Below are 55143 nucleotides of genomic sequence, written 5' to 3'. Positions count from 1 at the left end.
CAGCAGGGTCGCCTCGTCGCTGGTGTTCAACGTGTGCATGCCGGCGTTGTTGTTTCTTGGCATCTATCACGCTGACCTTGCCGCCGCCGTCAAGCCGGGGGTGATCTTTTACTTCATCGCCGCCACCCTGGTCGGGTTTGCGCTGTCCTGGGGCCTGGCCATTTGGCGCAGCCCACTGGCCGACCGTGGCATCTACACCCAGGGCGCATTTCGCGGCAACAATGGGGTGATCGGCCTGGCCCTGGCCGCCAGCCTGTATGGCGACTACGGTATTTCCCTGGGGGCGGTGCTGGCGGGCTTGGTGATCCTCATGTACAACTCGCTGTCGGCGGTGGTGCTGGCGGTGTACAGCCCGGACCTGAAGTCCGACCCGTGGAGCCTGTGCAAGAGCATCTTCAGCAATCCGCTGATCCTCAGCGTGCTGGCGGCTGCGCCTATGGCTTACTGGCAGGTGCCGTTGCCCAACTGGGTGCTGACATCGGGCGATTATCTGGCGCAGATGACCCTGCCGTTGGCGCTGATCTGCATTGGGGGCACCTTGTCGCTGGCGGCGCTGCGCGACAGCGGTAAGCTGGCGGTGGACGCAAGCCTGGTGAAGATGGTCTGGTTGCCGATCCTGGGCACCCTCGGCGCGTGGTTGTGCGGTTTTCGCGGCGCCGAGCTGGGGATCCTGTTTCTCTACATCGGCAGCCCGACCGCTGCGGCCAGCTATGTGATGGCCCGGGCCGCCAACGGTAACCATGAGCTGGCGGCGTCTATTATCGTGATCACCACGCTGATGGCAGCGATTACCACCAACATCGGCATTTTCGTCTTGCAGTGGGGCGGCTGGATTTAGTCGTCTGCGCAGCCTACTGCACATAAAACCAATAACACGGCCTCACCTAAAGGACACTTCATGCAAGACCAGAGTAGCCCCGAGCGCTTGCAGCGCGGGCTGAAGAACCGCCATATACAACTGATCGCGCTGGGCGGTGCGATTGGCACCGGGCTGTTCCTGGGCATCGCCCAGACCATCCAGCTGGCTGGCCCTTCGGTATTGCTGGGCTATGCCATCGCTGGCCTGATGGCCTTCCTGATCATGCGCCAGCTCGGCGAGATGGTGGTCGAGGAGCCGGTTGCCGGTAGCTTCAGCCACTTCGCCCACCAGTACTGGAACGAGTTCGCCGGGTTCGTTTCGGGCTGGAACTACTGGGTGGTGTACGTGTTGGTGGGCATGGCCGAGCTGACGGCGGTGGGCATCTACATCAAGTACTGGTGGCCGGACTTCCCCACCTGGGCCACGGCGGCGATCTTCTTCGTGGTGATCAATGCCATCAACCTGACTCAAGTGAAGGTGTACGGGGAGCTGGAGTTCTGGTTCTCGCTGGTCAAGGTGGTGGCCATCGTCAGCATGATCGGCTTCGGTGCCTGGTTGCTAGGCAGCGGCCAGGGTGGCCCGGACGCCAGCGTCGCCAACCTGTGGCAGTACGGTGGCTTCTTCCCCAATGGCGTGAGCGGGCTGGTGATGGCGCTGGCGGTAATCATGTTCAGTTTTGGTGGTCTGGAGCTGGTGGGTATCACCGCCGCCGAAGCTGCCAATCCGCGTGAGAGCATCCCGAAGGCCACCAACCAGGTGGTCTACCGCATCCTGATTTTCTATATCGGCGCCTTGGCGGTGCTGCTGTCGCTGTACCCGTGGCAGAAGGTGGTGCAGGGCGGTAGCCCGTTCGTGATGATCTTCCACGAACTCGACAGCGACCTGGTGGCGACCATCCTCAACGTCGTGGTGCTGACCGCTGCGCTGTCGGTCTACAACAGCTGCGTGTACGCCAACAGCCGCATGCTGTTCGGCCTGGCATCCCAGGGCGATGCGCCACGCCAGTTGCTCAAGGTCAGCCGCCGTGGCGTACCGCTCACGGCACTGGGGGTGTCTGCGTTCGCCACGGGCATGTGTGTGGTGATCAACTACCTGATGCCGGGCGAAGCTTTTGGCCTGCTGATGGCACTTGCCGTATCGGCGCTGGTGATCAACTGGGCGAGCATCAGCATCACCCACCTGAAATTCCGCAAGGCCAAGCTGGCTGCCGGTGTGATCCCGTTCTACCGCAGCTGGGGGCATCCGATCAGCAACTACCTGTGCCTGGCGTTCATCGTGCTGATTCTGGTGGTGATGTACCTGACGCCGCCGATCCGCATCTCGGTGATGCTGATTCCGGCGTGGATCGCGGTGTTGTGGGTGGCATTCAAGATGAAGAAGGCGCGCCAGGCTAACTGAGTGGGCTTCTTCGTGGGCAAGCCCGCCCCCACAGGACCGCGCACAGACTGGTTCGAGCGCTGTACCTGTGGGGGTATTTTATCCGCGACTCAGTGTTGGCGGCGCCAGGCGCGAAGCGTCGTGTACAGCAGCACGAGCGCGAGCGCCGGGAGTACGTAGAAAAGCATCAGTCTTTCAAGGCGCCCAGCCAGCGGCAGCCCGGTGGTAAAGGTCACCACGTGCAGGCCGTAGGCCAGGTACAGGCAGAGGAACACCAGGCCTTCGGCTCGGGTGACCCGGTAACCTGAATAGAACACTGGCAGGCACAGCGCGGCGACGCCGAGCATCACCGGCAGGTCGAAGTCCAGCGCGTTGGGTGAGATCGACAGCGGCTCGGGGGCCACCAGTGCAGTCGTTCCCAGCACTGCGAGTAGGTTGAACAGGTTGCTGCCGATCACCGTGCCCACCGCGATCTCGCGCTCACCGCGCAAGGCGGCGATCAGCGCAGCCGCCAGCTCCGGCAACGAGGTGCACACCGCCACGACGGTCAAGCCGATCACCCGTTCGGACAATCCCAGGTCGGTGGCCACTTCCACCGCTGCCTCCAGCAGCAGATGCCCCGCCAGGCTGAGCAGGATGAACCCCAGCAGCACTTGCCCCAGCGTGCCGCTCCAGAAGCGCCAGGCATGCACATGGGCGGCGGGCGCGGCGGGGTAGGTGCGCGCATAATGGCGCGACTGGTGCCAGAGCATCAGCAGGTAGCCTGCAAGGCCTAGCAGCAGTATTGCACCCTCGAAGCGGCCCAGCAGGCCATTGCTGGCCAGCAGGTAGACCAGCGCGCTGGCCGCGATCATCAGTGGAATATCCAGGCGCACCAGCTGGCGTGATACGCGCAGCGGAATGATCAGCGCTGCCAGCCCGAGAATCACCAGCACGTTGAAGATATTGCTGCCGATCACGCTGCCCACTGCTACGTCTGGCGCGCCCTGATAGGCGGCTTGCAGGCTCACGGTGAGCTGCGGGGCGGTGCTGCCGAAGGCGACCAGGCTCAGGCCGATGATCAGCGGGCGTACGTGCAGGCGGGTGGCCAGGCGCAGGGCGGCGCGCACCAGCAGTTCGGCGCCGATGATCAGCAGCAACAGGCCAGTGCCCAGTTGCAGCAGGCTGAAGGTGGGGAGAGTGGCCAGGTCGAAAATGGCAGGGGCTCCAGTTGGATCAGTCAGACAGACCTTGTACCCGTACGCGCGCGGTTCCGCTACGCAGCATGCCGATTTTTTCTGCGGCAGCACGTGACAGGTCGATCAGCCGGCCGCGGGTATGGGGTCCCCGGTCGTTGATCCGCACCACGACACTGCGTTGGTTGGCGAGGTTGGTGACCAGCAGCCGGGTGCCGAACGGCAGGCTGCGGTGGGCGGCGGTCAGGCCATGCTGGTTGAAGGGTTCGCCGCTGGCGGTGCGCTTGCCGTGGTGGCGTGCGCCGTAATACGAGGCAGTGCCGGTTTCGTCGTAGCCGCGCGGGTCGATGTCATGGCTGGCACAGCCGGCCAAGGTAGAGAAAAGAGCCAGGGTGGCAAGGGACCGTTTTAGCAAGACGGGTGATCTCCAGGGCGGCCATTCGCGGGCAAGCCCGCTCCACAAGAAAGTCGCTGCCAGTGAATGCGCCGCTGTACCTGTGGGAGCGGGCTTGCCCGCGAACGAGGGCAGAGCCCTCGCAGGATTGCAGGGGTGAAACAATCACCCTTCGAGCTTGGCCTTGAGCAATTGGTTCACTTGCCCTGGGTTGGCCTTGCCTTTGGAGGCTTTCATCGCCTGGCCGACGAAGAAGCCGAACATCTTGCCGCGTTTGGCCTCATCGGCGGCGCGGTACTGTTCGACCTGCTCGGCGTTGGCGGCGAGCATCTCGTCGAGCATCTTGTCGATTGCGCCGGTGTCGGTGACCTGCTTGAGACCTTTGCTTTCGATGATGCTGTCGGCATCGCCTTCACCGGCAGCCATGGCCTCGAACACGGTCTTGGCGATCTTGCCGCTGATGGTGTTGTCGCGAATACGTACCAGCATGCCGCCCAGATGCTCGGCGCTGACCGGCGACTGGTCGATCTCCAGGCCCAGCTTGTTCAGCAGGCTGCCCAGCTCGACCATGACCCAGTTGGCGGCCAGCTTGGCGTCGCCGCCAATCGTCACGACCTGCTCGAAGTAATCGGCCTGTTCGCGGCTGGAGGCCAGCACGTTGGCGTCGTAGGCCGACAGGCCGTATTGGCTCTGGAAGCGCTCGACCTTCTGCGTCGGCAGCTCCGGCAGTGCGGCGCGCACGGTTTCGAGGAAGCCGGGCTCGATGACCACCGGCAGCAGGTCCGGGTCGGGGAAGTAACGGTAGTCGTTGGCTTCCTCCTTGCTGCGCATGGAGCGGGTTTCGTCCTTGTTCGGGTCGTACAGGCGGGTTTCCTGGACCACCTTGCCGCCGTCCTCGATCAGGTCGATCTGGCGCTGGATCTCGCTGTTGATCGCACGTTCGATGAAGCGGAACGAGTTGACGTTCTTGATCTCGCAGCGGGTGCCGAACTCTGCTTGGCCTTTCGGGCGTACCGAGACGTTGCAGTCGCAACGCAGCGAGCCTTCGGCCATGTTGCCGTCGCAGATGCCCAGGTAACGCACCAGGGCGTGGATCGCCTTGACGTAGGCCACCGCTTCCTTGGCGCTGCGCATGTCCGGCTCGGAGACGATCTCCAGCAGCGGGGTACCTGCGCGGTTAAGGTCGATGCCGGTAGCGCCGTTGAAGTCTTCGTGCAGGCTTTTGCCGGCGTCTTCTTCAAGGTGCGCGCGGGTCACGCCGATGCGCTTGAGGGTGCCATCTTCCAGGGCGATGTCCAGGTGGCCCTTGCCGACGATCGGCAGGTCCATCTGGCTGATCTGGTAGCCCTTGGGCAGGTCGGGATAGAAGTAGTTCTTGCGCGCGAACACGTTGCGCGGGCCGATCTCGGCATTGATCGCCAGGCCGAACATGCACGCCATGCGCACGGCCTCCTGGTTGAGCACCGGCAGCACGCCGGGCATGCCCAGGTCGACCAGGCTGGCCTGGGTGTTCGGCTCGGAACCGAAGGTGGTGGCGCTGCCGGAGAAAATCTTCGACTGGGTGGCGAGCTGGGTATGAATCTCCAGCCCGATCACAACTTCCCATTGCATGTGTGAATTCCTCAGAAGCCGTTGGGGGCGCGGGTGTGCCAGTCGGTGACTTGCTGGTACCGGTGCGCGACGTTGAGCAGGCGGCCTTCCTGGAAATACGGGGCCAGCAGTTGCACGCCCACCGGCAGGCCATCGACGAAGCCGGCCGGCATCGACAGGCCCGGCAGGCCTGCCAGGTTGGCGGTGATGGTGTAGACGTCTTCCAGGTACGCGGCGACCGGGTCGGCGTTCTTCGAGCCGAGCTTCCAGGCCGGGTTTGGCGTGGTTGGGCCGAGGATCAGGTCGACATCGTTGAATGCGGCCATGAAGTCGTTCTTGATCAGGCGGCGGATCTGTTGGGCCTTGACGTAGTAAGCGTCGTAGTAGCCGGCCGACAGCGCATAGGTGCCGACCATGATGCGCCGCTGCACTTCAACTCCGAAACCTTCGCCGCGCGAGCGTTTGTACAGGTCGGTGAGGTCCTTGGGCTCCGCGCAGCGGTGGCCGAAACGCACGCCGTCGAAACGCGACAGGTTGGAGGAGGCTTCGGCGGGGGCGATCACGTAGTAAGCAGGAATCGCGTGCTGCATGTTCGGCAGGCTGATCTGCTTGACCACCGCGCCGAGCTTTTCCAGCTCCTTGACGCTGGCCTGGACCAGTTCGGCGATACGTGGGTCGAGACCGGCGCCGAAGTATTCCTTCGGCAGACCGATGCGCAGGCTTTGCAGCGAGCCGTTGAGCGTGGCGCTGTAGTCCGGTACCGGCTCATCGACGCAGGTAGAGTCCTTGGCGTCGAAACCGGCCATGCCTTGCAGCAGCAGGGCGCAGTCTTCGGCGCTGCGGGCCATCGGGCCGCCCTGGTCGAGGCTGGAGGCGTAGGCGATCATGCCCCAGCGCGAGACGCGACCGTAGGTCGGCTTCAGACCGGTGAGGTTGGTCAGTGCGGCGGGCTGGCGGATCGAACCACCAGTATCGGTACCGGTGGCCACCGGCAGCAGGCGCGCTGCGACCGCCGCTGCCGAACCGCCTGACGAGCCGCCCGGTACGTGTTCGAGGCTCCATGGGTTCTTGACCGCACCGTAGTGGCTGGACTCGTTGGCCGAGCCCATGGCGAACTCGTCCATGTTGGTTTTGCCCAGGGTGACCATGCCGGCTTCGGCCAGTTTGGCGACCACGGTGGCGTCGTACGGGGCGGTGAAACTGTCGAGCATCTTCGAGCCGCAGCTGGTGCGCACGCCCGTGGTGCAGAACAGGTCCTTGTGGGCGATCGGTGCGCCCAGCAGCGCGCCGGTTTCGCCGGCAGCGCGGCGGGCGTCGGCGGCACGCGCCTGTTCCAGGGCCTGTTGCTCGGTGACGGTGATGAAGCTGTTGAGCTGTGGATCGAGCTGCTTGATGCGCGACAGCAGCGCGCCGGTCAGCTCTTCGGAAGAGAACGACTTGTCGGCGAGGCCGCGGGCGATCTCGGCGAGAGACAGTTGGTGCATGGCGGACGCTTTCCCTTAATCGATGACTTTCGGAACCAGGTACAGACCGTTCTCGGTCGACGGGGCGACGGCTTGGTAGCGGTCGCGCTGGTTGCTTTCGGTGACCTGGTCGGGACGCAGACGTTGGGTGGTTTCCAGCGGGTGGGCGAGGGGTTCGATGCCGCTCGTGTCGACAGCCTGCATCTGGTCGACCAGCCCGAGAATACTGTTCAAGGCGTCGGTAATGCGTGGCAGTTCGCTGTCATCCAGACCCAGGCGGGCCAGATGGGCGATCTTTTCCACGTCGGAGCGTTGAAGCGCCATGGGGATCTCCAGGAGAAACGAAAAAGCGCAATGGCTGCGCAATTGAGGAACATGACGGGATTCTGGCGGTCAAAGGGCCGCGATCATCGGCAGGCATGCTCGGAAAAACAGCCAATTTAACATATTGGCTCCTTGCCCAAAATCCCTGCCATTGTTAGAGTTTGCCGCACTTTTTTACCCACGCTTTCCCCAGGGTCACTTTCCCATGTTCAAGAAACTGCGTGGCATGTTTTCCAGCGATCTGTCCATCGACCTGGGTACTGCCAACACCCTTATTTACGTGCGTGAGCGCGGTATCGTCCTGAATGAGCCCTCGGTTGTTGCCATCCGTACCCACGGCAACCAGAAAAGCGTCGTCGCTGTCGGTACCGAAGCCAAGCGCATGCTCGGCCGCACGCCAGGCAACATTGCCGCCATTCGTCCGATGAAGGACGGCGTGATCGCCGACTTCAGCGTTTGTGAAAAAATGCTGCAGTACTTCATCAACAAAGTGCACGAAAACAGCTTCCTGCAGCCCAGCCCGCGCGTGCTGATCTGCGTGCCGTGCAAATCCACCCAGGTGGAGCGCCGTGCCATCCGTGAATCGGCCCTCGGTGCCGGTGCTCGCGAAGTGTTCCTGATCGAAGAGCCCATGGCCGCTGCCATCGGCGCTGGCCTGCCGGTCGAAGAAGCCCGTGGCTCGATGGTCGTGGACATCGGTGGCGGTACTACCGAAATCGCCCTGATCTCGCTCAACGGCGTGGTCTATGCCGAATCCGTACGGGTTGGTGGCGACCGTTTCGACGAAGCCATCGTCACCTACGTGCGCCGTAACTACGGCAGCCTGATCGGCGAATCCACCGCCGAGCGCATCAAGCAGGAAATCGGCACCGCTTATCCTGGCGGCGAAGTCCGCGAAGTGGATGTGCGTGGCCGTAACCTGGCCGAAGGCGTACCGCGTGCCTTCACCCTGAACTCCAACGAAGTGCTCGAAGCCCTGCAAGAGTCGCTGGCAACCATCGTCCAGGCGGTCAAGAGCGCCCTGGAGCAATCGCCGCCAGAGCTGGCCTCGGACATCGCCGAGCGCGGCCTGGTGCTGACCGGTGGTGGTGCCTTGCTGCGTGACCTGGACAAGCTGCTGGCCCAGGAAACCGGCCTGCCGGTGATCGTCGCCGAAGACCCGCTGACGTGCGTCGCGCGTGGCGGTGGCCGTGCGCTGGAAATGATGGACAAGCACGCCATGGACCTGCTCTCCAGCGAGTGATCGCGGTTGCAGTGCAGCGCTCTGGTTTACAGGTAGCACGTGCAGTGCTACCTGTATGCGCTTAGGCGGCGCCGCCTGTGGCGCCGTTTCCGTCAATCCGCAGACAGGCCGGTGCATTGCCCCATGTCCCATGACCTCCTGAATCGTCGTCCACGAGGAACGGCCCATTAAACCGCTTTTCTCCAAAGGCCCCTCGTTGGGCGTTCGCCTGCTGGTGCTGGTGGTGATGTCGATCGCGCTGATGGTGGTCGACTCGCGCTTCGACCTGCTCAAGCCGGTGCGCAGCCAGATGGGGCTGGTGTTGATGGAATCCTACTGGATCACCGACTTGCCCCAGCGCATGTGGCAGGGGGTCGCTGGCCAGTTCGGCAGCCGCACCGAGCTGATCGCCGAGAACGAGAAACTCAAGACCGAAGCCCTGCTGTTGCAGGGGCGCTTGCAGAAGCTGGCGGCCCTGACCGAGCAGAACGTGCGCCTGCGCGAGTTGCTCAACTCCTCGGCGCTGGTCAACGAGAAGGTCGAGGTGGCCGAACTGATCGGCGTCGACCCCAACCCCTTTACCCACCGCATCCTGATCAACAAGGGCGAGCGCGACGGCGTGTTCCTTGGCCAGCCGGTGCTCGATGCGCGCGGCCTGATGGGCCAGGTGGTCGAACTGATGCCGTATACCTCGCGGGTGCTGCTGCTCACCGACTCCACCCACAGTATCCCGGTACAGGTCAACCGCAACGGCCTGCGCGCCATCGCCAGTGGTACTGGCAATCCTGAACGCCTTGAATTGCGCCATGTGGCCGACACGGCTGACATCAAGGAAGGCGACCTGCTGGTCAGCTCCGGCATGGGCCAGCGTTTCCCGGCAGGTTACCCGGTGGCCACGGTCAATGAAGTGATCCACGATTCCGGGCAGCCGTTCGCCATCGTGCGCGCGATCCCGACGGCTGCGCTCAACCGCAGCCGCTACATGCTGCTGGTGTTCAGCGACCGGCGCACGCCTGAGGAGCGCGCCACCGAGGCCGCCATCGCCCAGGAAGAAGCCGACCGTCAGGGTGCCAGCCACGGCCAGGCGCCGACCAGCCCGGCACCTACGCCTGGCGCTGCTGGCGCGCAGCCTGCGCCGGCCACTGCACCTGCGAGCGTCCCGGCGCCTGCCGCACACGGTAGTTCCGCACCGGCGCAGCCGGCCGCCGCGCCAGCCCAACCCCGGAGACAATAAATGGCCAGCACCCGTAGCAGAAACGGCTGGGCCATCTGGCTGTCCTTCGCCATTGGCCTGTTGCTCAGTGTCTCGCCCATGCCGCAGTTCATGGAAGTGTTCCGTCCCATGTGGCTTGCCCTGCTGCTGGCCTTCTGGACTCTCGCGGTGCCGGGCAAGGTGGGCATGACCACCGCCTTCGTGCTGGGCCTGGCCGAGGACGTGCTGTATGGCACGCTGTTGGGGCAGAACGCCTTGATCCTGACCCTGATCACCTTCCTGGTGCTGTCGTTGCAGCAGCGCCTGCGCATGTTCCCGATGTGGCAGCAGAGCCTGGTGATCCTGGTGATCTTCGGCATTGCCCAACTGATCCAACTGTGGCTCAGTGCCCTGACTGGCAACCGCTTGCCCACGCTTGCGCTGGTCTGGTCGGCGGTGATCAGCGCCTTGCTCTGGCCCTGGGTGAGTTACGCCCTGCGCGGTCTGCGCGTGCGCCTGCACATTCATTGACGGCCCATCGCCAACGACAGGGAGATGTCCGCATGCCCCAGCTTTACCTGGCCTCCGGCTCGCCACGTCGGCGCGAACTGCTGACCCAGATCGGCGTGCCGTTCACTGTGGTCAGTGCCCCCATCGACGAAACCCCGCTGCCCGGCGAGGCGCCAACTGCGTATGTCGAGCGTCTGGCCCAGGCCAAGGCGGTCGCCGGCTTTGCCCATACCGATGGCGCTGGCGTGGTGCTAGGGGCGGACACCACGGTGGTGCTTGACGGTGTGATTCTTGGCAAGCCAGAAAACCGCGAGCAGGCCCTGGCCATGCTTGGCGATCTGTCCAAGCGTGAGCATCAGGTGCTCACTGCCGTGGCGCTGACCGACGGCCAGCGCAGTGTCAGTCGTTGCGTCAGTACCACGGTGCGTTTTCGCACCATCTCCTTCGAAGAAGCCTTGCGCTATTGGGACAGCGGCGAGCCTGTCGACAAGGCCGGTGGCTACGCCATCCAGGGCCTGGGCGCGGTATTTGTCAGTGCCATCGAGGGCAGCTACTCGGCGGTGGTCGGCCTGCCCTTGAGCGAGACCGCCGAAATGCTGGAGCAATTCGCCATTGCCGTCTGGCAGTCGCACGAGGACCCAGCAACGCGCTAGCCAGCGCCGCCACCGCGATCCATCATTACCCAAGACCTTTGACGAGAGCCTGCCATGAGTGAAGAGATTCTGATCAACATCACCCCGATGGAATCACGCGTGGCGGTGGTGGAGAACGGCGTCCTGCAGGAAGTGCACGTCGAGCGCACCCAGCGTCGCGGTATCGTCGGCAACATCTACAAGGGCAAGGTCGTGCGGGTGTTGCCGGGTATGCAGGCGGCATTCGTCGATATTGGCCTCGAACGCGCCGCGTTCATCCACGCCTCGGAGATCTCTCAACGCGAAGGCTCGGCGGTGGAGACCATCACCGCGCTGGTGCACGAGGGCCAAGCGCTGGTGGTGCAGGTGACCAAGGATCCTATCGGTACCAAGGGCGCGCGCCTGACCACCCAGCTGTCTATTCCGTCGCGTTACCTGGTGTACATGCCGCGTAGCAGCCATGTCGGCATTTCGCTGAAAATCGAAGAAGAAGCCGAGCGTGAACGCCTCAAGCAGGTCGTCACCGACTGCATGGCCAAGGAAGACATGAAGGATGCCGGCGGCTTCATCCTGCGCACGGCCGCCGAAGGTGCACGGGCCGAAGACATTCTTCAGGATATCCGCTACCTGCGCCGGCTGTGGGAGCAGATCGGCGCGCAGATCAAGACCTGTGGCGCGCCTACGCTGATCTACGAAGACCTGGGCCTTGCCCAGCGCACTTTGCGTGACCTGGTCAACCCGAAGATCGAGAAGATCCGCATCGATTCGCGGGAGAACTTCCAGAAGACCACGCAGTTCGTCGCCGAACTGATGCCGGAAATCGCTGACCGCCTCGAACACTACCCTGGCGAGCGACCGATCTTCGACCTGTATGGCGTCGAGGACGAAATTCAGCGCGCCTTGGAGCGTAAGGTGCCGCTCAAGTCCGGCGGTTACCTTGTGGTCGATCCCGCTGAAGCGATGACCACCATCGATGTCAATACCGGTGCCTTCGTCGGGCATCGCAACCTTGAAGAAACCATCTTCAAGACCAACCTCGAGGCGGCGACCGCCATTGCCCGGCAACTGCGCCTGCGCAACATCGGCGGGATCATCATCATCGACTTCATCGACATGGAAGACGAAGAGCATCAGCGCCAGGTGCTGCGCACCTTGGAAAAACAGCTCGAACGTGACCATGCCAAGACCAACATCATCGGCATCACCGAGTTGGGCCTGGTGCAGATGACCCGCAAGCGCACCCGCGAAAGCCTCGAGCAAGTCCTTTGCGAACCCTGCGCGGCGTGCCAGGGGCGCGGCAAGCTGAAGACCCCAGAGACTATTTGTTACGAAATCTTCCGCGAAATCCTCCGCGAAGCCCGCGCCTACCAGGCCGAAGGCTATCGTGTGCTGGCCAACCAGAAGGTGGTAGACCGGTTGCTTGACGAAGAGTCGGGTAATGTCGCCGAATTGGAAGCCTTCATCGGGCGAACTATCCGCTTTCAGGTCGAGTCCATGTACTCTCAGGAACAATATGATGTGGTGCTGCTCTGACGCTTGAGAAAAGCCGTTGCCCCAAGGACAGGCTGGCAAAGCGCTATTCACCGGCCATAGTTAAGGGACGACTTGGAGGGCCATGGCCATGGAACGTCTGATCCGCGTTCTGGGCGCCTTGACCCGCTGGGGGCTGGCAACGTGCGCCCTGCTGGCGGTGCTGGTGGCGCTGTATGTCAGTCTCGGCCGGCAACTGATACCCCTGGTCGCCGAATACCGTGCGGACGTTGAACTCAAGGCTGAACAGGCGTTGGGCCTGCCCGTGCACGTCGGGGCCCTGGAGGGGCGCTGGAGCGGGCTGGCCCCAGTGCTGCGAGTGCGCGACCTGCAACTGGGCGAAGGAGCCGATGCGCTACGCCTGGATGAGGTCAAGCTGGTGCCGGACCTGTGGGCCAGCCTCAAGGCCCGCGAGGTGCGCCTGGCGCGCATTCAACTGGGCGGCTTGCAATTGATTCTGCGCGAAGACGAGCAGGGCGCATGGGCCCTGGAGGGCCTGCCGCGCAAGGACGACAGCCCGATGGATCCAAGCGAGGCGCTGCAACGCCTGCGCCAATTGGGGCGTATTGATGTGTTCGACAGCCAGGTCACCTTGCACGCCTGGCAGCGTGATCCGTTGACCCTCACCTACGTCAGCCTCGGCTTGCAGGCTGGCGCCTCGCGCCAGAACCTCGATCTGCGCGCCACCTTGCCCGACGGCCAGCCGCTGGCGCTTAACCTGCGCAGTCGCGCCACGCCCAATGACTGGCGCGACGGCAGCGTGCAGGCCTACCTGAGCCTACCTCAGAGCGATTGGGCACGCTGGCTGCCACCGCGTCTACTGGGGGCGTGGCAGGCCGATACCCTACGCGCGGGTGGCGAGTTCTGGGTTGACTGGCGCAAGGGTCGCCTGGAACAGGCGGTGGTTCGTCTGAACGCCCCGCAACTCAAAGGCGCTTACGCGACACGCAAGGCGGTGACGTTGCAGGACCTGGCACTCAATGCCTGGTTCCAGCGGCGTGGCGAAGGTTTCGAGGTGGCCTTGGATTCGCTTGCCGCAAGCTTCGGCAAGGTCCGTTGGGAGTCGCACCTGCAACTGGCGCAGCGCCCAGGCGATACGCCGGCTGAGACGTCGTGGCTGATCCAGGCCGACCGCCTCGACCTGACGCCGCTGACGCCGCTGATCCATGCGCTGGCGCCGTTGCCGGACAAGCTGATGGGCGTGGTCGATGCCCTGAAGGTCACGGGCGGTCTGCGCAACGTACGCGTCGAGCTTCGGCCCGAAGCCGAAGGTGATCAGCGTGTGCAGTTCGCTGCCAACCTGGATAACGTCGGCTTCGACGCCTACCACGGTGCGCCGGCTGCCGGGAATGTCAGCGGTGCCATCAGCGGCGACTTGGGGCACGGTGAACTGCGCCTGGATAGCGACGCGTTCATGCTGCATCTGTACCCGATCTTCGGTAAACCCTGGCATTACCAGAAAGCCAATGCACGCCTGACCTGGACCCTCGACCAACAGACCTTCACGCTGGTCGCACCGTACATCAAGGTGTTGGGCGAGGAGGGCAAGATTGCCGCCGATTTCCTCATCCGTCTGCACCTGGAGCCAGGCCACGAGGACTACATGGACCTGCGTGTCGGCCTTACCGAGGGTGACGGTCGCTACACCGCCAAGTATTTGCCTGAGGTGCTCAGCCCGGCCTTGGACACGTGGTTGCGCAGCGCTATCGTCAAGGGCGATGTCGAGCAGGGATACTTCCAGTACCAGGGCTCGCTCAACCACGGTGCACCGCCCCACGCCCGCGACATCAGCCTGTATTTCAAGGTCCACGACGCGGCGTTGGACTTCCAGCCCGGCTGGCCGTTGGTGCGGCAAGTCGACGGCGAGGTGTTCATCGAGGACACCGGGGTGCGTGTCAATGCCAGTCGTGGTGTGCTGCTCGACACCCAGGTCAGCGATGTACGCGTCGCCATCCCGCATGTCGAGGCGGGCGAACATAGCCATCTGTTCCTCGACGCCGACTTCGACGGCAGCCTGGGCGATGGCCTGAAGATCCTCAAAGAGGCGCCGATCGGCACTGCCGAGACCTTCGCCAGCTGGGAAGGTGAGGGCCCGCTCAACGGCAAGGTCAAGCTGGACATCCCGCTGGCGCGCGGCGAGCGTCCCAAGGTACTGGTGGACTTCGCCACCGAAGGGGCGACGCTCAAGGTCGCGCCACCGAGTCTTGAACTCAGCCAGCTCAAGGGCGATTTCAGCTTCGATTTCGACAAGGGTCTGAGCGCCAAGGGCGTTACCCTGCAGGCGTTTGGCAAGCCGGTCACCGCGCAGATCGCCGCCGAGGGCTCAGGCGGGCAGATCCAGAGCCGCATCAGCGCCAACGGTCAGGTGGCGGTCAAGGCACTGACTGACTGGTTGAAGGTCCAGCAGGCGCTACCGGTGTCGGGGGAAATCCCCTATCAGTTGCAACTCATTTTGGGCGGGCGTGATAGCCGGTTGACCGTCGATTCGTCGCTCAAGGGCGTGGTCGTCGATCTGCCGGCGCCGTTCGGCAAGGCCGGCGCCGACGCCCGTGACAGCCGTTTCAGCATGACCTTGCAAGGCCCCGAGCGGCGCATCGACGCAGGCTACGGCGCGCTTGCGCGCTTTGCCTATGCGGCCCCTGCCGACAAGCTCGGTCAGGGCCGTGGGGAGCTGATGCTGGGCAGCGACGAACCTAGCCTGCCGAGCGGGCAGGGCCTGCGCGTGCGCGGTCGGCTCGATGTACTGGACCTTGCCCCCTGGCAGCAGCAGGTGGCGCGCCTGGCCGGTAACGACCCTGGCGGCAGTGCCCGGCAGAACCTGCAAAGCGTGGATCTAAGCATCGGCCAGCTCAAGGCATACAGTATCGAGCTTAACCAGGCTGTGGTGCGCCTGGCGCGCGGTGGCCCGGCCTGGGACCTGCGTCTGGACAGCAAGGAAGTGATCGGCAACGCGCGCATCCCCGATGCCAAGGGCGCGGCCATGAGCATTCGCCTGCAAACCTTGCGTCTGCCACCGGCAGACCCTACCCAAGGCACGGATGACAACGCCGCCGACCCGTTGGCTGATGTCGATCCGCGCAAAGTGCCAGCGCTGGACCTGAGCATCGACAAGCTGTTGCGCGGCGACGACCTGTACGGCAGGGTCGCGGTCAAGTTGCGCCAGACGCCACGCGGTCTGGCCCTGGATGATATCGACCTGAATCTCAAGGGCCTGCACATCGATGGCAGCGGCGGCTGGGAAGGCGAGGTGGGCAGGACCACGAGCTGGTACAAGGGCCGCCTGGACGGCAAGGACCTGGGGGATGTACTCAAGGCCTGGGGCTTCGCCCCCACCGTTACCAGCCGGGATTTCCGCATGGATGTCGACGGCCGCTGGCCGGGATCGCCAGCCTGGGTCAACCTCAACCGCTTCTCTGGCAACCTCGATGCGGCGCTGCGTTCGGGCCAGTTCGTCGAGGTTGAGGGCAGTGCCCAGGCCTTGCGCGTCTTCGGGTTGCTCAATTTCAACTCGATCGGACGGCGCCTGCGTCTGGACTTCAGCGACCTGTTCAGCAAAGGCCTGGCCTATGATCGGGTCAAGGGCCTGCTGGTGGCCAGCGAAGGGGTCTACGTGACCCGCGAGCCAATCACGGTTACGGGGCCTTCGAGCAACTTCGAGCTGGACGGCACCCTCGATTTCGTTCGCGACCGCATCGATGCCAACTTGTTGGTGACCTTGCCGGTCACCAACAACCTGCCGTTGGCGGCGTTGATCGTCGGCGCGCCGGCGGTCGGTGGTGCGCTGTTCCTGGTGGATCGTCTGATCGGTGACCGGGTGTCGCGCTTCGCCAGCGTGCACTATCGGGTCGAAGGGCCGGTCAAAGAGCCTAAAATCACTTTTGTGAAACCTTTCGACAAATAATCCCGGGGTGGCAATGACGTCAGCAGTGATCCAGATGGTCAGCCAGGACGCTATCCTGGCCAACCTGCAACGCGCCAGTGCCTTGCTTGAACAGGCCGCCGCGGGTGGTGCGCGCCTGGCGGTGCTGCCGGAGAACTTCGCGGCGATGGGCCGGCGTGATGCCGCGGCCATTGGCCGGGCCGAGGCGCTGGGCGAGGGGCCGATACTGCCGTGGTTGAAACGTACCGCCCGTGACCTCAAGTTATGGATTGTCGCCGGGACCTTGCCGTTGCCACCGCTCGGCCGGCCAGAGGCCAAGTCCCACGCCTGTTCGCTGTTGGTGGACGAGCATGGCGAGGTCGCCGCGCGCTACGACAAGCTGCACTTGTTCGATGTGGACGTGGCTGACAACCGTGGTCGCTATCGTGAGTCCGACGACTACGCCCACGGTAATCAGGTGGTGGTAGCCGATACGCCCGTGGGGCGAGTCGGTCTGTCGGTGTGTTATGACCTGCGTTTTCCTGAACTGTACAGCGCGCTGCGTGCAGCCGGCGCCGAACTGATCACTGCGCCGGCGGCCTTCACTGCGGTGACCGGGGCTGCGCACTGGGAGGTGCTGATTCGCGCGCGCGCCATCGAAACCCAGTGCTACTTGCTCGCCGCGGCCCAGGGTGGGTTGCACCCCGGCCCCCGTGAAACCCATGGCCAGGCGGCGATCGTCGACCCTTGGGGGCGGATCGTGGCCCAACAGGCGCGGGGCGAAGCGGTATTGCTTGCCACCCGCGACCGTGACGAACAAGCGTCCATCCGGGCGCGTATGCCGGTGGTCAGCCATCGGCGCTTTTTCTCGCAGGACGCCTTGCGGCCTGCACAGACCTCGGAGTGACTATGAGCCAGATGTTAACCACCGTCAGCGAGCAGCTCCTGGCCCCCGGTGGCCTTGGGTTGGAAAGCCTGCAGGCTGTGCTGGGCGAACTGGCAGGCCCCGGTATCGACGCCGCCGACCTGTATTTCCAGGGCCAAGTCTCGGAGACCTGGGCGCTGGAGGATGGCATTGTCAAGGAAGGCAGTTTCAACCTCGACCAAGGGGTGGGCGTGCGCGCCCAGTCTGGCGAGAAAACCGGTTTTGCCTACAGCAACGCAATCAACCTCGAAGCCCTGACCTCCGCCGCCCGCGCCGCTCGCTCGATCTCCCGTGCCGGCCAGCATGGCACCGTTCAGGCGTTCCGTAGCCAGGACGTGGTTGCCCTTTATGGGCAGGACAACCCGCTGGATGTGCTGACCCGCGCCGAGAAGGTCGAACTGCTCAAGCGCGTCGACAGCGCCACGCGCGCGCTGGACCCGCGTATCCAGCAGGTCAGCGTGAGCATGGCCGGGGTTTGGGAGCGCATTCTGGTCGCCGCTGCCGATGGCAGCCTGGCGGCCGATGTGCGCCCGCTGGTGCGCTTCAACGTCAGCGTGATCGTCGAGCAGAACGGCCGTCGCGAGCGCGGCGGGCAGGGCGGTGGCGGGCGTACCGACTACCGCTATTTCACCGAGGATCGGGTGATGGGCTATGCCCGCGAGGCGCTGCGCCAGGCGCTGGTCAACCTCGAGGCGATTCCGGCCCCGGCCGGTACGCTGCCGGTGGTGCTCGGCCCAGGTTGGTCCGGCGTGCTGCTGCATGAGGCGGTCGGCCACGGCCTGGAAGGCGATTTCAACCGCAAGGGCAGCTCGGCTTTCAGTGGCCGAATCGGTGAGCAGGTGGCCTCCAAGCTGTGCACCATCGTCGATGACGGCACCCTGGAAGGTCGCCGTGGCTCGCTGAGCGTGGACGACGAAGGCACGCCGACCGAGTGCACCACGCTGATCGAGAACGGCGTGCTCAAAGGCTACATGCAGGACAAGCTGAACGCGCGTCTGATGGGCATGGCGGTCACCGGCAACGGCCGGCGCGAATCCTATGCGCATTTGCCGATGCCGCGCATGACCAATACCTACATGCGTGCGGGCGACAGCGACCCGCAGGAGATCATCGCCTCGGTCAAGAAGGGGATCTACTGCGCCAACCTGGGCGGCGGCCAGGTGGATATCACCAGCGGTAAATTCGTGTTCTCCACCAGCGAGGCCTACCTGATCGAAGACGGCAAGATCACCGCACCGGTCAAGGGCGCGACGTTGATCGGCAATGGGCCGGAAGCGATGAGCCGGGTGTCGATGGTTGGCAACGACCTGGCGCTGGACAGCGGCGTGGGCACGTGTGGCAAGGATGGGCAGTCGGTGCCGGTGGGCGTGGGCCAGCCGACGCTCAAGCTGGATGCGATTACCGTCGGTGGGACGGGGGCTTGAGTGCGATGGGGACCGCTTTGCGGTCCTTTCCGGCAGGTCCGGCGTGCCGGCAAGGCCGCTCCTACAGGTGTGCATGATCCCTGTAGGGGCGGCTGCATGCCGCCGCGATGGCCTGACTGCGATGGCTTCAACGCAAGCCGCGCTGGGCCTCGTCGAGATCGCGAATGTACTTGAACACTTTGCGCGCAGCGGCCGGCGGCTTGTTCCGCGCTTTTTCATGCTGGGCATGGCGGATCAGCGAGCGCAGGTGCTGGCGGTCGGTCTCGGGGAACTCGTTGACGAAACGTTCGAGGTCCTCGTCGTTACCGTCGATCAAGCGGTCGCGCCAGCGTTCCAGGTTATGGAAGCGCTCGTTGTACTGGCGGCTGGAGCTGTCGATCTGCTCGAGCACGGCATGAATGGCGTCCAGGTCTTGCACGCGCATCAGCTTGCCGACGAACGACATGTGGCGTTTGCGGGCACCATGGGCAGTGTGCCGAGAGGCCTCGTCCAGCGCCTTGCGCAGTTCGTCGGTCAGCGGCAGGCGGGCAAGGGTGTCGGCCTTGAGGGTAGTCAGGCGTTCACCGAGTTCGACCAGCGCATGCAGCTCGCGCTTGATCTGGGTTTTGCTTTTTTCGCCATCGAAGGCGTCGTCGTAAGAATCAACCATGGGGGCAGTCCGCAGGAAATCGCCGCCATGATAACCAGTCGGGGGCCGCTTGTCCGGCCCGGTCGTAGAATGACCCAAGCCGTACGCAGAATTTTCAGTGGAGAGAACCATGAGTGCAGTCCAGAGCGTAGGCCCCAAGGACCTGCCGGCGTTGCAGGAACAGGTCGAAGCGATCGTCGCCGAGGCGCGCCGTCAAGGCGCCAGTGCCTGCGAAGTGGCGGTATCGCTGGAGCAGGGCCTGTCCACTTCGGTGCGTCAGCGTGAAGTCGAGACGGTCGAGTTCAATCGCGACCAGGGCTTTGGCATCACCCTCTACGTTGGCCAGCGCAAGGGTTCGGCGAGCACCTCGGCCAGCGGCCCGGAGGCCATCCGTGAAACCGTCGCGGCCGCCTTGGCGATCGCCAAGCACACCTCCGAGGACGATTGTTCCGGTCTGGCCGACGCGGCGTTGATGGCCCGCGAGTTTCCCGATCTCGACCTGTACCACGATTGGGACATCGAGCCTGAGAAGGCCATCGAGATGGCGCTGTCCTGCGAGGCGGCGGCGTTCGACGCCGATCCGCGCATCCTCAACGCCGATGGAACCACCCTCAACACCCACCAGGGCGTGCGTGTGTATGGCAACAGCCATGGCTTTATCGGGGGCTATGCCTCTACCCGGCATAGCCTGAGCTGCGTGATGATCGCCGAAGGCGATGGGCAGATGCAGCGCGACTACTGGTACGATGTCAACCGCCAGGGCCCACTGCTGGCCGACCCGCGCAGCATCGGCCAGCGCGCCGCCCAGCGCGCCGCGAGCCGTCTGGGCGCGCGTCCGGTGCCGACCTGCGAGGTGCCAGTGCTGTTCTCTGCCGAGCTTGCCGGTGGGTTGTTCGGCAGCTTCCTGTCGGCGATTTCTGGCGGCAACCTGTACCGCAAGTCGTCGTTCCTCGAGGGCACTCTCGGCCAGCGCCTGTTCCCCAGCTGGCTGACCCTCGATGAGCGCCCGCACATTCCACGTGCGCTGGGCAGTGCCTCCTTCGACGGCGACGGCCTGGCCACTTATGCCAAGCCGTTCGTCGACAAAGGCGAGCTGGTTTCCTACATCCTCGGCACCTACTCGGGGCGCAAGCTGGGGCTGCCGAGTACCGCCAACGCCGGTGGCGTGCACAACCTGTTCGTCACTCATGGCGTCGAAGATCAGGCGGCGCTGATCCGCCGCATGGGCCGTGGCCTGCTGGTTACCGAGCTGATGGGGCATGGGCTCAACATGGTCACCGGAGATTACTCGCGAGGAGCCGCAGGCTTCTGGATCGAGAACGGTGAGATTCAGCACGCCGTCCAGGAAGTGACTATCGCCGGCAATATGAAAGACATGTTCCAGCAGATTGTCGCCATCGGCAGCGATATCGAAACGCGTAGCAACATCCATAGCGGCTCGGTACTGATCGAACGCATGATGGTGGCAGGCAGCTGATACGGCCTGCGCCGACGCCAATCTTTTACCTCGCACAGAAAACCCGGCCATCGCGCCGGGTTTTTTGTTTGTCGCCTTAGGCTTGAAGTGATTCTATTTATCAATTAATAATGAATATCATTATCTAGCAGCGCGACGATCGATCGTTCATGAAATCCGTCCTCCACGAACTGCCCTACCTGGAAAATTGGCGTTGGCTGAGCCGTCGCATTCGTTGCGCACTCGAACCCGACGAGCCGCGCCTGATCGAGCACTACCTGGCCGAAGGCCGTTACCTAGTGTGCTGCACCGAGACCTCGCCATGGACGGTGGCGCTGACGTCATTCCGTCTGCTGCTCGATACCGCCTGCGACCGCATGCTGCCCTGGCACTGGCGCTGCCTGTGCCTGGATCAGGCCTGGCGCCCGCTGTTGGACCTGCGCAATCTCGATCGCCGGGAGCACAACCAGCGCTGGCAACCCTATGCCATGCAGCTCGCCAACTGCGTGCTGCTGCCGTCGATTTCTTCCGATGAACTGATGCAAGGATTTGAAGATGAGTGAGACCCGTATCGAGCGTGACAGCATGGGTGAACTGCAAGTGCCGGCCCAGGCCTTGTACGGCGCCCAGACCCAGCGCGCGGTCGACAACTTCCCGGTCAGCGGCAAGCCCATGCCGGTCCAGTTCATTCGCGCCCTGTTGCTGGCCAAGGCCGCAGCCGCCAAGACCAACGTTGCGCTGGAGCAGATCAGCGCCGGGCAGGGCGATGCGATCGTCAAGGCGGTGGAGCAATTGCTTGGCGAAGACTTCATCCAGCACTTTCCTGTGGATGTGTTCCAGACAGGCTCCGGCACCAGTTCGAACATGAACGCCAACGAGGTGATCGCGACCCTGGCCAGCCGCGTGCTGGGCGAGCCGATCAACCCCAACGACCACGTCAACTGTGGTCAGAGCAGCAACGACATCATTCCCACCAGCGTCCATGTCAGCGCGGCCCTGGCCTTGCACGAGCAACTGCTGCCGGCGCTGGGTCATCTGGTCGAGGTGATCGATGCCAAGGCTGTCGAAGTGCATCAGTACACCAAGACCGGCCGTACCCACCTGATGGACGCCATGCCGGTGCGCATGAGCCAGGTGCTTGGTGGCTGGGCGGCGCAGATCAGGGCTGCCCGTGCGCATCTCGAAGCCACGTTGCCGGCCTTGCAGGCACTGGCCCAGGGCGGCACCGCCGTGGGCACCGGTATCAACGCCCATCCCCAGTTCGCCGCAGGTTTCGCGCGTGAGCTGAGCAGCCTGACCCTCATCGAGTTCACCCCAGGCCAGAACCTGTTCGCCCTGATCGGCTCCCAGGACACCGCCGTAGCGCTGTCTGGCCAACTCAAGACCACCGCCGTGGCACTGATGAAGATCGCCAACGACCTGCGCTGGATGAACTCCGGCCCGCTGGCTGGTCTGGGTGAGATCGAGTTGCAAGGTTTGCAGCCGGGTTCCTCGATCATGCCGGGCAAGGTCAACCCGGTGATCCCGGAGGCCGCCGCCATGGTTGCCGCGCAGGTGATCGGCAACGATGCGACCATCGCCGTGGCCGGGCAGTCGGGCAATTTCGAGCTGAACGTAATGCTGCCGGTGATCGCGCGCAATCTGCTGGAAAGCATCGAGCTGATGGCCAATGTCAGCCGCCTGCTGGCCGACAAGGCCATCGCCACCTTCAAGGTCAACGAAGCCAAGCTCAAGCAAGCGCTGTCGCGCAATCCGATTCTGGTTACCGCGCTGAACCCGATCATCGGCTACCTCAAGGCAGCGGAAATCGCCAAGACCGCTTACCAGCAAGGACGTCCGATCATCGACGTGGCGCTGGAGCACACCGACCTGTCCCGTGACCAGCTCGAAACCCTGCTGGACCCGGAAAAACTCACCGCCGGCGGCATCTGAGCCAAAACCGCCCAGGAGGCACGTCATGCAGCACTGGAGACGCACCACGCAAACCGCCAACCGCTTGTTCGAGCAAGGCGAGCTGGTCGATGCCCGAGAACATTACCTGCAGGCGCTGGCACTGGCCCAGGTGCTGTTCGAGCGCTGGCATGACGTCGATGAGGCGGTGGCCGCGTTGGTCATCGCTCACCACAACCTGGCTGACTTGCACCTGCGCCTGAACCAGCCGCACGAGAGCGCGGACTACCTGTGCGTCGCCCACCAGCGGCTGCTCCAGGCAAGCCAGCAGGCGCGCCTGCCCCAGGCGCTGCGCGATGCCGCGCTACGCCACAGCACGCGCACCTACACCCAATTGCTGAGTTTCATCGCCGAGTACGGCCAGTACCCGCGCACCGAACGCTTGCTCAATCGTCAGGCGCCGGCTGCCAGCGAACTGCTCGCACGTACGGACTTCCCTGAACGCACACCCGCCTACGGAATTCACTGACATGCCACACACCTTGCCTGCACTGACCTACGCCTACGATGCGCTCGAACCGCACATCGACACCGCGACCATGGAAATTCACCACACCAAGCACCACCAGACTTACGTGAACGGCTTGAATGCCGCCGTCGAAGGGACCGAGTGGGCCGATTGGCCGGCCGAGAAGCTGGTCGCGGCGGTGAAGTCGCTGCCTGAGCACCTGCGCGGGGCGGTGATCAACCACGGCGGTGGTCATGCTAACCACACGTTGTTCTGGACCGTGATGTCGCCCACCGGCGGTGGCCAGCCGCAAGGCGAGTTGGCCAAGGCCATCGAGGCCCAGCTCGGTGGCTTCGATACGTTCAAGGAGGCATTCACCAAGGCTGCGTTGACCCGTTTCGGCAGCGGCTGGGCCTGGCTCAGTGTCACGCCAGGGAAGCAGTTGGTGGTGGAAAGCAGCGGTAACCAGGACAGCCCGCTGATGCACGGCAATACGCCGATCCTGGGGCTCGATGTGTGGGAGCACGCCTACTACCTCAAGTACCAGAACCGTCGTCCAGAATACATTGGCGCCTTCTACAACGTGGTCGACTGGGCTGAAGTCGAACGTCGCTACCTGCAAGCCTTGAAGTGAGTCGGACCGGTATGCGCAGCGCCGTGATGTCTGTCAGCAGTGTGCGCCTGTTCCGCCAGGCGCTTGGGACCCTGCTGTTGCTGGTCGGCAGCGCCTTGCTGCTGGCTCGCGGCATTGCCTGGCTCGATCTCGAACCCCGCATGCTACGGGCGCTGGAGGGCGGTGCACTGTGCGCGCTGGGCACGGCGTTGGGTGCGGTACCGGTTTTGGTTGTTCGCAGCATGCCGGTGGCATTGGCCGATACCCTGTTGGGCTTCGGCGCCGGGGTGATGCTGGCGGCCACCGCCTTTTCCCTGATCATTCCCGGGCTGGACGCCGCGCAGAGCATCGGCTTTAGCCCGTGGGGCGCTGGGGTGTTGATCAGCAGCGGTTTGCTGTTCGGTGCGCTGTGCCTGTTCCTGATCGACCTGAAAGTCTCCGGGGCCTCGCCTGAGGCGTTGGTGGGCTCGGCGCGGCAGCCGGTGATCGCCGCGCGGATCTGGCTGTTCGTCATTGCCATCATTGCCCATAACATCCCTGAAGGCATGGCAATTGGCGTGTCAGCAGGTGGCGGCATGGCCGATGCCGACAGCCTGGCCATGGGCATCGCCTTGCAGGATGTGCCCGAGGGACTGGTGATCGCGCTAGTGCTGGCAGGTGCGGGTATGCCGCGTTTCAAGGCATTTCTGGTTGGTGCTGCGTCCGGCTTGGTCGAGCCGCTGGCTGCGGTCGTTTGCGCATGGCTTGTGAGCATCGCCCAATTGCTGTTGCCGCTGGGGCTTGCCTGCGCTGCCGGCGCCATGTTGCTGGTGGTAACCCAGGAAATCATCCCGGAATCGCGCAGCAACGGGCACCACCGCTTGGCCAGCCTTGGGTTGTGCGTGGGGTTTTGCCTGATGATGGTGATGGATACGGCGATGTCTTGATGCGGCGCCTTCGAACGATACCGAAAACTTGGGGCCGCTTTGCGGCCCTTTCCGGCCGGTCCGGCAAGGCCTCTCTCATAGAACTACACATAACTTGTTGATTTAGCAGGGACCTGTGGGAGCGGGCTTGCCCGCGAACACCGGCGAAGCCGGTGCCATACACCGAGTCGCCTGCTTCGCGGGCAAGCCCGCCCCCACAGGGTACGCGGCGCTTGCGAAATCAGTTCTCTGCACGACAGCGCAGCCCGGCAGGGCTGGGTGAACTCCTACAGGACTGTGCGTTGTCTTGAGCAGCCTGGTGGATTACTCGCCTTCGTCGAAGAAGTTCTCGATCAGCGCGACCAGCGCGTCCATCGCTTCGACATCCTGTTCGCCTTCGGTGAACAGGTGCACCGGGGTGCCCTTGCCTGCGGCGAGCATCATCACGGCCATGATGCTTTTGCCGTCCACCAGCTTGTCCGGTGCGCGGCCTACCCGCACCTGGCAGGGGAACCGCCCGGCCACGCCGACGAACTTGGCAGCCGCGCGGGCGTGCAGGCCCAGCTTGTTGATGATGGTGATTTCGCGGGCGGGCATCGTGGGGTGGATCCTGTAGGCTAGAGGTCGCGGTGGCGGACCTGGACGTTTTTCAGGGTAGGCTGGAGCAATTGGCCAAGCCGTTCGGTGATATACACCGAGCGATGATGGCCGCCAGTGCAGCCGATGGCGATGGTGACGTAGGCGCGGTTGCTGGCCGCAAAGCGCGGCAGCCACTTGAGCAGGTAGCTGGAGATGTCCTGGAACATTTCCTCGACGTCCGGTTGGGCGGCCAGGTAGTCGATCACCGGTTGTTCGAGGCCTGAATGGTCACGCAGTTCCGGCTTCCAGTAGGGGTTGGGCAGGCAGCGCACATCGAACACCAGGTCCGCGTCCACCGGCATGCCGCGCTTGAAACCGAACGATTCCACCAGAAATGCGGTGCCTGGCTCAGGTTGGTTCAGCAGGCGCAGCTTGATCGAGTCGCGCAGTTGGTACAGGTTGAGGCTGGTAGTGTCGATCTTGAGGTCGGCAAGGTCGGCAATCGGGCCCAGCAACTCGCTTTCCACGCGGATCGCCTCGGCCAGCGAGCGGCTCTGGTTGGTCAGCGGGTGGCGGCGACGGGTTTCCGAGAAGCGCTTGAGCAGGGTGTCTTCATCAGCATCGAGGTACAACACATCGCACTGGATGTGCCGGGCGCGTGCATCTTCGAGCAGTTCCGGGAAGCGTGACAGGTGGCTAGGCAGGTTACGCGCATCGATCGAGACGGCAACCTTGGGTTGCAGTAACTCGGTGTTGATCAGCGCGTTCTCCGCCAACTGCGGCAATAACCCTGCGGGCAGGTTATCGATGCAGTAGTAGCCGTTGTCTTCCAGCACGTCGAGTGCGGTGCTCTTACCGGAGCCGGAGCGACCGCTGACGATGATCAGGCGCATGGTCAATGCTCGTTCTGTACGTCCAGGACGACCTGGAACAGGGCCTCGCTGCTGTCGGCGGCACGCAAGCGATCGCGGACCTCCTTGCGATCGAGCATGCTGGCGATTTGGCGCAGCAGTTCAAGGTGCGCATCGGTGGCGGCTTCCGGGACCAGCAGAACGAACAGCAGGTCGACCGGCGCACCGTCGATGGCGTCGTAATCGATAGGGGCTTCGAGGTGCAGCAGTGCGCTCACCGGCGCAGTGCAGCCTTCCAGCCGGCAGTGGGGAATGGCGATGCCGTTACCGAAGCCGGTGGAGCCCAGTTTTTCGCGAGCGACCAGCTTTTCGAAGACGTCCTGCATCTCCAATTCGGGCACTTGCTCGGCAATCACGGTGGCGACCTTTTCCAGGGCGCGCTTCTTACTGCCGCCCGGCACGTTCACGAGGGAACGGCCGGGGGTCAGAATGGATTCAAGTCGGATCATGGATGAGGGGGATCAGCGGGCGGCTGCGCCTTGCAGCAGACTTTGCTGTTTTTCCTTGTGTTTTTTCAGTTGACGATCGAGCTTGTCAGCCAAAGCGTCGATCGCGGCATACATGTCTTGGTGTTCAGCGTTGGCGACTACTTCGCCACCGGGAATCTGGAGGGTTGCTTCAACCTTCTGCTGCAGCTTCTCGACTTTCATGATCACCGTGACGTTGGTGATCTTGTCGAAATGCCCTTCCACGCGGGCGAGCTTCTCGAGCACATAATCGCGCAGTGGTTGGGTGACTTCTACATGCTGGCCACTGATGTTGACTTGCATACAGCTTCTCCTTTGTTGCCCGTGCATAAAGAGGCAGGTGTTACACCTGCCACTGAAACGCTGTGGCACATCCCGGGGCTACATCAGCCGCTTGCGTTCGCTCGAAGGGGCGATCCCTAAAGACTCGCGGTACTTGGCGACGGTGCGGCGGGCCACCTGGATGCCTTGTGCCTCCAGTAAACCAGCGATCTTGCTGTCACTCAATGGCTTTTTCTGATTTTCCGCTGCGACCAGTTTCTTGATGATTGCGCGGATCGCCGTGGACGAGCATTCGCCGCCTTCGGCGGTGCTCACGTGGCTCGAGAAAAAGTACTTCAGTTCGTAGATGCCACGCGGCGTGTGCATGTACTTCTGGGTGGTGACCCGGGAGATGGTCGATTCGTGCATGCCCACCGCCTCGGCGATGTCATGCAGCACCAGGGGCTTCATCGCTTCGTCGCCGTGATCGAGGAAACCGCGTTGGTGCTCGACGATCTGCGTGGCCACCTTCATCAGCGTTTCGTTGCGGCTCTGCAGGCTCTTGATGAACCAACGCGCCTCTTGCAGCTGGTTGCGCATGAACGTGTTGTCAGCGCTGGTGTCGGCGCGTCGTACGAAACCGGCGTACTGCGGGTTGACCCGCAGGCGTGGAATGGCTTCCTGGTTGAGTTCGACCAACCAGCGATCGCTGTCCTTGCGCACGATCACATCCGGCACCACGTATTCGGGCTCGCTGGACTCGATCTGCGAACCTGGGCGTGGATTGAGCGTCTGGACCAGTTCGATGACCTGGCGCAGCTCGTCTTCCTTGAGCTTCATGCGGCGCATCAGCTGGCTGTAGTCGCGGCTGCCGAGCATGTCGATGAAATCGGTGACCAGACGCTGGGCCTCGGCCATCCAGGGCGTTGAGGCGGGCAACTGGCGCAGTTGCAGCAGCAGGCATTCGCCCAGGGTGCGCGCGCCGATACCGGCAGGCTCGAATTGCTGGATGCGGTGCAGCACCGCCTCGACCTCGTCCAGTTCGATATCCAGCTCCGGGTCGAAACCTTCGCAGATTTCCTCGAGGGTGTCTTCCAGGTAGCCCTGGCTGTTGATGCTGTCGATCAGGGTGACAGCGATCAGGCGATCAGTGTCGGACATCGGGGCCAGGTTCAGTTGCCACAGCAGGTGGCTTTGCAGGCTTTCGCCGACCGAGGTACGGGTGGTGAAGTCCCACTCGTCATCGTCGTTGCTGGGCAGGCTGCTAGCGCTGGTCTGGTAGATGTCTTCCCAGGCCGTGTCGACTGGCAGTTCGTTGGGAATGCGTTCGGCCCACTCGCCTTCTTCAAGGTTTTCCGTACTGCTGGCGGTTTCCTGGAAGGAGGTGTCCTGGACTTCGGAGGCCGGTTTGTTCTCGACGTTGTCCGCCATCGGATCGCTGTTGTCGAAATCGTCGCCGTCTTCCTGACGTTCGAGCATCGGATTGGACTCCAGCGCTTCCTGGATCTCTTGCTGGAGGTCCAGGGTAGAAAGCTGGAGTAGACGGATGGCCTGTTGCAACTGCGGGGTCATCGTCAGTTGCTGGCCCATTTTTAGGACGAGCGATGGTTTCATGGCAGGGGCTTAATACCTTGTTCGCCGGCGCGCATGCGCCATCTACTACGTAGGGCGCGTGGGCGCCGATTTTAAGCAAGTTATATGCCTGAAAATGCAGCGTTTGCCTAGAGTACTGTAACACTTAAGCCCTGATCGGGCGCCTGCGCCAGTGCTCCAGGCGGGCCTGGGTCAGAGGCGGAACTCATGCCCCAAGTAGACTTCCTTGACCAACTGGTTGGCTAGGATGGTCTCGGCATCGCCTTCGGCGATCAACTGGCCGTCGTTGACGATATAGGCGGTCTCGCAGATGTCCAAGGTTTCGCGAACGTTGTGGTCGGTGATCAGTACGCCGATGCCCTTGTTCTTGAGGTGGTGGATGATCTGCTTGATGTCGCCCACGGAAATCGGGTCGACGCCGGCGAACGGTTCGTCCAGCAGGATGAACTTTGGCGCCGTTGCCAGGGCGCGGGCGATCTCGACGCGGCGGCGCTCACCGCCGGACAGGCTCATGCCGAGGTTGTCGCGGATGTGGCTGATGTGGAACTCCTGCAGCAGGCCTTCGAGTTCCTTGCGCCGACCTTCGCGGTCCAGATCCTTGCGGGTTTCGAGGATCGCCATGATGTTGTCGGCCACCGACAGCTTGCGGAAGATCGACGCTTCTTGTGGCAGGTAGCCGATACCCGCTTGTGCACGGCCGTGCATCGGCTGGTGGCTGACGTCGTGGTTGTCGATCAGCACGCGGCCCTGGTCGGCTTGGACCAGCCCTACGATCATGTAGAAACAGGTGGTCTTGCCGGCGCCGTTGGGGCCGAGCAGGCCGACGATCTGGCCACTGTCGATGGACAGGCTGACGTCGCGCACGACTTGTCGGCCCTTGTAGCTCTTGGCCAGGTGCTGGGCTTTGAGGGTTGCCATTTACTCGGCCTTTTTCTTCGGTTGGATCACCATGTCGATGCGCTGACGTGGTGCGGTCACGTTGCCACCGCGACCAGCGGTCGCCACCTGGGTCTTGGTGTTGTAGACGATCTTCTCGCCTTCGGTGGTGTTGCCTTCGTTCTCGACTTTGGCGCGATCGGTCAGCACTACCAGGTCTTTCTGGGCCTGGTACTGGATGGTCACGGCCCAGCCTTTCATCTTGTCGGGCTTGGCAGTGCTCTGCTGTTGCTCGAAGTAGGCCAGGTTGCCCACCGAGGTTACCACGTCGATGTCGCCATTGGCGGCGCGGGTCATGGTCACGGTGTTGCCTTTGATCATCATCGAGCCCTGGGTGATGATCACGTCGCCGGTATAGGTGGCCACGCCTTGCTTGTCGTCCAGGTGGGCGTTGTCCGCCTGGATGCGAATCGGCTGGTCACGGTCGTTCGGCAGGGCGAAGGCGCTCGCGCTTCCCAGTGCTACGCCCAGGCTGAGCAGAAGGGGGATGGTTTTAACGAGCCTCATACTGTCCTCTTACGTTAGAGAGCAGGTCCATCCTGCCTTCTTTCAAATACGCTTTCATTCCTTTGCCCGTGGTCGTGCCACCGGCGCCGTCGATTCTAACGGCTTGCTCGGTCTGCGCATATTCCTTCTGCGGGAACACGGTCATGCGGGTAGTGGTGATGATGGTTTCGCGTTTTTTCTCATCGGTACGCGCCACGCGCACCGCATCGATCAGCTCGACCTCGGTGCCGTCCGGGTTGACCTCGGCGGTCTTGCTCTGCACGTGCCAGGGGAACTGGGTGCCACGGTACAGGTGCAGGTCGGGCGTGGTCACCACGGTGACTTCGCTGGCCTTCATGTGCTCGACCTTGTCGGCGGTCATCTCGTACTGCAGTTGGCCTTCGGGGGTGAACTGCACGCTATGGGCGTTGATCGCGTAGTAGTCGATGGCGCTTTCGTCGACCTGCGCGGTCGGCTTGTCGAGGAAGCTCTCGGGGCTTACATTCCAGTAGCCGACCGCCACCAGGATGGCAGCGATAGCTGTGAAAAGCGCGATGTTCTTGACCTTCTTGCTGAACATGGGCGGCCTTACAGGTAGTGAGCGTTGGCAGCGTCCAGGGTGCCCTGGGCCTGCATGATCAGTTCGCAGAACTCGCGCGCGGCGCCTTCGCCGCCACGTGCCTGAGTCACGCCATGTGCGTGCTCGCGTACGAACGGCGCGGCGTTGTTTACGGCCATGCCCAGGCCCACCCGGCGAATCACCGGAAGATCTGGCAGGTCGTCGCCCAAGTAAGCGACCTGGTCATAGCTTAGATTGAGTTCGGTCAACAGGCCGTCGAGTACCACCAGTTTGTCCTCGCGCCCCTGGAACAGGTGCGGGATGCCGAGGTTCTTGGCACGGCGCTCGACCACCGGTGTCTTGCGCCCGCTGATGATCGCGGTGGTCACGCCCGAGGCCATGAGCATCTTGATGCCGTGGCCGTCGAGGGTATTGAAGGTCTTGAACTCGCTGCCGTCTTCGAGAAAGTACAGGCGCCCATCGGTGAGCACGCCGTCGACATCGAACACCGCCAGCTTGATGGCCTTGGCGCGTTGAATCAGGTCTTGGTTCATTTACATCACTCCGGCGCGCAGCAGGTCGTGCATGTTCAGGGCGCCGGTGGGGCGGTCGGCCTGATCGACCACTACGAGGGCGCTGATCTTGTGGTCTTCCATGATTTTCAGTGCCTCGGCGGCGAGCATCTCGGCGCGGGCGGTCTTGCCGTGAACGGTCATGACCTCGTCGATGAGGGTCGTGTGCACGTCGATGTTGCGGTCCAGGCTGCGGCGCAGGTCGCCGTCGGTGAAGACGCCGGCCAGGCTGCCGTCCTGCTCCAGTACCACAGTCATGCCCAAACCTTTGCGAGACATTTCAAGCAAGGCGTCCTTGAGCAGGGTGCCGCGCTGTACCTGGGGCAGTTCGTCGCCAGCGTGCATGACGTTCTCGACTTTCAGCAGCAGGCGGCGGCCCAGTGCCCCACCGGGGTGGGAGAACGCGAAGTCCTCGGCGGTGAAACCGCGGGCTTCAAGTAGGGCGATGGCCAGGGCATCACCGAGCACCAGTGCAGCGGTGGTGGAGGAGGTCGGCGCCAGGTTCAGCGGGCAGGCTTCCTGCGCCACGCGGGCGTCGAGGTTGACCTCAGCGGCCTGGGCCAGGGCGGAGTCGGGGTTGCCGGTGAGGCTGATCATCTGGATGCCCAGGCGCTTGATCAGTGGCAGCAGGGTGACGATCTCGGCGGTGCTGCCGGAGTTGGACAGGGCGAGGATCACGTCGTCGCGGGTGATCATGCCCATATCGCCGTGGCTGGCCTCGGCCGGGTGCACGAAGAACGACGGCGTGCCGGTGCTGGCCAGGGTGGCGGCGATCTTGTTGCCGATATGCCCCGACTTGCCCATGCCGACCACCACCACGCGGCCCTTGCTGGCCAGGATCAGCTCGCATGCCTTGACGAAATTGTCGTCGATGCGGGCCAGCAGGCCCTCTACGGCTTCGAGTTCCAGGCGCAAGGTGCGCTGGGCGGATTGGATCAGCTCGCTGGATTGGCTCATGTCGAAAACGCAATGCCTGATGAAAAGGCGGCGATTATAGCCGCAATGTGACGAACGCTCACCTCCTGCATTGATCCAAGCGTGTCAGGCTTGCCTGTCTGCTGACTGAACAGGCCTGTCATGGCCTTGGGGCGGCACCTCAGCGGTGCTATAGTTCGCCGCTATTCGGCCTACCGGGGAACCTGTGTGCCTTCAATAAGGAGGCAGGCGTCCACGGAGCAGGGCTGCACTGCAAGGAGTCTAGATGAGTGTGGATAGCGCCTACGCGGTCGAGTTGAAGGGCGTCACCTTCAAGCGCGGTTCGCGCAGCATTTTCAGTAACGTGGACATCCGCATTCCGCGCGGCAAGGTCACCGGCATCATGGGGCCATCGGGCTGCGGCAAGACTACCTTGCTGCGTCTGATGGGCGCGCAGTTGCGCCCGGCGGGTGGCGAAGTCTGGGTCAACGGGCAGAATTTGCCCGCATTGTCGCGCAGCGACCTGTTCGATGCCCGCAAGCAGATGGGCGTGTTGTTCCAGAGCGGCGCGCTGTTCACTGACCTCGACGTGTTCGAGAACGTGGCCTTCCCGCTGCGCGTGCACACCCAGTTGTCGGACGAAATGATCCGCGACATCGTGCTGATGAAATTGCAGGCTGTGGGTCTGCGCGGTGCCATCGACCTGATGCCCGATGAACTCTCCGGTGGCATGAAGCGCCGGGTGGCGCTGGCCCGCGCCATTGCACTGGACCCGCAGATCCTCATGTACGACGAGCCGTTCGTTGGTCAGGATCCGATCGCCATGGGCGTGTTGGTCCGCCTGATCCGCCTGCTCAACGATGCCCTCGGCATCACCAGTATCGTGGTATCGCATGATCTGGCCGAGACCGCCAGTATCGCCGACTACATTTACGTGGTCGGCGACGGCCAGGTGCTGGGGCAGGGCACACCTGACGAGTTGATGGGCTCGGACAATCCGCGTATCCGCCAGTTCATGAAAGGCGACCCGGATGGCCCGGTGCCGTTCCATTTCCCTGCGCCTGACTACCGCGCCGATCTGCTGGGGGCGCGTTGATGCGCAGAAAATCCATACTCGAACGTATTCGCCTGTTCGGTCGTGCTGCCATCGACGTGCTCGCCGTGCTGGGGCGCTCGTGCCTGTTCCTGGGCCACGCCCTGGGTGGGCGCAGTGGTATCGGCGGTGGTTTCCAACTGCTGGTCAAACAGTTGTATTCGGTCGGTGTGCTGTCGCTGGCGATCATCGTCGTCTCGGGCGTGTTCATCGGCATGGTGCTGGCCCTGCAGGGCTACAGCATCCTGACCAAGTACGGCTCGGAGCAGGCCGTGGGCCAGATGGTTGCGCTGACGCTGTTGCGTGAACTGGGCCCGGTGGTCACCGCGCTGCTGTTCGCTGGCCGTGCAGGGTCTGCGTTGACCGCCGAAATCGGCAACATGAAGTCCACCGAGCAGTTGTCGAGCCTGGAAATGATCGGCGTCGACCCGCTCAAGTACATCGTCGCCCCGCGCCTGTGGGCCGGCTTCGTCTCGTTGCCCTTGCTGGCGCTGATCTTCAGCGTGGTGGGCATTTGGGGCGGGTCGTGGGTCGCCGTGGACTGGCTGGGCGTTTACGAAGGCTCGTTCTGGGCCAACATGCAGAACAGTGTTTCTTTCACCGACGACGTGCTCAATGGGCTGATCAAGAGCCTGGTATTCGCCTTCGTCGTGACCTGGATCGCCGTATTCCAGGGGTATGACTGCGAACCCACCTCAGAAGGGATCAGTCGTGCCACCACCAAGACCGTGGTCTATGCCTCGTTGGCAGTCCTGGGTCTGGACTTTATTCTGACCGCCTTGATGTTTGGAGATTTCTGATGCAAAACCGCACCCTGGAAATCGGTGTCGGCCTGTTCCTGCTGGCCGGGATCCTGGCGCTGCTGCTGCTGGCACTGCGTGTCAGCGGCCTGTCGGCCAGCCCGAGCAACGATACGTACAAAGTTTATGCGTACTTCGACAATATTGCCGGTTTGACTGTCAGAGCTAAGGTGACCATGGCCGGTGTGACGATCGGCAAGGTCACGGCGATCGATCTGGACCGTGATTCGTACACCGGTCGGGTGACGCTGCAACTGGACAAGAAGGTCGACAACCTGCCGACCGACTCCACTGCCTCGATCCTGACCGCCGGCCTGCTGGGCGAGAAGTACATTGGTATCAGCGTGGGCGGCGAAGATACGGTCCTCAAGGACGGCGGCACCATCCACGACACGCAGTCGGCGCTGGTGCTGGAAGATCTGATTGGCAAGTTCCTGCTCAACTCGGTGGGCAAGGAACCGAAAGAAGCACAACCGGCTAATTAAGGAGTCTCCATGATTTCTATCCTGCGACGTGGCCTGCTGGTCCTGCTGGCGGCCTTCCCTCTGTTCGTCATGGCGGCACCGCAGTCAGCTCGTGACGTGATCCAGGGCACCACCAACGAGTTGCTGAGCGACCTGAAGGCGAACAAGGAGCAGTACAAGAGCAATCCCCAGGCCTTTTACGATGCACTCAACCGCATCCTTGGCCCGGTAGTGGATGCCGACGGTATTTCCAAGAGCATCATGACCGTCAAGTATTCGCGCAAGGCCACGCCTGAGCAGATGCAGCGCTTTCAGGAGAACTTCAAGCGCAGCCTGATGCAGTTCTATGGCAACGCGCTGCTGGAGTACAACAACCAGGGCATCACCGTTGACCCGACCAAGGCCGAGGACGGCGATCGCGCCAGTGTCGGCATGAAGGTCACCGGCAATAACGGAGCGGTCTACCCGGTCCAGTACACCTTGCAGAACCTCGGTGGCGAGTGGAAAGTGCGCAACGTGATCGTCAACGGCATCAACATCGGCAAGCTGTTCCGTGACCAGTTCTCCGACGCCATGCAGCGCAATGGCAACGACCTGGACAAGACCATCGACGGCTGGGCCGGCGAGGTGGCCAAGGCCAAGCAAGCTGCCGATAGCTCGCCGGATAAGGAAGTCAAATGACCGAGGCTGTCGTGAGCATGGCCGAGCCAGGTGTCCTGCGTCTGGCCGGTGTGCTGGACTACCGCAGTGGCCCGGCCTTGCGCAAGCAGGGCAAGGCGTTGATCGCCGGCAGTGGCGAGCCACGTCTGGTGCTCGATTGCAGTGCGGTGGCCAAGTCGAGCAGTGTGGGCCTGTCGTTGTTGCTGGCGTTCATGCGTGACGCCCAGGCAGCCGGCAAGACCTGCGAAGTGCGCGGCATGCCCAGCGACATGCGCGAAATCGCCGAGGTCTATGACCTCGATGAAGTGCTGGCAGGCTGATGGCCTGTCGCAAGGTGAAGGCCCCTCGGTCAGCGCGCCCCGTCTTGGGCTTCGCAGGCGAGGGGCTTTTTTGTATGATGGCCGACCCGCGCGCGTTGGGCGCCGATCGAGGTTGAGCATGCAGGCCGTAGAAGTCAAAAGCTTTCTGGAAGAAAAATTGCCGGGAACCCGGGTCGAAGTTGAAGGCGAAGGCTGCAACTTCCAGTTGAACGTGATCAGCGACGAGCTGGCCGGCCAGAGCCCGGTCAAGCGTCAGCAGGCGATCTATGCTCACCTCAATCCGTGGATCGCCAACGGCGCCATCCACGCGGTAACCATGAAATTCTTCAGCAGCGCAGCCTGGGCTGAGCGCATCTGAGCCAACTTGGCGGCGAGACACGAATGGACAAACTGATTATTTCTGGCGGCGCGCGCCTCGACGGCGAGATCCGCATTTCCGGCGCGAAGAACTCGGCGCTGCCGATTCTCTCGGCCACCCTGCTGTGCGATGGCCCGGTCACGGTCGGCAACCTGCCGCACCTGCACGACATCACCACCATGATCGAGCTGTTCGGTCGCATGGGCATCGAGCCTGTGATCGACGAAAAGCTGGCCGTGGAAATCGATCCGCGCACCATCAAGACCCTGGTCGCCCCGTACGAGCTGGTCAAGACCATGCGCGCCTCGATCCTGGTGCTCGGTCCGATGGTCGCCCGCTTCGGCGAAGCTGAAGTCGCGCTGCCAGGCGGTTGCGCTATTGGCTCGCGTCCGGTCGACCTGCACATCCGCGGCCTCGAAGCGATGGGCGCGAAGATCGAGGTCGAAGGCGGCTACATCAAGGCCAAGGCGCCTGAGGGCGGCCTGCGCGGTGCGCACTTCTTCTTCGACACCGTCAGCGTGACCGGCACCGAGAACATCATGATGGCCGCTGCACTGGCCAAGGGCACCAGCGTGCTGCAGAACGCCGCGCGTGAGCCTGAGGTGGTCGACCTGGCCAACTTCCTGATTGCCATGGGTGCGAAGATCCAGGGTGCCGGTACCGACACCATCACCATCGAAGGCGTGGAGCGTCTGCACTCGGCCACTTACCGCGTGATGCCCGACCGTATCGAGACCGGCACCTACCTGGTTGCCGCTGCCGTGACCGGTGGTCGTGTCAAGGTCAAGGACACCGATCCGACCATCCTTGAAGCCGTGCTCGAAAAGCTCAAGGAAGCCGGCGCCGACATCACCACTGGCGAAGACTGGATTGCGCTGGACATGCACGGCAAGCGTCCGAAGGCCGTCAACCTGCGTACCGCACCGTATCCGGCGTTCCCGACCGACATGCAGGCGCAGTTCATCTCGCTCAACGCCATTGCCGAGGGTACCGGCGCGGTGATCGAGACTATCTTCGAGAACCGCTTCATGCACGTGTATGAGATGCACCGCATGGGCGCACAGATCCAGGTCGAGGGCAACACTGCCATCGTGACCGGCGTCAAGGCGCTCAAGGGCGCTCCAGTCATGGCTACCGACCTGCGTGCCTCGGCCAGCCTGGTGCTGTCGGCCCTGGTCGCCGAAGGCGACACCCTGATCGACCGTATCTACCACATCGACCGTGGTTACGAGTGCATCGAGGAAAAGCTGCAGATGCTCGGCGCGAAAATCCGCCGCGTACCGGGCTAAGCGCCCGACGGCGCAGGGACGCGCCCACCGAATTGAACGCGGCCAGCCTCATGGGCTGGCCGGCAGTAGCTGCTTAAGGAACGACGTTTCCCATGTTGACCATCGCGCTATCCAAAGGCCGCATTCTCGACGACACCCTGCCGTTGCTGGCAGAGGCCGGCATCGTGCCGACCGAGAACCCGGACAAGAGCCGCAAGCTGATCATCCCGACCACGCAGGACGACGTGCGCCTGCTCATCGTGCGCGCCACCGACGTTCCGACCTACGTCGAGCATGGTGCCGCCGATCTCGGTGTGGCCGGCAAGGACGTGTTGATGGAGTATGGTGGCCAGGGCCTGTACGAGCCCCTGGACTTGCAGATTGCCCAGTGCAAGCTGATGACGGCGGGTGTCACCGGCGCGCCTGAGCCCAAGGGCCGCCTGCGCGTGGCCACCAAGTTCGTCAACGTCGCCAAGCGTTACTATGCCGAACAAGGCCGCCAGGTCGACATCATCAAGCTGTACGGCTCGATGGAGTTGGCCCCGCTGATCAACCTTGCCGACAAGATCATCGACGTGGTCGACACCGGCAACACGCTGCGCGCCAATGGCCTGGAACCTCAGGAACTGATCGCGATGATCAGCTCGCGCCTGGTGGTCAACAAGGCCTCCATGAAAATGCAGCACGCCCGCATCCAGAGCCTGATCGACACCCTGCGCAACGCCGTCGAATCGCGACACCGCGGCTGACTTCTGCGCGCGACCTTCGCTGTCGCGCCCGTCTATCCGCGTCATAGCCACTTTTCTCGGGTGCCCGCGCGGATGGACTGGTAGCTTAGGGCGCCTGAGCATTTGCCAATCTTTCCGAGGCCCTCGCCATGACCGTGTCCACTGCAATCGCCCGTCTCAATGCCGCTGACCAGGATTTCGCGCGACATCTTGATCATCTGCTGAGCTGGGAGAGCGTGTCCGATGACGCGGTCAACCAGCGTGTACTCGACATCATCAAGGCCGTGCGCGAGCGTGGCGACGCGGCGCTGGTGGAGTTCACCCAGCGCTTCGACGGTGTTGACGCCCAGTCCATCGACGACCTGATCCTCGACCGTGCGCGCCTGGAACTGGCCCTGACCCGCATCACCGCGCCCCAGCGTGAGGCGTTGGAAACGGCCGCCAATCGCGTGCGCATGTATCACGAGCGGCAGAAGCAGGACTCCTGGCAGTACACCGAGGCCGATGGCACCGTGCTCGGCCAGAAGGTCACCCCGCTGGACCGCGCTGGCTTGTACGTGCCGGGCGGCAAGGCATCGTATCCGTCCTCTGTGCTGATGAACGCCATCCCGGCGAAGGTCGCTGGCGTGGCCGAAGTGGTGATGGTCGTGCCGACCCCGCGTGGTGAGGTCAACGAGCTGGTACTGGCAGCTGCCTGCATCGCGGGCGTCGACCGTGTGTTCACCGTCGGTGGCGCCCAGGCCGTTGCGGCCCTGGCCTATGGCACCGAAAGCGTGCCGCAGGTGGACAAGATCGTCGGCCCGGGCAATATCTATGTCGCCACCGCCAAGCGCCATGTGTTTGGTCAGGTGGGTATCGACATGATCGCCGGTCCTTCGGAGATTCTTGTGGTCTGCGACGGCCAGACCGACCCCGACTGGATCGCCATGGACCTGTTCTCCCAGGCCGAGCACGATGAAGACGCCCAGGCCATTCTGGTCAGCCCGGATGCCGACTTCCTCGACCGCGTCGCCGCGAGCATCGACAAGCTGCTGCCGACCATGGAACGTGCCGAGATCATCGAGAAGTCGATCAATGGCCGTGGTGCGTTGATTCAGGTGCGTGACATGCAGCAGGCCATTGAAGTGGCCAACCGCATCGCCCCGGAGCATCTGGAACTGTCGGTGGCTGATCCGCAAGCTTGGCTGGCGCAGATCCGCCACGCCGGTGCGATCTTCATGGGCCGCCACACCAGCGAGGCGCTGGGCGACTACTGCGCCGGTCCCAACCACGTGCTGCCGACGTCCGGCACCGCGCGCTTCTCCTCGCCCCTGGGCGTTTACGATTTCCAGAAGCGTTCTTCGATCATCTTCTGCTCCGAGCAGGGCGCGTCCGAACTCGGGCGCACTGCTTCCGTGCTGGCGCGTGGCGAATCGCTGACCGCCCACGCCCGTAGCGCCGAATACCGCATCCTCAACGAGAAGGGGAATTGAACATGAGTCGTTTCTGGAGCCCTTTCGTCAAGGACCTCGTGCCTTACGTGCCGGGTGAGCAGCCCAAGCTTGCGAAACTGGTCAAGCTCAATACCAACGAGAACCCATATGGCCCGTCGCCCAAGGCGCTGGAGGCCATGCGTGCCGAACTCAACGACAACCTGCGCCTGTACCCGGACCCGAACGGCGACCGGCTCAAGCAGGCGGTGGCCGAGTACTACGCTGTCACCCCGGCCCAGGTGTTCGTTGGTAATGGCTCGGACGAGGTGCTGGCGCACATCTTCCACGGCCTGTTCCAGCACGACCGCGGCCCGTTGCTGTTCCCGGACGTGAGCTACAGCTTCTACCCGGTGTACTGCGGCTTGTATGGCATTCCCTACGAGCTGGTGGCACTGGATGAGCAGTTCCAGATTCGGGTGGACGACTACAGCAAGCCCAACGCTGGGATCATCTTCCCCAACCCTAACGCACCAACCGGTTGTCTGCTGGCGCTTGAAGCCGTAGAGCAACTGCTGCGGGCCAACCCGGATTCGGTGGTGGTGGTGGATGAGGCGTACATCGATTTTGGTGGTGAGACGGCCATCAGCATGGTGGACCGCTACGACAACCTGCTGGTGACCCAGACGTTGTCCAAGTCGCGTTCGCTGGCGGGCCTGCGGGTGGGGTTGGCGGTTGGCCACCCGGACCTGATCGAGGCGCTGGAGCGGATCAAGAACAGCTTCAACTCCTATCCTTTGGACCGCGCGGCCATTGCTGGGGCAGCGGTCGCGTTCGAGGACCGGGCGTACTTCGAAGAGACCTGCCGGAAAGTGATCGACAGTCGTGAAGTGCTGGTTTCGGCGCTCAAGGATCGGGGGTTCGAGGTGCTGCCTTCGGCGGCGAACTTCATCTTTGCCCGACACCCATCGCAGGATGCGGCTGGGATTGCTGCTCGGCTGCGGGAGCAGGGGGTGATTGTGCGGCACTTCAAGCAGGAGCGGATTGCGCAGTTCTTGCGGATTACCGTGGGGACACCGGAGATGAACCAGGCTTTGCTGGATGCCTTGGATTGATGGGTTCTTGAGTTATTAGTGTTAGGGGTAAGCTGGAGTTGATCTGGCTTGCCCTTTTTTGTTTTTGGTTGTTTTGATAGGTGTATGCGCATTCATTGGCTTGGTTAACTTCTCGTCACCTTTCCGCCCTTACGGCGGGTAACTTTTTGAAGGATCAAAAAGTCACCAAAAAATCCTCGCTCCATTCATTCGGCCCCTGCGCTTCGCTCCGGGGTTCCCTCGCTCCGGCGCCTTCCGGGCCCGCGCGGCCTCCGACTTGCTACGCAAGTCTACATCTCGCGCCTTCGGCTGCGCCGAAGGGTGCTGCGCACCTTGGGCCCTCCAGTCACCTCCGCTCGGCCTACTGAAGTCGCGAAGTTAGGGGTGGCGTCTGGACTGGCGCAGCTAACCGCTAGTTGCAGTTGTGGGATCTCTGGATTACAGGACTGCGCCCAGCCTGAGCCCAGCGTCGTACCTGTAGGAGCGGCCTTGTGCCGCGAACACCGGCGTAGCCGATGCCATACACCGAGTCGCCTGCTTCGCGGGCAAGCCCGCTCCCACAGGACTGCGCGAAGCCTGAATACAGCACGGCACCTGTAGGAGCGGCCTTATGCCGCGAACACCGGCGTAGCCGGTGCCATCCACCGCGCCGCCTGCTTCGCAGTGGTCCGGCACTCTGGTAAACCCGCTGCTCTTGCTCTTGCTTCTAAGCGCGCAATAGCCCAGGCGCCGCCAATTGCGACTTCAGGAGGCCGAGTGTAGGCGTCTGTAGGGCCAGGTGCGCAGCACCCTTCGGCGCAGCCGAAGGCGCGAGATGTAGACTTGCGTAGCAAGTCGTAGGCCGCGCGGGCCCGAAAGGCGCCGGAGCGAGGGAACCCCTGCGCGCAGCGCAGGGGCCGGATGATGGAGCGAGCGGTTTTTGCCTACTTTTGCCCAAGAGCAAAAGTAGGTCGCCGTAAGGGCGAAAGGGTGACTAAAAGTCGACATCAAAAATGAATGCGCATACATCCACAAAAACAAACACCCCTTGCCGCGCCCCCCCCAAACCCGCTATCGTCCAACCTCGAATAAATTCATCCGATGACTGGATGTTAACCCCAAAAATGCCCCCAATCATCAAACGCTCCCTGGTAGAACAAGCCGTAGACCAACTCCGCTCCCGCATAGCCTCCGGCGCGTGGTCGGTCGGTCAGCGCCTCCCCACCGAACCGGAGCTGGCCTACGACCTGGGCATCAGCCGCAACACCGTGCGCGAGGCCATGCGCGTCCTGGCGTTCAGCGGTTTGGTGGAAATCCGCCAAGGTGACGGTAGCTACCTGCGTACCGTGCAAGACCCGTTGCAGGCCGTGCAGGCCATGGCCCACTGCACCGTCGAGCACGCCCGCGAAACCCGCCATATCCTCGAAGCCGAAGCCATTGCTCTGGCCGCCCTGCGCCGCACCGACGACGACCTCAGCGCCTTGCGCCAGGCACTCAAGCAAAGCGCCGTGCATTTTCACGGTGATGTGGATGCCTATGTCGAGTGCGACATCCAGTTCCACCAACGCTTGGTGGACGCCGCCCACAACCCCGCGCTGAGTGAGTTGTACCGCTACTTCTCAGGCGTGGTCGCCGCCGCCCTGCAGCACAACATGACCACCGTGCCCCGATGCCAGGCCACCTTCGACTTACACGGGCACATCCTCGATGCCCTGGAAAAACGCGATTCGGAGACGGCCAAGCGCCTGAGCCGGACACTCATCGAATCCTGACTGGAAATACGCCATGCCTAGATCCTTGCCCCGCGAAACGCAGATCGACGAACTGTTGATCGACGCCGAGGCTGACGACGAACACGTCCAGCAACAGCCGGTGCTGCTGCGCCGTCCCTGGCTCTTGCTGCTAGGCCTGGTGCTGGTGGCGTTGAACCTGCGCCCGGCGTTGTCGAGCATGGCCCCGGTGCTTGGGCAGGTCAGCCAGACGCTTGGCCTCAGTGCGTCCGCAGCCGGGCTGCTGACCACATTGCCGGTGCTTTGCCTGGGCCTGTTCGCGCCCTGGGCACCGGTGCTCGCACGTCGTTTCGGCAGTGAGCGTGTGATCCTCGGTATCCTGCTGTTGCTGGCCCTCGGCATCCTGGTACGCAGCGCCCTGGGGGTGAGCGGCCTGTTCATCGGTAGCCTCCTCGCTGGTGCGAGTATCGGCATCATCGGCGTGCTGCTGCCAGGTATCGTCAAGCGCGATTTCCCCCAGCATGCAGGCACCCTGACGGGCGTCTATACCATGGCGCTTTGCCTGGGCGCAGCGATGGCCGCTGGCGCGACAGTGCCGCTTACCCAGCACTTCGATGACAGCTGGGCCATGGGCCTGGGCTTCTGGCTATTGCCTGCGCTGCTGGCGATGCTGGTCTGGTTGCCACAGGCTCGCCAAGGCCATGGTCTGCACAAGGCAACCTTCCGTGTCCGCGGCCTTTGGCGCGATCCGTTGGCCTGGCAGGTCACGCTGTACATGGGCCTGCAATCTTCGCTGGCCTACATCGTATTCGGCTGGTTGCCGTCGATTCTCATTGGCCGTGGCCTGACCCCTACCGAGGCAGGCCTGGTGCTGTCGGGCTCAGTCATCGTGCAACTGGTCAGTTCGCTCGCAGCCCCTTGGCTTGCGACCCGCGGCAAGGACCAGCGTCTGGCTATCGTGATCGTGATGCTGGCGACTCTGGCCGGGCTGTTCGGGTGCCTGTACGCACCGATTGGCCAGTTGTGGGGGTGGGCAGTGCTGTTGGGTCTTGGGCAGGGCGGTACGTTCGCCCTGGCGCTGACCCTGATCGTGCTGCGCTCGCGCGACGCGCATGTGGCCGCCAACTTGTCGAGCATGGCCCAGGGCGTCGGCTATACCCTCGCCTCGATGGGGCCTTTCGCAGTGGGGTTGGTGCATGACTTCACCGGCGGATGGCAGGCGCTAGGCTGGATTTTCGCCGTGCTGGGGATCGGTGCCATCGGATTCGGTCTTGGTGCAGGTCGCGCCCGGCATGTGCACGTGCAAAGCGAGAGGGTCTGACGGCGCTCCGGCAACACCGGCTAGCGCCTGCGCAAACGTCCAGATAGCTGGCTAATCGCCATTCATGATGCAAATGGAGATGGCGCAGGCCGGCGCTGCAGATTATCGTGCGCGTTCGACCTTTTCGCAGGACTAGCCCATGAGCGACGCCAACAGCGCCCTGATTACCCGTTTTTACCAGGCCTTCCAGCGCCTGGATGCCGAGGCCATGGTGGCCTGCTACAGCGACGACATCACCTTCAGCGACCCGGTGTTCGGCACCTTGCGTGGCCAGGACGCCAAGGACATGTGGCGCATGCTCACGTCCCGCGCCAAGGACTTCACCCTGACCTTCGACAACGTGCGCAGTGACGAGCGCGGGGGCGGTGCCCACTGGGTCGCAACCTACCTGTTCAGCCAGACCGGGCGAGTGGTGGTCAATGATATCCAGGCGCGTTTCGTGATCCGCGATGGGTTGATCTGCCAACATGACGACAGCTTCGACCTCTGGCGCTGGGCGCGGCAGGCGCTGGGCATGCCAGGCGTACTGTTGGGGTGGACGCCCATGCTACAGAACAAGGTGCGCCAGCAAGCTTTCAAGGGCCTGCGTGCATTCCAGCAAGGGCGCTGAGCGGTTAAGCTGACGAGTCTTTACCGCGTATCGAAGCCTGCCGTGAGCGAGATTCCCCCCACCGTCGAGTGCAAACCCTGGTACGTCTACCTGGTGCGTGCAGCCAATGGCTCGCTCTACTGCGGTATCAGCGATGACCCGCAGCGACGCTTTATCAAGCACCAGAAAGGTCAGGGCGCGCGCTACTTCAAGACCAGCCCGGCGCAGGCGCTGGTGTATGTGGAGCAGTGGCCGGACAAAAGCGAGGCGCTACGTCAGGAGCGGCTGGTGAAGAAGCTGCGCAAGGCGGCCAAGGAGGCGTTGGTGGCCTCCTATGCCCCGCAGCAGGCGTGATAGCCGCTCAGTCCTTGCGCCGTTTGAGCTGATCGATCAACTGCGTCGGCAGGCCTTTGATCACCAGCGTCCCGGCGGCTTCGTCGTACTCGATCTTCGAACCCAGCAAGTGCGCCTCGAAACTGATCGACAACCCTTCGGCTCGCCCGGTGAAGCGGCGGAACTGGTTCAGGGTGCGTTTGTCCGCCGGTATCTCCGGCGACAGGCCGTAGTCACTGTTGCGGATGTGGTCATAGAACGCCTGCGGGCGGTCCTCGTCGATCAGGCTGGAGAGCTCTTCGAGGGTCACCGGTTCGCCCAGCTTGGTCTGGGTGGTGGCGTAGTCGACCAGGGTCTGGGTTTTCTCGCGCGCGGATTCCTCAGGCAGGTCCTCTTTTTCGACATAGTCGCTGAAGGCCTTGAGCAAGGTGCGGGTCTCGCCCGGACCATCCACGCCCTCCTGGCAGCCGATGAAGTCGCGGAAGTAATCCGAGACCTTCTTGCCGTTCTTGCCCTTGATGAACGAGATGTACTGCTTGGAGTTCAGGTTGTTCTTCCACTCCGACAGGTTGATCCGCGCTGCCAGGTGCAGTTGGCCGAGGTCCAGGTGACGTGAGGGGGTTACGTCCAGCTCTGCATTCACTGCGACGCCTTCGCTGTGGTGCAACAGGGCGATGGCCAGGTATTCGGTCATGCCTTGCTGGTAGTGGGCGAACAGCACGTGGCCGCCGGTGGAAAGGTTGGACTCTTCCATCAGCTTTTGCAGGTGCTCGACGGCGATCCGGCTGAAAGCCGTGAAGTCCTGCTCGGCGTCCAGGTACTGCTTGAGCCAGCCGCTCAACGGATAGGCTCCGGATTCGCCGTGGAACAGGCCCCAGGCTTTGCCTTGCTTGGCGTTGTAGCTGTCGTTGAGGTCTGCCAGCAGATTCTCGATGGCGTCGGAGGGGGCCAGCTCGCTGTCACGGGCATGCAGAACGGCGGGGCTGCCATCGGGCTTCTTGTCGATCAGGTGAACGATGCAATGACGGATGGGCATGGATGTCTCGGTCTGGTGGGCGGTGGTCACCGCGCTGCAAAAGGCGTTCAGTTTACCCCAGGGCGGGGGTGATGCAGTGGCCAGATGTTGGCGTAAATGGCAGTTGTCTGTTTTTTGCGCAAAATCGTGATTTTTTTCCTCAAACCCCCGAAAAACCTGAACAAAATCCCTCTCGGCAGCGGATATTTATCGATTCCTGTGGTAGCTTTGCGCGGTCTTGCGCCCCCTGTGTGGCGCATTGCTGGCCGCTTGCTTGCGGGGTGTCGAACCAAACGCCGATTTGCGTATCTACATACGCGTTCGACGCGGCCTCTGGATTGTCCCGGGCTGGCCCGACCACCGACCAAGCACGCTGCACAACCTCTGATTTGATAGGGAAGGAACACCACCATGGCACTGACCAAAGACCAACTGATTGCCGACATCGCCGAATCGATCGCGCAGCCGAAAGCCACCGCCAAGAACGCTCTGGAGCAACTGGGCCAGATCGTTGCCGACCAGCTGGAAAACGGCGCTGAAATCACTCTGCCAGGCATCGGCAAACTGAAAGTCTCCGAGCGTCCTGCCCGTACCGGCCGCAACCCTTCGACTGGCGCTGCCATCGAAATCGCCGCCAAGAAAGTCGTCAAGTTCGTGCCAGCCAAGTCGCTGACCGACGCCATCAACAAGTAATTGTTGCCGGTTTGACTAAACCGCGCCCGGGGTTGCCTGGCCGCGGTTTTTTCACGCCTGAACTTTGCGTGCGGCGCTCCAGGCCTGGCGCGCGGCCTCGTCTTGGAAGCTCCAGGCGACCATGCGGCTCTGCTTCTGCCCCTGGCCCATCTCGACGATGCGCAGGGCCTTCACCCCGGCCTTGTTCAGCGCCGCCTCGATACCCGGCAGGTTGCTGGCCTTGGACACCAGGCTGGTGAACCACAGCACCTGTGCACCGTAGCGCACGCTTTCGGCGACCATTTGGCTGACGAAGCGGATCTCGCCACCTTCGCACCACAGCTCGTTGTTCTGGCCGCCAAAGTTCAGGATTGGCAGCTTGCGCTTTGGGTCCTGCTTGCCGAGGTTTTTCCACTTGCGTTGGCTGCCACGAGTGGCTTCTTCGCGCGAGGCATGGAAGGGCGGGTTGCACAGGGTCACATCGAAACGCTCGTCGGCCTGCAGCAGGCCTTCGAGGATGTGCTTGGGTGCGGGCTGCAAGCGTAGGCCGATGGCCTTGTCCAGCTTGTTGGCCTGTACGATGACCTTGGCCGAAGCCAGGGCGACCGGGTCGATGTCGGAGCCGATAAAGCGCCAGCGGTAGTCGCTGTGGCCCAGCAGCGGATAAATGCAGTTGGCGCCCACGCCGATGTCCAGCGCGCGCACCTGCGCACCTCGCGGCGCATCACCTGCGTTGTCCTCGGCCAGCAGGTCGGCGAGCACGTGGATGTAGTCGGCGCGTCCGGGGATGGGCGGGCACAGGTAGTCGGCGGGAATGTCCCAGTGCTGGATCCCGTATTGGGCCTTGAGCAGGGCGCGGTTGAACACCCGCACGGCCTCGGGGTTGGCGAAGTCGATGCTGGGTTTGCCGTAGGGGTTGGTGAGGGTGAAGCGGGCCAGGTCCGGGTGGGCCTTGATCAGCGCCGGGAAGTCGTAGCGGCCCTGGTGGCGGTTGCGCGGGTGCAGGCTGGGTTTGTCAGTCATAGTCGGATCCGGTGTTGCAGGCCATGGGGCTGCTTTGCAGCCCTTTCGCGACACAAGGCCGCTCTACAGAGAGCGGCGCCTTTAAATCCGGCGCCGACCTGTAGTAGCGGCCTTGTGTCGCGAAAGGGCCGCAAAGCGGCCCCAACGGTCTATCAGATTGTTACAGCGCAGCAATCCGCGCATGCTGCTCGGTGAAGTTGGCCAGTGCCTGCTCGGACTCGGCAAGCTTGGCACGTTCCTTCTCGATCACCGCAGGCGGCGCCTTGTCGACGAAGGCCGCGTTGGACAGCTTGCCGCCCACACGCTGGACCTCACCTTGCAGACGCTGGATTTCCTTGTTCAGGCGTGCAAGCTCGGCGTCCTTGTCGATCAGGCCTGCCATCGGCACCAGCACTTGCAGATCGCCCACCAGCGCGGTGGCCGACAGTGGCGCTTCGTCCTGCTCGCTGAGTACGGTGAACGACTCGACCTTGGCCAGCTTCTTGAGCAGCGCTTCGTTTTCTTGCAGGCGGCGCTGGTCGTCGGCGTTGGCGTTCTTGAGGAACAGCGGCAGCGGCTTGCCCGGGCCGATGTTCATCTCGGCGCGGATGTTGCGCAGGCCGACCATCAGCTCTTTCAGCCACTCGATATCGCCTTCGGCAGCGGTATCGATGCGCGACTCGTTGGCCACTGGCCAGGCTTGCAGCATGATGGTTTTGCCGTCGATACCGGCCAGTGGCGCGATGCGCTGCCAGATTTCTTCGGTGATGAATGGCATGAACGGGTGCGCTAGGCGCAGCGCGACTTCCAGCACGCGCACCAGGGTGCGGCGGGTGCCACGGGCGCGTTCGACCGGCGCGTTTTCGTCCCACAGTACCGGCTTGGACAGCTCCAGGTACCAGTCGCAGTACTGGTTCCAGATGAATTCGTACAGCGCCTGGCTGGCCAGGTCGAAGCGGAACTGCTCCAGTTGGCGAGTCACTTCGGCTTCGGTGCGTTGCAGCTGCGAGATGATCCAGCGGTCAGCCAGCGACAACTCGTAAGCCTCGCCGTTCTGGCCGCAGTCCTCGCCTTTGTCCAGCACGTAGCGCGCCGCGTTCCAGATCTTGTTGCAGAAGTTGCGATAGCCTTCGACGCGGCCCATGTCGAACTTGATGTCGCGGCCGGTGGAGGCCAGCGAGCAGAAGGTGAAGCGCAGCGCGTCGGTGCCGTAGCTGGCGATGCCTTCGGGGAACTCGGCCTTGGTCTGCTTGGCGATCTTCTCGGCAAGCTTGGGCTGCATCATGCCGCTGGTGCGTTTTTCCAGCAGGGCGTCGAGGGTGATGCCGTCGACGATGTCCAGCGGATCGAGCACGTTGCCCTTGGACTTGGACATCTTCTGCCCCTGGCCATCGCGCACCAGGCCGTGCACGTACACGGTCTTGAACGGTACTTGCGGGGTGCCGTCCTCGTTCTTGATCAGGTGCATGGTCAGCATGATCATGCGCGCAACCCAGAAGAAGATGATGTCGAAGCCGGTCACCAGCACGTCGGTGCTGTGGAACTTCTTCAGGAATTCGGTCTGCTCCGGCCAACCCAGGGTCGAGAAGGTCCACAGGCCCGAGCTGAACCAGGTGTCGAGTACGTCGTCGTCCTGGCGCAGTGCAATGTCGGCACCGAGGTTGTGCTTGGCGCGCACTTCGGCTTCGTCGCGGCCGACGTAGACCTGGCCGGCCTCGTCGTACCAAGCCGGGATGCGGTGACCCCACCACAGCTGGCGGCTGATGCACCAGTCTTGGATGTCGCGCATCCAGGAGAAGTACATGTTTTCGTATTGCTTGGGCACGAACTGGATACGGCCGTCTTCCACGGCTTCGATGGCAGGCTCGGCCAGTGGCTTGGTGGAAACGTACCACTGGTCGGTCAGCCACGGCTCGATGACCGTGCCGGAACGGTCACCCTTGGGGACTTTCAGGGCGTGGTCGTCGATGCTGACCAGCAGGCCTTGGGCATCCAGGTCGGCGACGATCTGCTTGCGCGCGACGAAACGGTCGAGGCCGGCGTACTGGGCAGGCAGCGAGGTGTCGACCTGGTCGTTGACGCTGCCGTCGAGGTTGAACGCCTGCACGGCGGCCAGCACGGTGGCGTTCTTGTCGAAGATGTTGAGCAGCGGCAGGTTGTGGCGCTTGCCGACTTCATAGTCGTTGAAGTCGTGGGCCGGGGTGATTTTCACGCAGCCGGTGCCGAACTCTGGGTCGCAGTAATCGTCGGCGATGATCGGGATGCGGCGGCCGACCAGCGGCAGCTCGACGAACTTGCCGATCAGCGCCTGGTAGCGCGCGTCGGTCGGGTTGACCGCGACCGCGACGTCACCCAGCAGGGTTTCCGGGCGGGTCGTGGCGACGACCAGGTGGTCCTTGCCTTCGGCGGTTTTCGCGCCATCGGCCAGCGGGTAGCGCAGGTTCCACAGGTGGCCCTTCTCGTCGTGGTTTTCCACTTCGAGGTCGGAGATCGCCGTGTGCAGCTTGGTGTCCCAGTTTACCAGGCGCTTGCCGCGGTAGATAAGGCCGTCCTCGTGCAGGCGCACGAAGGCTTCTTTAACGGCTTCGGACAGGCCGTCGTCCATGGTGAAGCGCTCGCGGCTCCAGTCCACCGAGGAGCCGAGGCGACGGATCTGGCGGCTGATGTTGCCACCGGATTGATCCTTCCATTCCCAGACCTTCTCCAGGAACTGCTCGCGGCCCAGGTCGTGACGGCTCTGGCCCTTGGCTTCGAGCTGGCGTTCGACCAGCATCTGCGTAGCGATACCGGCGTGGTCGGTGCCTGGCTGCCACAGGGTATTGCGGCCCTGCATGCGCCGGAAGCGGATCAGCGCGTCCATGATCGCGTTGTTGAAACCGTGGCCCATGTGCAGGCTGCCGGTCACGTTCGGCGGCGGGATCATGATGGTGTAGGAATCGCCAGCACCTTGCGGGGCGAAATAGTTCTCGGACTCCCAGGTGTTGTACCAGGAAGTTTCGATGGCGTGCGGCTGGTAGGTCTTGTCCATGCGCGGCGGGACCCTATGGCATTTGTTCGGGAAAGCCGGGAAGTATAACGAAGCTGGGAGCTTCAAGCGACAAGCTGCAAGCGGGGCATGTTTTTACTGGGCCGGCCTCTTCGCGGGCAAGCCCTGATGCAGGTGCAGCGGCGTTCACTGTGGGCGCTGCGGTGCGCCTTGCCCACGCAAGGGCCGCAGCAGAGCGCTACGGCCTACTCGGAGCGCTTGAGCAGGCGCTCGAGCCTGGCGTCGAGCCGACGCTTGATCTCGGTCTCGATGTGCGGGGTGAAGTCGTTGATCACGTCCTGCATGATCAACTGCGCCGCAGCGCGCAGTTCGGCGTCCAGGTGCAGCAGGGTATCCTGGCGGCGGGCCTGGGCATCTTCCTCGGGGGCTGGTGCAGGTGCTGTGGCGGGCGGGTGGTCGTTGCCAACCGGCTCGTCGAGCAGCAGCGGAATCTGTTCCACCGTCTCGGTGAGCAGTGGTGGCTGCAGGTTGGCGTCACCCAGCAGCTCGCGGATCGATTCCAGATCGTCGAGCAGGTGGGCGGAATGGGTGAGGGAGGTCAGCTGCTTGTCCATCGTATTCAGAGTCGCTGTAAGCGGTGATCTTGCAGAGCATAGCCCTGTTCACGGTAGAAACGGAACCGCTCGCGGGCGGCCTGACGAATGCTCGGGTCTTCGACGACGATCTCGGCGATGCGCTCGAACTGGCCGACGAACCCGGGGACATCGGCTCCGAGGTTGATCAGCAGGTCACGGTGCGCGCCGGCATCGCTGCCGATCCCCAACGCAACGCTGGCATCGAGGTGCTGCTCGTGGTGGTCATGGGGCACGAAGGCTTCACCCTTGAACTGCCACAGGCGTTGGTCCAGCTCGTCGCGCTGGGCGGCATCCTGGCAGTGCAGGTAGACCCGGTGGCCGAGGCGCCAAGCTTTTTCGCACAGCTTGCAGGCGAAATCCAGCCGCGCCGACAGTGCGTCGGTGGGCAGGATGTAGAAATCGACTTTGCTCATGGTTCGTATCGCCAGCCGATGGCGCGTGCGCGCCACCGGCTGTACGCCATCAGGCGCCGGCGCGGTCCAGCAGGTACTGGGTCAGCAGTGGCACCGGGCGGCCCGAGGCGCCCTTGTCCTTGCCGCCGCTGATCCAGGCGGTGCCGGCGATGTCCAGGTGCGCCCAGTGGTAGGCCTTGGCGAAGCGCGACAGGAAGCAGCCGGCGGTGATGGTGCCGGCCTTCGGGCCGCCAATGTTGGCGATGTCGGCGAACGGGCTGTCCAGTTGCTCCTGGTACTCGTCGAACAGCGGCAATTGCCAGGCGCGGTCGTCGGCACGCTTGCCGGCGTCCAGCAGTTGGCTGACCAGTTCGTCGTTGTTGCCCATCAGGCCCGAGGTGTGGCTGCCCAGCGCAACGATGCAGGCACCGGTCAGGGTGGCCAGGTCGACCACCGCCTGGGGCTTGAAACGCTCGGCGTAGGTGAGCACGTCGCACAGCACCAGGCGGCCTTCGGCGTCGGTGTTGAGGATTTCGACGGTCTGGCCGCTCATGGTGGTGACGATGTCGCCCGGACGGGTGGCCCCGCCGCTGGGCATGTTCTCGGCGCAGGCCAGCAGGCACACCAGGTTGATCGGCAGTTGCAGTTCGAGCACGGCCTTCAAGGTGCCGAACACACTGGCGGCACCGCACATGTCGTACTTCATCTCGTCCATGCCGGCACCTGGCTTGAGGCTGATGCCGCCGGTGTCGAAGGTAATGCCCTTGCCCACCAGTACGAACGGTTTGTCAGATTTCTTGGCGCCTTGGTAGTTGAGCACGATCAGGCGTGGTGGCTGGTCGCTGCCCTGGCCCACGGCATAGAACGCGCCCATGCCCAGGTCCTTGATCTTCTTCTCGTCCAGCACTTCGACCTTCAGGCCCTTGTGGGCCTTGCCCATGTCCTTGGCCTGTTCGGCGAGGAAGCTTGGGTGGCAGATGTTCGGTGGCAGGTTGCCCAGGTCGCGGGTGTAGGCCATGCCGTTGGCAATCGCGGTGGCGTGCTTGACGGCGCGCTCGGTCTCGGCCTGGCCGGCCTTGGCGGTCAGCAGGGTGACTTTCTTGAGGGCGCGGGGTTCGGCTTTCTTGCTCTTGAAACGGTCGAACACGTAGGCGCCATCGAGCAGGGTCTCGGCCAGCAGGCGGTACTTGCCGTAATGACCGTCGCGGGCGGTCACGGCGATGTCGTCCAGGGCCAGCACGGCGTCCGTGCCACCCAGGCCTTTGAGCACGCCTGCAACGCTGGCCACCAGCTTGCGCCAGGCGCGGTCGCCCAGGCTCTCGTCCTTGCCGCTGCCTACCAGCAGCACGCGCTCGGCCTTCAGGCCCGGTAGGCTGTGCAGCAGCAGGGTCTGGCCTGGCTTGCCTTCCAGGTCGCCACGCTTGAGCAGCGCGCTGATGGCGCCTTCGCAGGCCTGGTCGACGGCTTTGGCGAGGGCGCCGAGCTTGCGGCCTTCACCCACCGGCACGACCAACGTGGCGGTTTTTACGGATACAGCGGCTACGCTTTTTACAACCAGTTCCATGTCAGGGGTCCCCGAATGATCTGTGGGTTGGCGCTGTCTTGTGCAGGCGCTCGGAATACCGGCCTGGCTGTCTTTGCAGCCAGTGGAAAAGCTGCCAGTTTGAGCCTGCGGCGTCCTTTATGACAACCCCGACATGCGGCGTCATGCGCGGCCAAGTGACAGGCGCGGTCAATCACAGGATAATGCGCCCACTTTACATGGAGGTTCGCCTTGGCGAACCGGCATTGGCCCCAAGCTTTCCGAATCGTTCGTTTGGCTGTCCGCCCCTGACAACCCAGGAGTGTCTGGTTTGATCGTCTTTCGTTATCTGTCCCGCGAGGTCCTGGTGACCTTGAGCGCCGTCAGCGCCGTGCTGCTGGTGATCATCATGAGCGGGCGCTTCATCAAGTACCTGGCCCAGGCGGCCCAGGGTGTGCTCGACCCGGGCGTGCTGTTTATGATCATGGGCTTCCGCCTGCCGGGCTTCCTGCAACTGATCCTGCCGCTGGGGTTGTTCCTGGGCATTCTGCTCGCCTATGGCCGGCTGTACCTCGAAAGCGAGATGACCGTGCTTTCGGCCACCGGCATGAGCCAGCAGCGCCTGCTGGCGATGACGCTGGCACCGGCGGCGCTGGTCGCTCTGGTGGTCGCCTGGCTGAGCCTGAGCCTGGCGCCCCAGGGCGTGGCGCAGGTGCAGAAGATCATCAACCAGCAAGACGCGCTCACCGAGTTCGATACTTTGGTGCCTGGCCGTTTCCAGACGCTGCGCGACGGTTCGCGGGTGACCTACACCGAACAGCTCTCCGATGACCGAGTGAACCTGGGCGGTGTGTTCATTTCCGAGAAACGCTTCAACCAAGACAAGACCAAGGACCGCGCCCCATCGGTACTGGTCGCCGAAAAAGGCCACCAGGAAGTGCAGGCCGACGGCAACCGCTACCTGATCCTGGAGAACGGCTACCGCTACGACGGTAACCCCGGTCAGGCCGACTACCGCGCGATCAAGTACGACACCTACGGTGTGCTGCTGCCCAAGCCCGAGGTCAGCGAAGAGGTGACCGAGCGCGAGGCGATTCCCACCACCGACCTGTTCGGCCATGACGGTATTCGTGAGCGTGCCGAGCTGCAATGGCGCTTGTCGCTGCCGCTGCTGGTGTTCGTCGTGACCTTGCTGGCAGTGCCGCTGTCGCGGGTCAATCCGCGCCAGGGCCGTTTCCTCAAGCTGTTGCCTGCGATTCTTCTGTACATGGCTTACCTGACAATGCTGATTTCCGTTCGCGGCGCCCTGGAGAAGGGCAAGTTGCCTATCGCCCTGGGCATGTGGTGGGTTCACGCCCTGTTCCTGGCGATCGGCTTGGCCCTTATGTACTGGGAGCCGCTGCGTCTGAAGCGCGCTGCGCGTCGTGCGGAGGTGGCCCATGGCTAAGCTCGATCGCTACATCGGCCAGAGCGTGCTGCTGGCTATCCTGGCGGTGCTGGGGATCATCCTCGGCCTGGCATCGTTGTTCGCCTTCATCGACGAGATGAGCGACCTTAGCACCACCTATACCGTGCTCGATGCGGGTATCTACACCGTACTCACGGCGCCACGGCGGCTGTACGACATGCTGCCGATGGCCGCGCTGATCGGCTGCCTGATCGGCTTGGGCAGCCTGGCCAGCAGCAGCGAGTTGACCATCATGCGTGCGGCAGGCGTATCCATCGGGCGTATCGTTTGGGCGGTGATGAAGCCGATGCTGGTGCTGATGCTGGTGGGTGTGCTTATCGGCGAATACGTAGCACCAGTGACCGAGAACAAGGCCCAGGCCGACCGCTCGTTGGCCCAGGGTGGCGGCGAGGCTCAGAGTTCCAAGCGTGGTATGTGGCACCGTCAGGGTGAAGAGTTCGTGCACATCAACTCGGTGCAGCCCAATGGCTTGCTGCTGGGTGTGACCCGCTATCGTTTCGACGATCAGCGCCAGATCGTCTCCTCCAGCTTCGCCCGCAAAGCGCAGTACCGCGATAACCATTGGGTGTTGAACGATGTGGCCACCACTCACTTCCACGGTGACCGCACCGAGGTGGTCAAGGCGCCTGAGGAGCAGTGGGATGTGTCGGTCACCCCAGAGCTGCTCAACACCGTGGTACTGGCGCCAGAGTCGCTGTCGATCACTGGCCTGTGGGACTATATCCACTACCTGTCCGATCAGGGCCTGAACAACGCTCGCTATTGGCTGGCGTTCTGGACCAAGGTGTTGCAGCCAGCCGTCACGGCGGCGCTGGTGTTGATGGCGATCTCGTTCATCTTCGGTCCACTGCGTTCGGTCACCTTGGGCCAGCGCGTGTTCACGGGGGTGCTGGTGGGCTTCGTGTTCCGGATTGCCGGCGACCTGCTCGGTCCGTCGAGCCAGGTATTCGGCTTCCCGCCGCTGCTGGCGGTGCTGATCCCTGCCGGGATCTGTGCGTTGGCAGGTGTGTGGCTGTTGCGTCGGGCGGGTTGATAGCCTGAGCTGAACCTTGAATTGGGGCCGCACTGCGGCCCCAATTGGTTTTACCCTATGTGGTCACTTCTTGCGCTTGGGCAAGCGCACCAGTTGGGTGTCGGAGTAGATGTCGTGCCAGCTGCGCTGGCGCTTGTCGAACAGCGACCAGATGAAGCCCAACCCCAGGCACAGCCACGAAGCGATCGATACGACAAAACGCAGCAGTGCCTGCCACAGGCTGATGGCGCTGCCGTCGGGGTTCTGCACGCGTACGCCCCACACCTGCATGCCCAGGGTCTGGCCGCCGTGGGTCCAGAACTTGGCGAAGAAGCCGAACAGGGCGAACAGCAGGATTGTCGACAGTAGCGGGTCGCCGTCCAGCGCACCGGTCTCGGTCAGCTCACGCATGCGCGCCTCGCCGATGATCGCCATCTGGATCATCTTGTAGGCGCCGGCCGTAACGATCAGCAGGGCGGTGCACAGCAAGAAGTCATAGAACATCGCCGCCAGGCGGCGACCCAGGCCGACCGGTGGG

General features: G+C 63.3%; 56 protein-coding genes (2 of these 56 running past the window's edge). 33 read left to right on the top strand and 23 right to left on the bottom strand.

Going from position 1 to position 55143, the window contains the following annotated elements:
* A protein-coding gene (locus ACNFIC_RS06535; protein WP_138218863.1) for an AEC family transporter crosses the window boundary here: on the top strand, nt 1-838 show its 3' portion. 104 nt of this gene lie to the left of the window's left edge; 838 of the gene's 942 nt are visible here — the last part of the coding sequence; its start codon lies beyond the left edge, outside the window; the stop codon is at nt 836-838.
* 60 nt (nt 839-898) lie between these two features.
* Complete coding sequence (locus tag ACNFIC_RS06530; RefSeq protein ID WP_416780423.1) at nt 899-2257, top strand: amino acid permease; 1359 nt, start codon at nt 899-901, stop codon at nt 2255-2257.
* An 89-nt stretch (nt 2258-2346) separates the two neighbouring features.
* Here the strand turns inward: ACNFIC_RS06530 and ACNFIC_RS06525 are convergent, their stop codons facing one another.
* The 5 genes from ACNFIC_RS06525 to gatC form a co-directional block, all read right to left on the bottom strand.
* Complete coding sequence (locus ACNFIC_RS06525; RefSeq protein WP_416780631.1) at nt 2347-3390, bottom strand: calcium/sodium antiporter; 1044 nt, start codon at nt 3388-3390, stop codon at nt 2347-2349.
* 61 nt (nt 3391-3451) lie between these two features.
* Nucleotides 3452-3826 (bottom strand): septal ring lytic transglycosylase RlpA family protein, encoded by a 375-nt coding sequence (locus tag ACNFIC_RS06520; protein ID WP_138218861.1) that lies wholly within the window; start codon nt 3824-3826, stop codon nt 3452-3454.
* 144 nt (nt 3827-3970) lie between these two features.
* Nucleotides 3971-5416: an Asp-tRNA(Asn)/Glu-tRNA(Gln) amidotransferase subunit GatB gene (gene gatB / locus ACNFIC_RS06515; protein ID WP_416780421.1), complete on the bottom strand. Its 1446-nt coding sequence runs from the start codon at nt 5414-5416 to the stop codon at nt 3971-3973.
* A gap of 11 nt (nt 5417-5427) precedes the next feature.
* On the bottom strand, nt 5428-6879 hold the full coding sequence (gene gatA / locus ACNFIC_RS06510) for an Asp-tRNA(Asn)/Glu-tRNA(Gln) amidotransferase subunit GatA (protein ID WP_416780419.1): 1452 nt from the start codon (nt 6877-6879) through the stop codon (nt 5428-5430).
* A 15-nt stretch (nt 6880-6894) separates the two neighbouring features.
* Nucleotides 6895-7182: an Asp-tRNA(Asn)/Glu-tRNA(Gln) amidotransferase subunit GatC gene (gatC, locus tag ACNFIC_RS06505; protein WP_138218858.1), complete on the bottom strand. Its 288-nt coding sequence runs from the start codon at nt 7180-7182 to the stop codon at nt 6895-6897.
* 205 nt (nt 7183-7387) lie between these two features.
* Between gatC and mreB the strand changes: the two genes are divergently transcribed.
* The 8 genes from mreB to tldD all read left to right on the top strand — a co-directional run bounded on the left by mreB (nt 7388) and on the right by tldD (nt 18476).
* The gene (mreB, locus tag ACNFIC_RS06500) at nt 7388-8425 is read left to right on the top strand and encodes a rod shape-determining protein MreB (protein ID WP_003255163.1); all 1038 of its coding nucleotides are present in this window, start codon (nt 7388-7390) and stop codon (nt 8423-8425) included.
* Between the two features lie 196 nt (nt 8426-8621).
* Nucleotides 8622-9638, top strand: a complete 1017-nt coding sequence (mreC, locus tag ACNFIC_RS06495) for a rod shape-determining protein MreC (RefSeq protein WP_240791735.1) — start codon at nt 8622-8624, stop codon at nt 9636-9638.
* Nucleotides 9639-10127 carry a rod shape-determining protein MreD gene (gene mreD, locus ACNFIC_RS06490; protein WP_138218856.1) on the top strand — a complete coding sequence of 163 codons (489 nt, stop codon included), beginning with the start codon at nt 9639-9641 and terminating at the stop codon, nt 10125-10127.
* Nucleotides 10128-10159: 32 nt separating this feature from the next.
* On the top strand, nt 10160-10759 hold the full coding sequence (locus tag ACNFIC_RS06485) for a Maf family protein (protein ID WP_138218855.1): 600 nt from the start codon (nt 10160-10162) through the stop codon (nt 10757-10759).
* Between the two features lie 54 nt (nt 10760-10813).
* Nucleotides 10814-12271: a ribonuclease G gene (gene rng, locus ACNFIC_RS06480; protein ID WP_138218854.1), complete on the top strand. Its 1458-nt coding sequence runs from the start codon at nt 10814-10816 to the stop codon at nt 12269-12271.
* 82 nt (nt 12272-12353) lie between these two features.
* Nucleotides 12354-16169 (top strand): YhdP family protein, encoded by a 3816-nt coding sequence (locus ACNFIC_RS06475; RefSeq protein WP_416780415.1) that lies wholly within the window; start codon nt 12354-12356, stop codon nt 16167-16169.
* 13 nt (nt 16170-16182) lie between these two features.
* Nucleotides 16183-17034 carry a carbon-nitrogen hydrolase family protein gene (locus tag ACNFIC_RS06470; protein ID WP_138218852.1) on the top strand — a complete coding sequence of 284 codons (852 nt, stop codon included), beginning with the start codon at nt 16183-16185 and terminating at the stop codon, nt 17032-17034.
* 2 nt (nt 17035-17036) lie between these two features.
* Nucleotides 17037-18476, top strand: coding sequence for a metalloprotease TldD (gene tldD, locus ACNFIC_RS06465; RefSeq protein ID WP_138218851.1), 1440 nt, complete (start codon nt 17037-17039; stop codon nt 18474-18476).
* A 127-nt stretch (nt 18477-18603) separates the two neighbouring features.
* Here tldD and yjgA read toward each other — a convergent pair whose 3' ends face one another.
* Nucleotides 18604-19125 (bottom strand): ribosome biogenesis factor YjgA, encoded by a 522-nt coding sequence (gene yjgA, locus ACNFIC_RS06460; protein ID WP_138218850.1) that lies wholly within the window; start codon nt 19123-19125, stop codon nt 18604-18606.
* A gap of 109 nt (nt 19126-19234) precedes the next feature.
* On the opposite strand from yjgA, the gene pmbA reads away from it, so the two are divergent.
* The 6 genes from pmbA to ACNFIC_RS06430 all read left to right on the top strand — a co-directional run bounded on the left by pmbA (nt 19235) and on the right by ACNFIC_RS06430 (nt 24497).
* Nucleotides 19235-20581, top strand: coding sequence for a metalloprotease PmbA (gene pmbA / locus ACNFIC_RS06455; protein ID WP_138218849.1), 1347 nt, complete (start codon nt 19235-19237; stop codon nt 20579-20581).
* A gap of 149 nt (nt 20582-20730) precedes the next feature.
* Nucleotides 20731-21123 carry a FagA protein gene (locus ACNFIC_RS06450; RefSeq protein WP_138218848.1) on the top strand — a complete coding sequence of 131 codons (393 nt, stop codon included), beginning with the start codon at nt 20731-20733 and terminating at the stop codon, nt 21121-21123.
* Nucleotides 21116-22492, top strand: coding sequence for a class II fumarate hydratase (locus ACNFIC_RS06445; RefSeq protein WP_416780411.1), 1377 nt, complete (start codon nt 21116-21118; stop codon nt 22490-22492). Before ACNFIC_RS06450 ends, ACNFIC_RS06445 begins: the two co-directional genes overlap by 8 nt.
* 25 nt (nt 22493-22517) lie before the next feature.
* Complete coding sequence (locus tag ACNFIC_RS06440; RefSeq protein ID WP_416780409.1) at nt 22518-22979, top strand: hypothetical protein; 462 nt, start codon at nt 22518-22520, stop codon at nt 22977-22979.
* A 1-nt stretch (nt 22980) separates the two neighbouring features.
* Entirely contained in the window at nt 22981-23592 is a 612-nt protein-coding gene (locus ACNFIC_RS06435) for a superoxide dismutase (protein WP_416780408.1), read from the top strand.
* Nucleotides 23593-23603: 11 nt separating this feature from the next.
* Nucleotides 23604-24497 (top strand): ZIP family metal transporter, encoded by an 894-nt coding sequence (locus ACNFIC_RS06430; RefSeq protein WP_416780406.1) that lies wholly within the window; start codon nt 23604-23606, stop codon nt 24495-24497.
* Between the two features lie 303 nt (nt 24498-24800).
* Here the strand turns inward: ACNFIC_RS06430 and ACNFIC_RS06425 are convergent, their stop codons facing one another.
* The 10 genes from ACNFIC_RS06425 to ACNFIC_RS06380 form a co-directional block, all read right to left on the bottom strand.
* Complete coding sequence (locus ACNFIC_RS06425) at nt 24801-25073, bottom strand: HPr family phosphocarrier protein (RefSeq protein WP_138218843.1); 273 nt, start codon at nt 25071-25073, stop codon at nt 24801-24803.
* A gap of 20 nt (nt 25074-25093) precedes the next feature.
* Entirely contained in the window at nt 25094-25948 is an 855-nt protein-coding gene (gene rapZ, locus ACNFIC_RS06420) for an RNase adapter RapZ (protein WP_138218842.1), read from the bottom strand.
* 2 nt (nt 25949-25950) lie between these two features.
* Nucleotides 25951-26415: a PTS IIA-like nitrogen regulatory protein PtsN gene (gene ptsN, locus ACNFIC_RS06415; RefSeq protein WP_138218841.1), complete on the bottom strand. Its 465-nt coding sequence runs from the start codon at nt 26413-26415 to the stop codon at nt 25951-25953.
* A 12-nt stretch (nt 26416-26427) separates the two neighbouring features.
* The gene (gene hpf / locus ACNFIC_RS06410) at nt 26428-26736 is read right to left on the bottom strand and encodes a ribosome hibernation-promoting factor, HPF/YfiA family (protein WP_138218840.1); all 309 of its coding nucleotides are present in this window, start codon (nt 26734-26736) and stop codon (nt 26428-26430) included.
* A gap of 78 nt (nt 26737-26814) precedes the next feature.
* The gene (locus tag ACNFIC_RS06405) at nt 26815-28308 is read right to left on the bottom strand and encodes an RNA polymerase factor sigma-54 (protein WP_416780403.1); all 1494 of its coding nucleotides are present in this window, start codon (nt 28306-28308) and stop codon (nt 26815-26817) included.
* Nucleotides 28309-28479: 171 nt separating this feature from the next.
* Nucleotides 28480-29205, bottom strand: a complete 726-nt coding sequence (lptB, locus tag ACNFIC_RS06400) for an LPS export ABC transporter ATP-binding protein (protein WP_138218838.1) — start codon at nt 29203-29205, stop codon at nt 28480-28482.
* On the bottom strand, nt 29206-29730 hold the full coding sequence (lptA, locus tag ACNFIC_RS06395) for a lipopolysaccharide transport periplasmic protein LptA (protein WP_138218837.1): 525 nt from the start codon (nt 29728-29730) through the stop codon (nt 29206-29208).
* Complete coding sequence (gene lptC, locus ACNFIC_RS06390) at nt 29717-30289, bottom strand: LPS export ABC transporter periplasmic protein LptC (protein ID WP_138218836.1); 573 nt, start codon at nt 30287-30289, stop codon at nt 29717-29719. The genes lptA and lptC overlap by 14 nt, the downstream gene beginning before the upstream one ends.
* Before the next feature lie 8 nt (nt 30290-30297).
* Nucleotides 30298-30822 (bottom strand): KdsC family phosphatase, encoded by a 525-nt coding sequence (locus ACNFIC_RS06385; protein ID WP_138218835.1) that lies wholly within the window; start codon nt 30820-30822, stop codon nt 30298-30300.
* On the bottom strand, nt 30823-31797 hold the full coding sequence (locus tag ACNFIC_RS06380) for a KpsF/GutQ family sugar-phosphate isomerase (protein ID WP_138218834.1): 975 nt from the start codon (nt 31795-31797) through the stop codon (nt 30823-30825). It abuts the gene before it with no gap.
* Nucleotides 31798-32041: 244 nt separating this feature from the next.
* Between ACNFIC_RS06380 and ACNFIC_RS06375 the strand changes: the two genes are divergently transcribed.
* The 14 genes from ACNFIC_RS06375 (at nt 32042) to ACNFIC_RS06310 (ending at nt 43922) form a co-directional block, all read left to right on the top strand.
* On the top strand, nt 32042-32851 hold the full coding sequence (locus ACNFIC_RS06375) for an ATP-binding cassette domain-containing protein (protein ID WP_138218833.1): 810 nt from the start codon (nt 32042-32044) through the stop codon (nt 32849-32851).
* Nucleotides 32851-33648 carry a lipid asymmetry maintenance ABC transporter permease subunit MlaE gene (gene mlaE, locus ACNFIC_RS06370; protein WP_138218832.1) on the top strand — a complete coding sequence of 266 codons (798 nt, stop codon included), beginning with the start codon at nt 32851-32853 and terminating at the stop codon, nt 33646-33648. Before ACNFIC_RS06375 ends, mlaE begins: the two co-directional genes overlap by 1 nt.
* Nucleotides 33648-34133, top strand: a complete 486-nt coding sequence (mlaD, locus tag ACNFIC_RS06365) for an outer membrane lipid asymmetry maintenance protein MlaD (RefSeq protein WP_416780398.1) — start codon at nt 33648-33650, stop codon at nt 34131-34133. The genes mlaE and mlaD overlap by 1 nt, the downstream gene beginning before the upstream one ends.
* 9 nt (nt 34134-34142) lie before the next feature.
* Nucleotides 34143-34793 carry an MlaC/ttg2D family ABC transporter substrate-binding protein gene (locus ACNFIC_RS06360; protein ID WP_416780396.1) on the top strand — a complete coding sequence of 217 codons (651 nt, stop codon included), beginning with the start codon at nt 34143-34145 and terminating at the stop codon, nt 34791-34793.
* Nucleotides 34790-35092 carry an STAS domain-containing protein gene (locus tag ACNFIC_RS06355; RefSeq protein WP_138218829.1) on the top strand — a complete coding sequence of 101 codons (303 nt, stop codon included), beginning with the start codon at nt 34790-34792 and terminating at the stop codon, nt 35090-35092. The genes ACNFIC_RS06360 and ACNFIC_RS06355 overlap by 4 nt, the downstream gene beginning before the upstream one ends.
* A gap of 118 nt (nt 35093-35210) precedes the next feature.
* Nucleotides 35211-35450 (top strand): BolA family protein, encoded by a 240-nt coding sequence (locus ACNFIC_RS06350; protein WP_138218828.1) that lies wholly within the window; start codon nt 35211-35213, stop codon nt 35448-35450.
* Nucleotides 35451-35473: 23 nt separating this feature from the next.
* The gene (murA, locus tag ACNFIC_RS06345; RefSeq protein WP_138218827.1) at nt 35474-36739 is read left to right on the top strand and encodes a UDP-N-acetylglucosamine 1-carboxyvinyltransferase; all 1266 of its coding nucleotides are present in this window, start codon (nt 35474-35476) and stop codon (nt 36737-36739) included.
* Between the two features lie 92 nt (nt 36740-36831).
* Nucleotides 36832-37467: an ATP phosphoribosyltransferase gene (hisG, locus tag ACNFIC_RS06340; RefSeq protein WP_138218826.1), complete on the top strand. Its 636-nt coding sequence runs from the start codon at nt 36832-36834 to the stop codon at nt 37465-37467.
* A 128-nt stretch (nt 37468-37595) separates the two neighbouring features.
* The gene (gene hisD, locus ACNFIC_RS06335; RefSeq protein ID WP_138218825.1) at nt 37596-38918 is read left to right on the top strand and encodes a histidinol dehydrogenase; all 1323 of its coding nucleotides are present in this window, start codon (nt 37596-37598) and stop codon (nt 38916-38918) included.
* A 2-nt stretch (nt 38919-38920) separates the two neighbouring features.
* Nucleotides 38921-39970, top strand: coding sequence for a histidinol-phosphate transaminase (gene hisC, locus ACNFIC_RS06330; RefSeq protein ID WP_416780392.1), 1050 nt, complete (start codon nt 38921-38923; stop codon nt 39968-39970).
* Between the two features lie 1082 nt (nt 39971-41052).
* Nucleotides 41053-41700: a FadR/GntR family transcriptional regulator gene (locus tag ACNFIC_RS06325; protein ID WP_138218823.1), complete on the top strand. Its 648-nt coding sequence runs from the start codon at nt 41053-41055 to the stop codon at nt 41698-41700.
* A 13-nt stretch (nt 41701-41713) separates the two neighbouring features.
* Entirely contained in the window at nt 41714-42979 is a 1266-nt protein-coding gene (locus ACNFIC_RS06320; protein WP_416780390.1) for a CynX/NimT family MFS transporter, read from the top strand.
* 139 nt (nt 42980-43118) lie between these two features.
* Complete coding sequence (locus ACNFIC_RS06315; protein WP_138218821.1) at nt 43119-43589, top strand: nuclear transport factor 2 family protein; 471 nt, start codon at nt 43119-43121, stop codon at nt 43587-43589.
* A gap of 42 nt (nt 43590-43631) precedes the next feature.
* Nucleotides 43632-43922: a GIY-YIG nuclease family protein gene (locus tag ACNFIC_RS06310; protein ID WP_138218820.1), complete on the top strand. Its 291-nt coding sequence runs from the start codon at nt 43632-43634 to the stop codon at nt 43920-43922.
* Between the two features lie 7 nt (nt 43923-43929).
* On the opposite strand, the gene yejK is transcribed toward ACNFIC_RS06310, so the two are convergent.
* Entirely contained in the window at nt 43930-44937 is a 1008-nt protein-coding gene (yejK, locus tag ACNFIC_RS06305) for a nucleoid-associated protein YejK (protein ID WP_416780386.1), read from the bottom strand.
* A gap of 390 nt (nt 44938-45327) precedes the next feature.
* Between yejK and ACNFIC_RS06300 the strand changes: the two genes are divergently transcribed.
* Entirely contained in the window at nt 45328-45609 is a 282-nt protein-coding gene (locus ACNFIC_RS06300; RefSeq protein WP_012316055.1) for an HU family DNA-binding protein, read from the top strand.
* 51 nt (nt 45610-45660) lie between these two features.
* On the opposite strand, the gene rlmF is transcribed toward ACNFIC_RS06300, so the two are convergent.
* The 5 genes from rlmF to ACNFIC_RS06275 form a co-directional block, all read right to left on the bottom strand.
* A complete protein-coding gene (gene rlmF, locus ACNFIC_RS06295) occupies nt 45661-46611 on the bottom strand; it encodes a 23S rRNA (adenine(1618)-N(6))-methyltransferase RlmF (protein WP_138218818.1) in 951 nt (316 codons plus the stop codon).
* A gap of 160 nt (nt 46612-46771) precedes the next feature.
* Nucleotides 46772-49618 carry a valine--tRNA ligase gene (locus ACNFIC_RS06290; protein ID WP_416780383.1) on the bottom strand — a complete coding sequence of 949 codons (2847 nt, stop codon included), beginning with the start codon at nt 49616-49618 and terminating at the stop codon, nt 46772-46774.
* A gap of 203 nt (nt 49619-49821) precedes the next feature.
* On the bottom strand, nt 49822-50190 hold the full coding sequence (locus ACNFIC_RS06285; RefSeq protein ID WP_138218816.1) for a DNA polymerase III subunit chi: 369 nt from the start codon (nt 50188-50190) through the stop codon (nt 49822-49824).
* Between the two features lie 5 nt (nt 50191-50195).
* On the bottom strand, nt 50196-50624 hold the full coding sequence (locus ACNFIC_RS06280) for a DNA polymerase III subunit chi (protein ID WP_138218815.1): 429 nt from the start codon (nt 50622-50624) through the stop codon (nt 50196-50198).
* Nucleotides 50625-50673: 49 nt separating this feature from the next.
* Nucleotides 50674-52167 (bottom strand): leucyl aminopeptidase, encoded by a 1494-nt coding sequence (locus ACNFIC_RS06275; RefSeq protein ID WP_416780379.1) that lies wholly within the window; start codon nt 52165-52167, stop codon nt 50674-50676.
* Nucleotides 52168-52456: 289 nt separating this feature from the next.
* On the opposite strand from ACNFIC_RS06275, the gene lptF reads away from it, so the two are divergent.
* Nucleotides 52457-53572, top strand: coding sequence for an LPS export ABC transporter permease LptF (gene lptF, locus ACNFIC_RS06270; protein WP_138218813.1), 1116 nt, complete (start codon nt 52457-52459; stop codon nt 53570-53572).
* Nucleotides 53565-54626 (top strand): LPS export ABC transporter permease LptG, encoded by a 1062-nt coding sequence (gene lptG / locus ACNFIC_RS06265; RefSeq protein ID WP_138218812.1) that lies wholly within the window; start codon nt 53565-53567, stop codon nt 54624-54626. Before lptF ends, lptG begins: the two co-directional genes overlap by 8 nt.
* 63 nt (nt 54627-54689) lie before the next feature.
* Here lptG and ACNFIC_RS06260 read toward each other — a convergent pair whose 3' ends face one another.
* A protein-coding gene (locus ACNFIC_RS06260) for an RDD family protein (RefSeq protein ID WP_416780376.1) crosses the window boundary here: on the bottom strand, nt 54690-55143 show its 3' portion. Its footprint extends 35 nt past the window's final position; only the last 454 of its 489 coding nucleotides appear in the window; the start codon falls outside the window, past its right edge; its stop codon occupies nt 54690-54692.

The organism is Pseudomonas sp. NY15463 (genome assembly GCF_048068415.1).
GTDB classification, from domain to species: domain Bacteria; phylum Pseudomonadota; class Gammaproteobacteria; order Pseudomonadales; family Pseudomonadaceae; genus Aquipseudomonas; species Aquipseudomonas mosselii_C.
The sequence above is the reverse complement of the archived record's forward strand: the minus strand, read 5'-3'. Positions and strand labels throughout refer to the sequence as shown.

What these genes read in the sequence shown, in the direction of transcription:
- ACNFIC_RS06530 (WP_416780423.1), top strand. Translation starts at nt 899, where the DNA reads ATGCAAGACCAGAGTAGCCCCGAGCGCTTGCAGCGCGGGCTGAAGAAC.
- gatB (WP_416780421.1), bottom strand. Translation starts at nt 5,416, where the DNA reads ATGCAATGGGAAGTTGTGATCGGGCTGGAGATTCATACCCAGCTCGCC.
- gatA (WP_416780419.1), bottom strand. Translation starts at nt 6,879, where the DNA reads ATGCACCAACTGTCTCTCGCCGAGATCGCCCGCGGCCTCGCCGACAAG.
- gatC (WP_138218858.1), bottom strand. Translation starts at nt 7,182, where the DNA reads ATGGCGCTTCAACGCTCCGACGTGGAAAAGATCGCCCATCTGGCCCGC.
- mreB (WP_003255163.1), top strand. Translation starts at nt 7,388, where the DNA reads ATGTTCAAGAAACTGCGTGGCATGTTTTCCAGCGATCTGTCCATCGAC.
- mreD (WP_138218856.1), top strand. Translation starts at nt 9,639, where the DNA reads ATGGCCAGCACCCGTAGCAGAAACGGCTGGGCCATCTGGCTGTCCTTC.
- ACNFIC_RS06485 (WP_138218855.1), top strand. Translation starts at nt 10,160, where the DNA reads ATGCCCCAGCTTTACCTGGCCTCCGGCTCGCCACGTCGGCGCGAACTG.
- rng (WP_138218854.1), top strand. Translation starts at nt 10,814, where the DNA reads ATGAGTGAAGAGATTCTGATCAACATCACCCCGATGGAATCACGCGTG.
- ACNFIC_RS06475 (WP_416780415.1), top strand. Translation starts at nt 12,354, where the DNA reads ATGGCCATGGAACGTCTGATCCGCGTTCTGGGCGCCTTGACCCGCTGG.
- ACNFIC_RS06470 (WP_138218852.1), top strand. Translation starts at nt 16,183, where the DNA reads ATGACGTCAGCAGTGATCCAGATGGTCAGCCAGGACGCTATCCTGGCC.
- tldD (WP_138218851.1), top strand. Translation starts at nt 17,037, where the DNA reads ATGAGCCAGATGTTAACCACCGTCAGCGAGCAGCTCCTGGCCCCCGGT.
- yjgA (WP_138218850.1), bottom strand. Translation starts at nt 19,125, where the DNA reads ATGGTTGATTCTTACGACGACGCCTTCGATGGCGAAAAAAGCAAAACC.
- pmbA (WP_138218849.1), top strand. Translation starts at nt 19,235, where the DNA reads ATGAGTGCAGTCCAGAGCGTAGGCCCCAAGGACCTGCCGGCGTTGCAG.
- ACNFIC_RS06450 (WP_138218848.1), top strand. Translation starts at nt 20,731, where the DNA reads ATGAAATCCGTCCTCCACGAACTGCCCTACCTGGAAAATTGGCGTTGG.
- ACNFIC_RS06445 (WP_416780411.1), top strand. Translation starts at nt 21,116, where the DNA reads ATGAGTGAGACCCGTATCGAGCGTGACAGCATGGGTGAACTGCAAGTG.
- ACNFIC_RS06440 (WP_416780409.1), top strand. Translation starts at nt 22,518, where the DNA reads ATGCAGCACTGGAGACGCACCACGCAAACCGCCAACCGCTTGTTCGAG.
- ACNFIC_RS06435 (WP_416780408.1), top strand. Translation starts at nt 22,981, where the DNA reads ATGCCACACACCTTGCCTGCACTGACCTACGCCTACGATGCGCTCGAA.
- ACNFIC_RS06430 (WP_416780406.1), top strand. Translation starts at nt 23,604, where the DNA reads ATGCGCAGCGCCGTGATGTCTGTCAGCAGTGTGCGCCTGTTCCGCCAG.
- ACNFIC_RS06425 (WP_138218843.1), bottom strand. Translation starts at nt 25,073, where the DNA reads ATGCCCGCCCGCGAAATCACCATCATCAACAAGCTGGGCCTGCACGCC.
- rapZ (WP_138218842.1), bottom strand. Translation starts at nt 25,948, where the DNA reads ATGCGCCTGATCATCGTCAGCGGTCGCTCCGGCTCCGGTAAGAGCACC.
- ptsN (WP_138218841.1), bottom strand. Translation starts at nt 26,415, where the DNA reads ATGATCCGACTTGAATCCATTCTGACCCCCGGCCGTTCCCTCGTGAAC.
- hpf (WP_138218840.1), bottom strand. Translation starts at nt 26,736, where the DNA reads ATGCAAGTCAACATCAGTGGCCAGCATGTAGAAGTCACCCAACCACTG.
- ACNFIC_RS06405 (WP_416780403.1), bottom strand. Translation starts at nt 28,308, where the DNA reads ATGAAACCATCGCTCGTCCTAAAAATGGGCCAGCAACTGACGATGACC.
- lptB (WP_138218838.1), bottom strand. Translation starts at nt 29,205, where the DNA reads ATGGCAACCCTCAAAGCCCAGCACCTGGCCAAGAGCTACAAGGGCCGA.
- lptA (WP_138218837.1), bottom strand. Translation starts at nt 29,730, where the DNA reads ATGAGGCTCGTTAAAACCATCCCCCTTCTGCTCAGCCTGGGCGTAGCA.
- lptC (WP_138218836.1), bottom strand. Translation starts at nt 30,289, where the DNA reads ATGTTCAGCAAGAAGGTCAAGAACATCGCGCTTTTCACAGCTATCGCT.
- ACNFIC_RS06385 (WP_138218835.1), bottom strand. Translation starts at nt 30,822, where the DNA reads ATGAACCAAGACCTGATTCAACGCGCCAAGGCCATCAAGCTGGCGGTG.
- ACNFIC_RS06380 (WP_138218834.1), bottom strand. Translation starts at nt 31,797, where the DNA reads ATGAGCCAATCCAGCGAGCTGATCCAATCCGCCCAGCGCACCTTGCGC.
- ACNFIC_RS06375 (WP_138218833.1), top strand. Translation starts at nt 32,042, where the DNA reads ATGAGTGTGGATAGCGCCTACGCGGTCGAGTTGAAGGGCGTCACCTTC.
- mlaE (WP_138218832.1), top strand. Translation starts at nt 32,851, where the DNA reads ATGCGCAGAAAATCCATACTCGAACGTATTCGCCTGTTCGGTCGTGCT.
- mlaD (WP_416780398.1), top strand. Translation starts at nt 33,648, where the DNA reads ATGCAAAACCGCACCCTGGAAATCGGTGTCGGCCTGTTCCTGCTGGCC.
- ACNFIC_RS06360 (WP_416780396.1), top strand. Translation starts at nt 34,143, where the DNA reads ATGATTTCTATCCTGCGACGTGGCCTGCTGGTCCTGCTGGCGGCCTTC.
- ACNFIC_RS06355 (WP_138218829.1), top strand. Translation starts at nt 34,790, where the DNA reads ATGACCGAGGCTGTCGTGAGCATGGCCGAGCCAGGTGTCCTGCGTCTG.
- ACNFIC_RS06350 (WP_138218828.1), top strand. Translation starts at nt 35,211, where the DNA reads ATGCAGGCCGTAGAAGTCAAAAGCTTTCTGGAAGAAAAATTGCCGGGA.
- murA (WP_138218827.1), top strand. Translation starts at nt 35,474, where the DNA reads ATGGACAAACTGATTATTTCTGGCGGCGCGCGCCTCGACGGCGAGATC.
- hisG (WP_138218826.1), top strand. Translation starts at nt 36,832, where the DNA reads ATGTTGACCATCGCGCTATCCAAAGGCCGCATTCTCGACGACACCCTG.
- hisD (WP_138218825.1), top strand. Translation starts at nt 37,596, where the DNA reads ATGACCGTGTCCACTGCAATCGCCCGTCTCAATGCCGCTGACCAGGAT.
- hisC (WP_416780392.1), top strand. Translation starts at nt 38,921, where the DNA reads ATGAGTCGTTTCTGGAGCCCTTTCGTCAAGGACCTCGTGCCTTACGTG.
- ACNFIC_RS06325 (WP_138218823.1), top strand. Translation starts at nt 41,053, where the DNA reads ATGCCCCCAATCATCAAACGCTCCCTGGTAGAACAAGCCGTAGACCAA.
- ACNFIC_RS06320 (WP_416780390.1), top strand. Translation starts at nt 41,714, where the DNA reads ATGCCTAGATCCTTGCCCCGCGAAACGCAGATCGACGAACTGTTGATC.
- ACNFIC_RS06315 (WP_138218821.1), top strand. Translation starts at nt 43,119, where the DNA reads ATGAGCGACGCCAACAGCGCCCTGATTACCCGTTTTTACCAGGCCTTC.
- yejK (WP_416780386.1), bottom strand. Translation starts at nt 44,937, where the DNA reads ATGCCCATCCGTCATTGCATCGTTCACCTGATCGACAAGAAGCCCGAT.
- ACNFIC_RS06300 (WP_012316055.1), top strand. Translation starts at nt 45,328, where the DNA reads ATGGCACTGACCAAAGACCAACTGATTGCCGACATCGCCGAATCGATC.
- rlmF (WP_138218818.1), bottom strand. Translation starts at nt 46,611, where the DNA reads ATGACTGACAAACCCAGCCTGCACCCGCGCAACCGCCACCAGGGCCGC.
- ACNFIC_RS06290 (WP_416780383.1), bottom strand. Translation starts at nt 49,618, where the DNA reads ATGGACAAGACCTACCAGCCGCACGCCATCGAAACTTCCTGGTACAAC.
- ACNFIC_RS06285 (WP_138218816.1), bottom strand. Translation starts at nt 50,190, where the DNA reads ATGGACAAGCAGCTGACCTCCCTCACCCATTCCGCCCACCTGCTCGAC.
- ACNFIC_RS06280 (WP_138218815.1), bottom strand. Translation starts at nt 50,624, where the DNA reads ATGAGCAAAGTCGATTTCTACATCCTGCCCACCGACGCACTGTCGGCG.
- ACNFIC_RS06275 (WP_416780379.1), bottom strand. Translation starts at nt 52,167, where the DNA reads ATGGAACTGGTTGTAAAAAGCGTAGCCGCTGTATCCGTAAAAACCGCC.
- lptG (WP_138218812.1), top strand. Translation starts at nt 53,565, where the DNA reads ATGGCTAAGCTCGATCGCTACATCGGCCAGAGCGTGCTGCTGGCTATC.